This window comes from Cytobacillus sp. MT66, from assembly GCF_058792595.1.
This window is the reverse complement of sequence record NZ_JBXAFB010000016.1, coordinates 1-57,671: the sequence shown is the minus strand read 5'-3', so window position 1 is coordinate 57,671 and position 57,671 is coordinate 1. Positions and strand designations below refer to the sequence as shown.

Genomic DNA, 57,671 nt, shown 5'->3' with positions numbered 1-57,671 from the left:
AGCACCAATCAAGTATTGGAAGAAAAAAGCCGAGTTTATGCAGCATATATGAAAGAACAGGAGGAAATCAGGTGGGCTCTCCACTAAGAATTTTACATGTAGTCGTTAATATGAATCGTGGCGGTGCTGAGACGCTGATCATGAATTTGTATCGGAATATTGATCGTTCAAAAATCCAGTTTGATTTCCTTACTTGCAAACAAGGGGTATTTGATGAGGAGATTATTGAATTGGGCGGGGTTATACATAGAATCCCTTATGTTACGGATATTGGCCACTATGGCTACGTTAAGGCGTTAAATTCCTTTTTTCAAGCGCATTCAAATTATCAAATTATTCATTCGCATTTAGATAAAATGAGTGGTTTGGTCATGCGAGCGGCAAAAAAGGCGGGAATACTAGTAAGGATTGCACATAGCCATAATACGAGCAGTGAAGGTGGTATGGCAGCCAAATTTTATAAGACATACTCAGGTAAATTAATTTTACCATATGCAACTCATCTGGTTGCATGTTCTAAACCCGCTGCAAGGTGGCTATTTGAATCCCAAGCGGAAAAGGCAATAATTCTAAGAAATGGGATTAATTATGAGACCTTTGCATTTTCAGAGAGGATAAGGAAACAAGTTAGGGAAGAACTGAAACTTTCGGAGGAGACCTTCGTCGTTGGTCATGTCGGTAGATTTGCAACGCAAAAGAATCACACCTTTCTATTAGATGTATTTTGTGCATTATTAGAGCGAAAATCAAATGCAGTTCTTCTCTTGGCAGGGGATGGCCCTTTAAGGAACGAGATAGAAAAAAAGGCAAAAAGGTTAAATATAAGTGACCAAGTATTATTTTTGGGAATTAGAAGTGATATTAATCGTCTTCTTCAGGCATTTGATGTTTTGGTATTTCCATCAATCCATGAAGGATTGCCGGTAACTTTAATTGAGGCTCAGGGTTCTGGACTGCCATGTGTCATATCGGATGCAGTTTCAAATGAAGCAGATTTGGGAGCAGGCTTAGTTCGATTTGAGTCCATAAATGATTCACCAAGTGCTTGGGTAGAAAAATTATTGAGTATGAATAAAAGATTGATAGATGTACAGAATTGGATTAACCATAAGGGGTACAATATTCATAAATCAGCCCAGTTTTTAGAAGAAACGTACCCTTATATTTTAGAAGCCATTCAGAAACATAAAAACCGTTTTACCAAAAAGGAGTATAGCCATAATGTCTAAGGTTTCATGTCATTTACGGCTGGGAGAGGTACCGCTTCATCTCTATCATATTACGTCTGGTTTTGTTGAACTCGAACGCCAAGGTGTCATCAGCCTAAGTGTTGAGAGGATTAGGAAAGATAGTTATGATAAATTGCCTTATAATATGATGGAAGTGGTCATTAATGATCAAGTACGAGTCCTTTATGACGTTAATGATGGTTACGATAATTTACTTACAGAAAATCAAAGCTACGTTGAGTTTATGGACGGCTTACTACAAGAATTTGATTTTTGTTTTAAAAGAAGCTATAGCCAATCTTATAATTCAAAGCTAAAAAGCAAAAAGAAGGTTTATCCGCTTGGTCTAAATTATATGGTAACAGTACCAGGTAACATGGCTCATTTCCCATTACCTAATGATCCATATCAGGAAAAATTAAAGAAACTTATAAGGATGGTCCCGTTTTCCACCTATTACAATGGTCTATATAATATTAACTCTTTTGAAGATACTCCAAGGGAAGATTCAAATCCAGAAATTCTCTTTATGGCTCGTCTTTGGGATATAGAAGGAGATTACGAAAATCAAATTTCCTCCGAGAAAAGAGAGGAACGTGCCTATATTAACCAAGTTAGAGCAGAATGTATTAGACTTTGTAGAAAAGAATTTGGGAGCAGTTTTTTTGGAGGGGTATCGCCTTCAAAATTTTCCTTAGAAAACTACAAAGATATTGTCATCCAAGATAAACAGATGACAAAACGGAATAATTATTTAAAAAAAGTAAAAGATGCTTCCATTTGTATTGCTACGATGGGGCTTCATGAGTCAATAGGCTGGAAATTTGCGGAGTACGTTGCTGCTAGCAAAGCGATAGTTACTGAAAAATTACACTACCAGGTACCTGGAAATTTCTTTGAAAAACAAAATTATCTTGTTTTTACAACTCCGGAGCAATGTATTGATCAAATTAATCATTTATTAGAGGATGATCATTTTAGATATAAGATGATGGTCAATAACTATAAATATTATCATGAGTATATACGGCCAGACAGATTAGTATTAAACAGTATATTATCCGTTCTGGATGAAGTGAATTTTCAAAGGGGAGGGGAAGTAGGGTGAAGCCAACTCTAACTGTGTTTACACCATCCTATAATCGTGCTTATACACTTCATTTATGTTATCAAAGCCTGATAAGGCAAACATGTAAAGATTTTATTTGGTTGATTGTTGACGATGGTTCTACGGATGATACAAAAGAGTTGGTAGACAAGTGGATTGTTGAAAACGATATCCCCATTCGTTATCATTACCAAGAAAATCAAGGGATGCACGGTGCACATAATACTGCTTATGACTTGATCGATACTGAACTGAATGTCTGTATTGATTCTGATGATTACTTGGCAGATGATGCTGTTGAAAAGGTGATTAGATTTTGGCAAGAACATGGAAGTAACCAATATGCGGGAATCATAGGTTTAGATGCACATCCAAATGGGGAAGTTCTTGGAACTAAGTTGCCTGAAATAAAAAATACGACACTTTATGAATTATATAGTAAATACGGAGTTAAAGGTGATAAGAAACTAGTTTATCGATCGGAACTAACAAGAAAAACTCCTCCTTATCCCCTTTTTCCTGGCGAAAAGTATTGCCCTCTAAGCTATAAGTACATTTTAATTGATCAAGAACATCCACTCTTAATAATGAATGAGATTTTATGTTACGTAGAGTATTTAGAAGATGGTTCAAGCCTTAATATTATCAAACAATACCAGAGTAATCCGAATAGTTTCTCCTTTTTCAGAAAAGTAGCAATGCAACACGCTCCTTCTTTGAAAGAAAGATTTCGAGAATCTGTTCATTATGTATCAAGTAATTTAATGCTGAGAAACTTTCGATATTTATTGGAATCACCATGTAAATGGACAACTTTAATGGCTACACCATTTGGCTTTATTCTATACGTTTATATCCAAAACACAAGGAAGTCAACTGTACTAAAAAATAATTAGTTAATAAAAACTTAATTGTATGAAAGGGAAATTCCTGTGGGAATTCTATGGCTTAACCTTTTTATTGTTTACCTATCATCTTTTTGTGCCAGGTACTTTTCCAGCCCCTTGTACCAAGCGCCATTTGTAAAACCTAATAAATTTTTTATATTTATATCCATGTCTTCGCTAGTGCTGGTTGCTGGTCTCCGGAATAACATTGGTGATACACCATTGTATATGCACAGCTATAGATTAATTGAAGATTCGAGTTTAAAAAACATTAGTTTTGAAGGGGACTTTGGGTTTAACATTCTCCAGAACCTTTTACATGAAATATCAAATGATCCGCAATTGCTTATCTTTGTCACTGCACTGTTTACAAATATTCTTATTGTTTGGGTATTAAGTCAGTATTCCAGGATGATTGAAATAAGTCTATATGTGTATATCACCATAGGGATGTTTACTGTATCAATGAATGGGATTAGACAATACTTAGCGGCTGCAATTATTTTTACTACGACAAAATATATTTTAAATGGTGATTGGAAGAGGTTTGTTATTATTGTCTTATTTGCCTCAACGATCCATAAGACTGCTTTAATTCTTCTCCCCATCTATTTTATTGTAAGGAGAGAAGCTTGGACCAAAGCCACATTTAGCTTTCTATTTTTTGGTGTGATTATTGCGTTGGGATATGGCCAGTTTTCCTCAGCTTTATTTTCAGTCATTGAAAGTACACAATATGGGCATTACCAAAACTTTTCTGAAGGTGGGGCAAATATTTTAAGAGTTGCAGTATCAGGTGTTCCTTTGATCTTCGCATATCTTGGACGAAAAAAACTTAGAGAGCTATGGCCGAAAAGTGATTATATTGTCAATTTAACGTTGCTGGGATTTATCTTTATGGTAATCTCAACACAAAATTGGATTTTTGCAAGATTTAATATTTACTTTGGGTTGTTCAGCTTAATTTTAACCTCATGGGTACTACATTTATTTGTTGAAAGTAACCGGAGGTTTATTTATTTGTGCTTACTGATATTTTATTTAATTTACTTTTATTTTGAATCAGTAATAGCACTTGGTTTAGATTATAGGAGTAACTATCTGGGTTGGTAGTGAAAATGGAAACTAAATATCTTTTATTGGGGTAAATAGAATGGAAAATAACTACAAAAAGGTAAAGGTACTCCATATAACTTCTGGAATATCTGCTGAAGGAATTGGAACCTTTGTGCTAAATACATTTGAGCACATTAACAAAGAAAAGGTAGAAATGAGTTTTGCTTTAGCAACAGATTGGCAACAACATCATGAAGATAGAATTAAGAAACAAGGCGGCAAAATCTATCGAACTGCTGAAATAGGAAAAGGAATATCTGGGATAGTTAGTCACTTTGTTAATTTAATAAGAATATTAAAAAAGGAAGGCCCATATGATGTTGTACACAGTCATATGGATTTTTTTAATGGGTTGAATGTTTTTGCTGCCTTTTTAGCAGGTGTACCGATTAGAATATCACATGCACACAGAGCAGTTGGAAAGGAGTACATATCCTTTCCTAAAAAAGTTTATAGTTTTTTTATGAAAATGTTAATTAATGTCTTTGCAACAAATAAACTAGGGTGTTCAGTAATGGCTAATGATTATATGAATGATTTTAGGTGGATGAAAAATAAAAACAGTTTTGTTTTATTTAATGGTATAAATCTATGTGAATTTACAACTACTAAACATCCAGGTAAGAAAAATAATAATATAAACTTTTTTACTATAGGACGCATTGATGATCCAAAGAATCCCTTCTTTATTGTTAAGATAATAAAAGAACTAAAGAGTTATAGAAATAATATTCATTTTTATTGGATTGGTACTGGTTCATTAGAAAAAGAAGTTAAACAGTTTGTAAAAAAATATGATTTAGAAGACAATATTACATTTTTGGGAATTAGAGATGATATTGGGGAAATTCTCACCTCAATGGATTTTATGTTATTCCCATCTAAAAGGGAAGGACTTCCAATAGTTTTATTGGAAGCGCAGGCATCTGGAATACCGTGTTTTATTTCTGATACTATTACCCAAGAAGTGGATTTAGGTTTATGTACGGTGTTAAGTCTTAATGAGGATGAAAAGATGTGGGCAAGTAAGATAAATAATTATATAAATACAAAAAGTTTTAATAAAACCCTTAATATGAATCGATTAAAAACGTTTGATATAAAAAATACAGTAAAAGAATTAGAAGCTTTTTATTTACAAAATATTAATGAGCTTAAAATATAGAGGTTTGATCCCTTTAACAAACTTAACATCTCAATTCTTTGAGGTGTTTTTTTATTGGCAAATATCAACAAGTGGTACTTAAAGGGTTGAACAATTAAATAGGGGGTGTATCTACATGAAAGTATTAGTAACCGGCGGAGCGGGATATATTGGTACACATACATGTGTTGAGTTATTAAATTCAGGATATGAAATTATTGTTGTTGATAACTTTTCCAATAGCAAGCTAGAGTCACTCCAGCGTGTCCAAGAGATTACCGGAAGACAGTTTTCTGTTTATGAAGCTGATTTGCTAGATAAGGAGATTCTAAGAACGATATTCAGTGAAAATAAAATTGACGCTGTGATCCATTTTGCAGGTTTAAAGGCGGTCGGTGAGTCAGTTCAATTGCCGCTAAAGTATTATGAAAATAATTTAAATGGAACCATTCATTTATGTGAAGTGATGAAAGAGTCTGGTGTGAAAAAAATCGTATTTAGTTCGTCAGCCACCGTTTACGGAATGCCTGAAAAGGTGCCGATTGATGAAACGTCCCCACTTGGGGCAACGAATCCATACGGTCGAACAAAGCAAATGATTGAAGAGATTTTAAATGATTTGCATGTATCTGATCAAGAATGGAGCGTTGCTCTTTTACGTTATTTTAATCCGATTGGCGCTCATAGGAGCGGCAGAATTGGTGAAGATCCCAATGGGATTCCAAATAACCTGCTTCCCTTTATTTCACAAGTCGCAGTTGGAAAGTTAGAACATTTAAATGTTTTTGGAAATGATTATCCAACGCCTGACGGTACAGGGGTTCGAGATTATATTCATGTTGTTGACCTTGCCAAAGGTCATTTAAAGGCGCTTGAAAAAGTGCTGAATTCGACCGGGATTGAGGCATATAACTTAGGAACAGGAAATGGCTATAGTGTATTGGATATAATCGCTGCATTTGAAACGGTGACTGGAAAGAAAATACCATATCAGATAACCAATCGACGCCCTGGAGACATTGCAGCATGCTACGCGAATCCAACAAAAGCCCGAATTGAACTTGGCTGGGTCGCTGAGCAAGGGGTAGCAGAAATGTGTGAAGATACGTGGCGTTGGCAAGCGAATAACCCTAATGGCTATGAAGTCGATACAATGTCTGTGCAGAGTGAAAAAGAAATTATGAATACTACAGAACGTTAATATCTTCTTTTAATTAAAAAGGCGGTGTTTTTAATGGAGCACTTTAACGAGATGACACAACAGCAATTTCAAGAAATTCTCTTGAATCTGTACAACAAAGGACAAGAGCCAAATACCGAATTCGTCGATCTGATAGATGAAGTGAAAAATCAATTGATGTCTATTATGTTAAATAACGCTCGAGAAGGGTGACTATGCGTGAAACGATTTATCGATTTGGCAATTTCACTCTCATTGGTAATTGTTCTTTCTATTATTATTGTTCTGGTTGCGATGCTTGTACGATTGAAACTGGGATCTCCTATTTTATTTAAACAGCAACGCCCAGGTTTAAATGAGGAACTGTTTCAACTTTATAAGTTCCGAACCATGACAAATAGTAGGGATAGTGCCGGTCAATTGCTGCCTGATTCTGTGCGATTGACTTCATTTGGTCGTTTTCTTCGTAAATATAGTCTAGATGAATTGCCGCAGCTATTTAATGTGATTAAAGGTGATCTGAGTCTAGTTGGTCCTAGGCCGTTATTGGTGGAGTATCTCCCTTTATATACGAGAGAACAGGCAAAGCGGCATCTTGTCAAACCTGGTATTACGGGATGGGCACAAGTAAATGGCCGTAATGCGATTACCTGGGAGGAAAAGTTCAAACTAGATGTATGGTATGTAGAGAATCAATCGTTCCTTCTTGATCTGCGAATTATATTTTTAACCTTTTGGAAGGTAGTGAAGTCCGAAGGTGTGAACCAATCTGCCAGTGTAACAATGGAAAGGTTCAGAGGTTCTGAAAACGGTGTAGGCGGGGGATCCCTATGAAGGTAGCAATAATTGGTATAGGTGGGCATAGTAAGGTCATCCGGGATATCGCGGCTGCCATAAAAGGAATTGAAATAGCAGGTTTTTTCGATGATAAATTTACTGATTATTGTGTAAAGCAAGGAATCTATTACGGGCCAATATTTTCTGCATTGAGATTAAGAGAACAAGTAAGAAATCTTAAGTTCATGATTGCAATTGGAGATAATCGCATAAGAAAAGTCATTGTTGAAAAGTTGAATCTATCAGATGAGGAATATGCCGTACTAATACATCCTTCAGCCATTATAAGTTCGAGCGCTAAAATAGGAAATGGTTCTGTCATTATGGCAAATGCTGTCGTCAATGCGGATGCAGATATTCGAAAACATACTATTATTAATTCGAGCTCGGTTATAGAACATGATGCAAAAGTTGGTGACTATGCTCATATTTCTCCGAAGGCTACATTAACAGGCGGTGTAACAATTGAAGAAGGTGTACACGTCGGTGCAGGGGCTACACTTATTCCTCAAGTCGTTGTTGGTAAATGGTCAGTGATTGGCGCAGGTGCGACAGTCATTCGTGATATTCCCAATGATTGCACGGCTGTAGGAACACCGGCAGTTATAAAACAAAGAAATTATCAGGAGGTGGAATAATTGGCAGAAAAAAGGATTTATTTATCATCGCCACATATGAGTGGAAAAGAGTTAAGCTATATCCGGGAAGCATTTGAAACCAATTGGATTGCTCCTCTTGGACCAAATGTTGATGCCTTTGAAAAGGAAATTGCCCAATATGTAGGAGCCAATGATGCGGTAGCTGTAAGTTCTGGAACAGCAGCCATTCATTTGGCTCTTTCTTTATTAGATGTAAAAAAGGGAGATAGAGTATTTTGCTCAAGCTTAACATTTATTGCTAGTGCCAATCCGATTCTTTACCAAGGGGCAGAACCAGTTTTTATTGACTCAGAACCGGAAACATGGAATATGTCCCCTCAAGCACTAGAAAAGGCTTTCCTTGATGCCTCACGGGAAGGAAGGATGCCAAAGGCTGTCATTATAGTTAATCTTTATGGGCAAAGCGCGAAGATGGATGAATTGATAGTTCTTTGCCAACATTACAATGTACCTGTTATTGAAGACGCAGCTGAATCTCTAGGTTCTCTATATAGAGGGAAAGCAAGTGGGACATTTGGCGAATTTGGAGTGTATTCATTTAATGGAAATAAAATCATTACCACCTCTGGCGGAGGGATGCTGGTTTCGAATGATATCGAAGCATTAAAGAAGGCCCGTTTTTTAGCCACACAGGCTCGTGATCCAGCGCCATATTATCAACATAGTGTCAGGGGATTTAACTATCGTTTAAGTAATATACTTGCAGGGATTGGCAGAGGGCAGTTAGAGGTGTTGGATGAAAGAGTAAACCAAAGAAGAACTGTTTTTCGAAGGTACGCCAAACATCTTTCAGAAATTAACGGAATCTCACTTATGCCTGAATTAGCGGGCACCTTTTCAAATCGTTGGTTAACTGCCATTTTGGTGGATGAAGATAAGCTGGGAGTTTCTAAGGACCAGATTTTAGATTACTTGTCTGATAAGAACATAGAAGCTCGACCAGTGTGGAAACCTCTTCATATGCAGCCGCTTTTTGATGGGATGACTTACTATCCTCATAGTGAGCATGAAAATGTATCTGAAGAGTTATTTTGGAATGGAATCTGCCTTCCATCTGGATCAAATATGAGTTTACAAGATCAGATGCAAGTCATCAATTGTATAAAAGGTTGCGTGGGGTCGAGTTTAATTACCGAAGTTATAAATGAAGCTTTCTAAATAGAGGATGAACCGAATGATTGGAGAAAACATAGCTTCCTTAAGAAAGAAAAAAGGATTAACACTCTCCGAATTAGCGGAGAGATCCAATATATCAAAATCGTATTTAAGTAATATTGAAAGAAATATTAATAAGAATCCATCGGTTCATGTAGTGGAGAAAATTGCCCGAGTATTGAATGTCGATGTAAAAAATATCATTAAAGGAAAAGCAGGAGAAAAACCGGCGATAGAAAAAGAGTGGCTAGAACTAATAGAGGAATTAAAAACGTTGGGAATACGAATAGATGAACTTGACGAATATAAGCCCTTATTAGAATTCATTAAATGGAGAAAGAATCGGTTAAAAGCTGATGGGACAGACAATATAGCTACAGTTAGAGGGGAAAATGGAAAAGAAAAATAAAATACCAAAAATCATTCACTATTGTTGGTTTGGAGGAAAATTAAAACCTGAGTTAATAAAAAAATGCATTGAAAGTTGGAAAAATAACTTAAGAGATTACAAAATTATTGAATGGAATGAGCAAAACTTTGATGTGAATGAAAATCCCTATGTGAAAGAAGCCTATATGTCTGGAAAATATGCGTTCGTAAGTGATTATGTTAGAGTCCAGGCACTTTATAAAATTGGAGGAATTTACTTAGATACCGATGTAGAGGTATTTCGTTCATTTGATGATTTATTGCATCATGATTCCTTTTGGGGTTTTGAACAGGAAAATTATATTGCTACAAGTACAATTGGCGCTGCACCGGGTAACAGGTTAATTAAGCGGTTTTTAGATTCCTATTCCAACAAGCAGTTTTTAAAAGCTGATGGCAGTTTTGACGATTTAACAAATGTGGCAATAATCACCAAAATACTAGAGGGATTTGGATTAAAAAAGGATGGGAAATATCAAGAGTTAGTAAACATAGGTGCATTTTATCCACAAACTTATTTTTCGCCTTATGACTATATTAATTGCAGAAGTTTTAAGAACGAGACTACATACACCATGCACTACTTTTATAAAAGCTGGCTGCCGCCAAAAGCAAGAATGAAAGGGCAGTTTAAAAAAATTGCCGCAATCGTCATTGGCGGAGAGAATATTGCGAGGATAAGGAGAACATTAGGATTAATACGGTCTTAGGAGAGAGTAAAATGACCAGAATACTTAGCAAAATTGTTCGATCACTTTACGAACAAGTACGAGAAAGGGGAATATTCATTGCATTTCTAATGAATATGTCCCATCTTGCCGGCATTATGAGAGGAGTATTTTACAAACTTTTATATTTTAAAAATATTAAAGCATCTATTTTCTCCTTACAATCAAACAGTAAGATTGATGTTTTTAATAAAAGGTCGAGGATTAACATTGGAAAATTTGTCTTTATAAGAAAAAATGCAAGTATCCGAATTGATTTTAATGGCAAATTGGATATTCAAGATTATGTCTTTATTAATGATAATTGCAATATTAATTGTGTGAATAAAATAACTATCGGTAAAAATACAAAAATAGCCCCAAATGTCTGCATTAATGATCATGATCACAATTATAAAGGGACAACTGGCGAACATTTACTAAAGGGTGAGGTTATTATAGGTGAAAATGTTTGGATAGGTTCAAATGCTGTTATCTTAAGAGATACTGTGATCGGGGATAACACTGTAATAGCTGCTGGAAGTGTCGTAAAAGGGAAGATTCCAAGTAACGCATTGTTTGTCCATAAAAGAGAAAATAAAGTGATTGAATATGGAAAACGTGCTGTGAGTAAAACTGTTTGAAGTATTGTTATTTGGAGCGATGAAAATGAAGAAGCAAATTTTAATTTCAGTTTATGATATGGAGATTGGCGGCATAGAAAGAAGTTTAATTAATATGCTGGAAAGCTTTGATTATGAAAAATATGAGGTGGATTTATTAATCTGCCATCATACGGGTGACCTTATAAGTTTCTTGCCAGCTAACGTTAATATTATACCGCAAATGAAGAGATATACAGTCTTTCGAAAGCCCGTCTCTCAATGCTTAAAAGAAGGACATTACACTTTATCTGTAGTCAGAGTGCTTAGTAAGACGATTGCGAATATTAAAGCTAAAAACAGAAATTTAAAGGAAGGTGCAGGTTATATTCAAATGCAGCTTGCATCTAAATATTCCATGCCATTCATACCAAGGCTTTCAAAAAAATACGATGTTGCAATAAGTTACGCCTGGCCCCATGACCTTATAGCAAATAAGGTTAAGGCAAATAAGAAGATCGCTTGGATTCACACTGACTATAGCAAATTAGAAATTGACAATAACATTGATTTAAAAAGCTGGAATCAATTTAACCATATTGTTTCTGTCTCAGATGATTGTAAAAACTCCTTTTTAACACAGTACCCAATCTTAAAAGATAAAGTCATTAATATTGAAAATATTAACTCTCCTGTTTTCATTAAAAAAATGGCTGAGGAAAAAATTCATTCGAATGAAATGGATGCAAATCATTTTAATATTGTCTCTGTTGGCAGATTGTCCTATGTAAAAGGATTCGATCTTGCAGTTAAAGCCCTTAGAAAACTGCATGATAAGGGTCTAACAAATATTAAGTGGTATGTTGTTGGGTTTGGTGGATATGAGGAAGAGCTACGTGGAATTATTAGGCAGAGTAATTTAACAAATAGTTTCATTCTCTTAGGAAAGAAAACAAATCCTTATAACTATGTGCAAAAATGTGATTTATACGTGCAGCCGTCGCGGTATGAGGGAAAAGCGGTTACTGTCACTGAAGCAAAGATTCTTGGAAAGCCTATCTTAATAACGAATTATCCAACATCGAAAAGCCAGGTAGATAATGGCCAAGACGGTGTAATTTGCGATTTAAGTGTTGAGGGGTTAGCGAATGGAATTGAAGAGCTATACAATGATGCGGATTTAAGAAGTTCTTTGATTAATCAAATTCATGATGTTGACTATAGTAATAGTCATGAACTAAAGAAACTTTATAGCTTAATAGGGTCGTGAGGAGAGAAAAGTAAGTGGGTATAAAAGTGAGTGTGATCATTCCCGTTTATAATGCAGAGAAATATCTTGCTGAGTGCATTGAATCTCTATTAAATCAAACACTGAAACAATGCGAATTTATTTTTGTAAATGATGGGTCAACAGACCAAAGCAAACCAATTATTGAGAGCTATAAAAAGGAAGACACCAGGATTATTTTAATCAACCAAGAAAATCAAGGTGTAAGTGTCGCCAGAAACAATGGATTAAAAATAGCTTCTGGAGAATATGTAGGTTTTGTTGATGCAGATGATTATATTAAAAAAGACATGTATGAAGTAATGTATAGTGTAGCTAAAAAAAATGATTGTGATGTTATTATCTCCAATTTTGCAACAACACAGAATAAAATGAAATTAGTTTCAGAATTTCCATTTCCCATAGGGGAAAATTTAGATATGAAATTTATATATAGTGAGATTATTCCTTACTTAATTAAATCCGATAGACTAAACGCAATTTGGAACAAACTATATAAAACTCAAATTATTAAAGAACAAAATATTCAATTTCCAAAGAAAATCTCTTTAGGTGAAGATGGGTTATTTAATGTTAACTTCTTTTCCAAAGCAACTAAGGCTCAGTATATTGATTATTATGGGTATCATTATCGAGAGGTTATTGGTAGTGCAACAAGAAATATATCTAATAGAGATTACTTTTACGAGGCTTTGAAGATATATAATTTAGAAGTTCCTGAAATTAAAGATGGAATTAGTAAATTGAAAGTGAATAAACTTAAGTCAATAAAACTTATCCGATGTGTAATTGATTATGTACATCTGTACTATACTCCAACAAAAGGTTTGGGTTTTTGGAAAAGATACTTATATGTAAGCAAGATGATAAGAAATAAAGATGTTAGATCGGCATTAGCGTTGTTTGAAAATGATAGATATTGTTCTTTGAGTAGGTATGAACTAACCATAATAAAATTGATTAAGCTGAAGAGTACATTTGGGTTATATTTTGTAACAGCATATAGTAGATTCAGGAATAGATAATAACTATGGAGGATCATGCCATGAAATATATGATGTTCTTACATGGTGGTAGTCAAAACAGGGGTTGTGAAGCGATAGTTCGTTCTACCACAAATATAATTAAAGAAAATATATATGATGCTCAGGTTTATTTAGCGTCGGGAAATCCAGATACTGATAGCATTATTACAAAGTTGGATGGGGTTTATGATGGTTCAGATAAAAAAATAAAAAAGTACTCATATGAATGGTTTTTATCATCACTAAGAGTTAAGTTTTTTCAAGACGAAAAATATGCTTATAGAAAGGTACATCATAATATTATAAAGCTTATTAATGAAATGGATATTTTTTTATCAATTGGTGGCGATAATTATTGTTATGGAGAACAACCTGGTTGGTATGAAATCAATCAAAAAATAAAGTTAAAGGGGAAAAAGTTAGTATTGTGGGGGTGTTCTATAGGTAAAGAGGATCTATCACCACAGAAGCTGATAGATCTTCAGAGCTTCGATTTAATCCTGGCACGGGAGACACTTACCTATCAGACACTAAAAGAAGAGGGATTAAAAACCGTTAAACTATGTGCAGATCCTGCTTTTACAATGGAAAAGGAAGAATTAGCCTTACCAAAAGGCTGGCAGGATGGAAATATGGTCGGATTTAACTATAGTCCTCTTGTTTGGAAACGAAATAAAGAATCTAAAAATGCTGCTAAGGAATTGCTGAATCACATACTTCATACAACAGACATGTCGATTGCACTAACTCCACATGTAATTATTGATGGAAATAATGACTATGAAATATTGTATGACTTCTACAAAGAATTTAAGAATACTGGACGAGTTATTCTGTTGCCTGATCATTTAACCGCACCGCAATACAAAGGATTTATTGCTAGGATGCGGTTTTTTATTGGAGCCAGAACACATGCGACAATTGCAGCTTATTCAAGCTATGTACCTACATTTGTTTTAGGTTATAGTGTTAAATCTAAAGGAATCGCAAAAGATCTTTTTGGTGAAGAAAAATTAGTTTTAGGCATTAATGATCTCTCATCAAGTGAAAAGTTGATAAGGACATTTAATGAAATGGTTAGGGAAGAAAAAGAGATTAAAAAATCTCTGGAACAGAGTATTCCTAAAATAAAAAGCATGTCTTACAGGGCTGTGGATTATTTAAAAGAGTTAGGTTGATATATCTATGAATAAGAAAAATTTATTATTTGTTATTCCAAGCTTGGATTCAGGTGGTGGAGAAAAAAGTTTAATAAATCTTTTATCTCAAATAGACTATGATTCCTATAATGTAGACCTAGTATTGTTTCATAAGAGTGGTTTGTTTCTTAGTCTGGTACCGGAACAAGTTAATGTAATTACTATTACTGGAGACTATAGTGTATTCAAACAACCTTTAAAGGATTCTGTCCTAGAGTTTATTAATCATAAAAAGTTCCAGTTGGCACAAGAAAGATTGTTCTTTGCGTTCAAAAACAGAACAATTAAGAATAAAGCAAGAGCTGAACAATATTCTTGGAAATATTTAAAACCATCAATGGATACTCTTCAAAAAGAGTATGATACAGCCATTGGTTATCTTGAAAAGTCTTCGATCTACTTTATTGTAGAAAAAGTAAGATCTAAAAGGAAAATTGGTTGGATCCATACAAACTATGCAAACTCAGGTTTGGATCCTCGTTTTGACCAGAAGTATTTTGATGTATTAGATCAAGTTATTACTGTCTCTGAGGAATGTGCCAATTCATTAAAAGAAAATTTTCCTTTTATTGAGTATAAGGTAAAAGTAATTTACAATATCGTTTCACCTTCACTTATTCAGCAATTGGCACAAACCCCTATAAACGATCCTTTTTTGCCAAAGTCACAAAAGACAACACTTATTACGATTGCGAGATTAAACCATGAAAAAGGGATAGATATTGCAATAAAAGCATGTGAACAGCTAATTAGTAGAGGAAACGAAATTATATGGTATGTAATTGGTGATGGAACTGATAGATCAAAATTAGAGAAAATGATTAAAGATAAAGGACTAGAAGAATCTTTTAAGTTGTTAGGCTTGAAAGAAAATCCATATCCATATTTAAAAAAGGCAGATATTTATATTCAGCCATCGAGATATGAGGGGAAATCAATTGCCATAGATGAAGCTAAAATTCTTAGAAAACCAATCATCGTAACAAATTACGGGTCTGCAAAAGACCAAATAAATAATGAAATCAATGGTCTTATTGTGGAGATGAAGGCAAAGGGAATATCAGACGCTGTTGAAAAGCTTTTACAAAATCGAGATCTCAGACAACGTTTTATATCTAATTTGTCCAAAGAACAACTAAGTACCGAAGAAGAAATCCATAAATTATATGCGATAATCTAGTGGGTGATTTTACATGCGAAAAAATTTATTATTTGTGATTAATAATCTAAATTGCGGTGGGGCAGAAAAAGCATTAATCTCCGTTCTCGAGACAATAGATTATTCGAAATATAATGTAGATCTATATTTATTTCATCATCAAGGAATTTTTATGAGTAAAATTCCTCCAGAGGTAAATCTGCTTCCTGAGCCGGAGAACTATCAATATTTCGATATGTCTTTTAAAAAGTCGATGTCACAATTAATAAGAAAAGGGAAGTTGACGACAGCCTTTAGCAGGGGGGCATTAGGGTATTTATCAAAATCAAAAGAAAATGGGGCCATCATTGAGCAAGACTTTTGGAGGTTTTTATCAAAGACGCTTAAGCCGATTAAAAAAGAGTATGATGCTGCGATTGGATTTCAAGAAAAAAACCCAATCTATTATTGCGTGGATAAGGTTCAAGCCAAGGTGAAAATTGGCTGGATACATACAAATTATAATAAGTTAGGGTTAAACATTGAAAAAGAAAGACCTTATTTTTATCAATTAGATCACGTAGTAACAGTGTCAGAAGAGCTCAAGGATATTTTGCAAAGTCTCTTTCCTGAACAACAGAAAAAGTTCAAATGTATCTATAATATTGTTTCACCAATAGTGATAAAAAAGATGGCCGTGGAAAAGGTTGAATTTGAAAAAAGTAGCGATCAAAGCATTAAACTTATTTCCGTCGGAAGGCTGGCTAAAGAAAAAGGCTTGGATCTTGCCTTAAAGGCTTTTGTTCACTTAACTAAAAAAGGGCATAACCTCCAGTGGTACCTAATTGGTGAAGGAAATGTGAGAGAGTACTTGGAGAGAAAAATAACTGAAGAGCATTTAGAAGAAAAAGTCATTTTGTTGGGGCAAAAGGAGAATCCCTATCCATATATAAAACTTGCAGATATCTACCTACAAACATCCAGGTATGAGGGGAAATCAATCTCCATTGATGAGGCGAAAATTCTAGCAAAACCTATTTTAATCACCAACTTTGAAACGGCCGCTGATCATATTCATCATGAAGAAGACGGTCTAGTTTCAGAAATGGACCCCAAAGCTATTGCCGATGAACTGGAAAGGCTGATAAATGATCTGAAATTAAGAAAAAAACTTTCAAATAATTTAATGAAGAAACAACTCGGAACCGAGAATGAAATTAATAAACTTTATCAAATAGTCGAAGAAAAAAATTATATCCATATTTAGAACTCACGTTAAAGGTGAGTTTTTTTGTTTTTAGGGGGGATTCAAAATGCTAAATCGCCTAAAGAATTTTATCCACATTAAGCTAGGGAAGACCAGTTTAGAAGAATTAACAATAAAAGCCTGCATTGAAAAGGGAATGAGGGTCGGCAAAAACTGCCACGGATTAGCGGCGAGTACGATTGACGTTGCTCATTGTTGGTTAATTGATATTGGAGATAATGTTACCTTTGCACCGCAAGTGTATCTTCTCGCTCATGATGCTAGCACGAAAAGGTATCTGGACTATACAAAAATAGCGAAAATAAAAATTGAGGATAATGCTTTTATTGGCGCAAGAGCACTCATTATGCCTGGTGTCAGGATAGGAAAGGACGCTATTGTTGCAGCAGGAAGTGTTGTAACAAAGTCAGTTCCAGATGGCTATATTTTTGGGGGAAATCCTGCGAAAATTATTGCAAAAACCTCGGACTATATTAAAAGACATCAGTCTAGTTTAGAGACTGCCAAAGTATACGATTGGAAGTGGACAGTAGGTGGAGGAATCACTTTGGATATGTGTGAAGAAATGTCTAGAAGTTTAAATAAGGAAGTTGGCTATGTAAAGTAATACCCAAAGGTTTGAAGAAAGGACTAGAAACATGTCAGTTGAAATATTAAGTGTTCTTATTCTTGTTATATTATTTGTTGTAGTTACAGTTGACTTGCTGCCAAAGATAAGGGATTGGTTCACTAGAATTCATATAGGAAGATTTAACAATCTTTTTGAATGGAATAAATCGGTTACCAACAAAGGAGTCAGGTGGTTAGTAAACACACCAAAAATTAAGGTAACAGATAATACAAGATTAGTAGTAGTCGATATGCTAAAGGGCAATTATTCAAAAAGTACGATCCAGTTTTGGCAAGAGGCTTCCTTACTAATGGGATTATCCGAATCTTTAAAAGTTAAAAATGAACCATATTTAAAGAAGACCATTTTAAAATACCTAGATTCAAAAATGGACCCTTCAGGTCAGTGGAAGAAGAAGCCAAAACATGTTGATGGTGCAATGTTAGCCTATGCAATTATGAAACTAGACTTTGTTGATACGAATAAATATAAGAATGCATTAGATTATATTTGGGAACTAATCCAAAATCATATCGGTCAAGACGGGACGGTCATGTATCGAAAGTCTATGAAAAATTATAGGTATGTCGATACGGTGGGATTTATTTGCCCCTTTTTAATTACCTATGGAATAAAGTATGAAAAAAAAGAGTGTATTGATTTAGCCATGAAACAAATTCAAGAATTTGAAAAACATGGCTTGCACGAAAGACACTATATTCCAAGCCACGCATATCAAATTGAAAATAAAACTCCATTAGGGCTTTATGGCTGGGGGCGGGGGCTAGGGTGGTTTGCTATTGGTTTAATAGATTCTTGGAATGAAATGACCAGTAACCATAAAAATAAGTTGGAATTGGAACATATTATTAAAAGGTTTGCCAGTATGGTTCTTTCATTTCAACAGCAAAATGGAAGTTGGAATTGGACGGTGACAAGGAATGAATGCAGAAGTGATTCATCAGCTACAGCTACTTTATGTTGGTTCTTGTTAAATGCGGCTAAAATTGAAGAAATATCTAATCAATGCAAATCCGGTTCGGAAAAGGGTATGAATTTTTTAATGACGGTGACGAAAAAAAATGGAGAGGTAGATTTTTCACAAGGTGATACCAAAGATATCGGTGTTTATTCGACTCTTTTTAATATTTTACCGTTTACCCAAGGGTTTTGTATAAGGACTATTAATCATGATCTATTATTGGGTAAAAGTATTTTAAGTAAAAAGCGTGTTGGCTAGGCTGCTGCAAACTTTTTAAAAAGGAAGTTGTAAAATGAAAATTACTGTTTTTACCCCTACCTACAATAGGGGGTATATAATAGAAAACTTATATCGGTCACTTCAGAAACAAACGTATATAAACTTTGAATGGCTGGTAATTGATGACGGTTCTAGTGACCATACCGAGAAGCTATTTGGTAAATGGCTTCAGGAAAGTAATCCTTTTGATATCCGCTACTACAAGGTTGAAAATGGCGGCAAACATCGCGCAATTAATAAAGGAACAGACTTGGCCCGTGGGGAATTATTTTTTATTGTGGATTCCGATGATTCTTTAACAGAGGATGCTTTGGAAACTATTGTGAGTTGGGAACAAACTATTATAAATAAAGATGAGTTTTGCGGAGTGTCTGGTAATAGGGGGAAGAATCCACATGAAATTATTGGTACCACCTTTGACGGGGAATATGTAGATGCAACATCCTTGGAAAGAAGCAAATTAAAAATTACAGGTGATAAAGCAGAAGTCTTTTATACTGATATTCTGAAAAGATATAAGTTTGATGAAATTGAAGGAGAAAAATTTATCACAGAAGCAACAGTTTGGGACAGGATGGCTTTCGACGGGTATAAGATTAGATGGTTTAATAAAACAATCTATCTCTGTGAATACTTAGAAGATGGGCTAACGAAAAATATGGTAGAAGTATTTGCGAAGAACCCACTTGGAACCGCAATCTATATCAAACAGCAGATTAAGTTTTATAATTGTAATTTAAAAGGGAAGTTGTCTTATTACAATTTGTATTATGAATTTGTTAAGGGAAATTATGCTTTAAGCCAGGTTGCAAAGTATTTAGAAATAAAAAAAATAACCTTGCTAACTGCCATTTCATTGGTTAAATGTAAAAAACTCTTTGTAAATAATTAATAAAGCTCCCCCATAAAATTAAATTGTGGAGTATTTTGATCATTTAATCCCTTTAAAAATCAGTAAAGGGTGAAAGAATGAGTCGCAATTATACAATAGATTTAATTAATTCTTTGCAATGTTCTTTATTGTTGCAATTCATACAGCTCCTTTTAATGAAATTCAAATTGGAATGATAACTGGGGCGAATATTAATTTTATAATTAACTCTTTCGCACGGTTTGCTGTCCCTTTTTTCTTTATTGTATCGGGATATTTTTTTGGTGTGAAAATATTAAAAAGTAATATTACCTCAAATCTTTTAAAAAAGTATCTTTTAAATTTAATATCACTTTATTTTACTTGGGCATTGTTTTATGTAATTTATGATTTGTTCTTAGGTTATTACCAGGGATTATATTAAAAAGATTTATTTACTGAGTATTTATCAGGTTTCAGTTTTGAAACAATTTATCTAAACGGAATAAACAGCGGGCATGCACACCAATTGTGGTATTTAGTGGCTCTGATTTATTCATCGGTAATTATATACTTTTTTTGGTTTTTTAATAAAACAAGATTTTTATTGATAATTAGCTTTGGTTTACATTTAGTTGGACTTTTTGGAATTGAGCAACCATATTCCACATTTTTTGAAACCGGTCTCCATGCTAGGGATGCACTTTTTTATGGATTATTCTATGTAGTTTTAGGATTCTTTATTGCTCAAAAAGGTGAGCAAATCGAATCTTACCTAAAGCCCAATCATCTTTTATTTCTTTTTTTCAGCCACTCAAATTGTCGAGCGATTTATACTAACGAATGTATTCAGTGGTCCAAGTGGCGAATATTTCTTATCTACCATACCTGCTACTCTATCCTTATTTCTTTTTGCTATAACGTGTAAAAGTGCTCAAGATTCAATATTTGTAAAGATTGGTGCCCAGTCAGTTGGTATATTTGTTCTTCACACCTTTAGTATTTTTAACCTCCTATATCCTTTATGTTTTCCTACAATATATAAAAAAGAAACTATCATATTGTATTAGGAAAGATTTCAAAAATGTAAACAGAGAAATTCAGAGGTGAAAATTTTGATTAATTTAGTGAGCGTGGTTGTTCCAATATACAATGTTGAAAAATGGTTGGAAAAGTGTTTGGAAAATATTCTAAAGCAACCATTTACCGATATAGAAATAATTTTGGTTAACGATGGTTCAACAGATAATTGTGGGAGGATATGTGAACTATATGCCCAAAAAGATGAAAGAATTAAGGTAGTCCATAAAGTAAATGGTGGCCTAAGCAGTGCCAGAAATGCTGGAATTGAGGTTGCAACAGGTAAATACATTGTGTTTATTGATCCAGATGATTTAATCGCCAATGACTATTTTGAAGTATTACTATCCACTGCGAAGAAATATGACTGTGATGCTGTGGTTAGTGGATATAAAAAAGTCCCTATTAATGATGCGGTCGCGCCCAGTTTTAAATTAAATGAAGTAATGGGTGGAAAGGATTTTGTGTTAAGTTCACCTAATATTCATTCAAATAATGATTTGTGTTTTGTTTGGAGGTATTTTTACAAGCTAAGCATTATTAAAGAAAAGGAAATACGTTTTAATGAACAGGTTTTTATAGGTGAAGATGTAATATTCAACCTAGAATATTTATTAAATTCAAAGAGAGTAATGGCAATATCAGATATTTGTTATTTCTATACAGTTAATAATCCGGATAGCTTAATGAGAGTATCATATAAACCTAAATTGGAGAGTAGTCTGGTTTTGCAGCATAAAATAAGGAAACGGCTTTCGGAAAAGTTTAATTTGTTAAGTTATAAACATTATCGTAGGGATTTTGCCGATTATTATATTAATAATATCTTTAGAATAATAATTAATAATCTCAAAAATAGTGAAAAAGTAGATATAAAAGAAGAATTACGTAGAATAGTTAATTATGAAATGATTAGCGATAGTTTAAAAGAAATAGGTTTCTTTTATAAGTGTTCCAATATTAAGGAATATATATATTACTTGAGTTTAAGGATTAAATTATATCCAGTAATTATTAAAGTTTTTAAACGAGAAATCTAATATAGGAGCAATGGAGGTAAATGTTAGATGAATGACTTTGTAGGTAAAAAAGAATTAGTCAAGGTTTGGAATAATGCCTTTGATTTAGTAATTAAGTTGAAAAGGTGTTATTTATATTCTATTGACTTTTTCGTAACTAAATTAATATTACCTCCACAGGTTAAAACAATTGGTGAGACTATAGATAAAATAGTTAATGACAGATGCTCCGTAAGTAGATATGGAGACGGCGAATTAAAATTAATCAGCGGAAAGGATATATCGTTTCAGAAGCATTCATTTTTATTGGAAGATAGACTTAAAGAGATATTACTTAGTGAAAGTAATCAGCATATTGTTTGTATACCTGATATTTTTGGGGATAACAGTCAGTATACTAATTCCAATGCGGATGCATGGAAAGAACATTTAGTTGAATACAGATTAAAATGGTATAGAAATTTAAATATGAAGAAGGATTACTTTAATTCGCTTATAAGTAGATGTTATTTATGCTTTCAGAATGTTAATAAAAGCAAATACTATTTTGATAAAATGAAAAAGATATGGGAAAACCAGGATGTTGTCATTGTAGAGGGAGAATACAGCAGGTTAGGTGTTGGAAATGATCTATTTGCTAACGCCAAAACGATCAGAAGAGTTCTTTGCCCCAATAAGCATGTTTTTTCACAATATAATAAAATAGTGTCTTATGTAAAATCGTTAGAAAATGAATCATTAATACTTATAGCCTTAGGCCCAACTGCTACAGTTTTAGCTTATGATCTGCACAAAGAGGGGTATCAAGCTATTGACATTGGCCATATAGACGTGGAATACGAATGGTTTTTGAAGGGGGTCGCTAAAGCAACACCTATAAAAAATAAGTTTGTTAATGAGGTCAATGCTGGGTTGTTTGAAGAGGATAGTTTAGCTGATGAGTATTTTAATGAAATAATAATGGATTTTAATAATGAAAATGAAACTATTCGTAAGGGATGAACAGAATGAAAAAGATTCTTTTTTATATAAATAATTTAGGTGGAGGCGGCGCGGAGAAGGTCCTTAGTGAACTTGTAGCAGGACTGGATAAAGAGTTATATGATGTAACTGTAATGAGTAAAGAAGAAAATGGAATTTATTTAGAAAAGATAAAAAAGCATGTTAAGTATAAGCCACTTTTTAAAACATTATCTCCTGGGAAAAATCTATTAGAAAAAATGATTAATGTACTCTGTCTAAATATTAGAGAATATATCTTTAAAAATCATCCCAGTCTCCTATATTTCCTTTATATTAAACCTAAATACGATATAGAAGTTGCATTTCTTGAGGGTTACTCTACAAAAATAATAAGTGGGTCTACAAATAAATATTCACAAAAAATTACATGGGTACATTCAGATTTAGAAAAAAATCATTGGACTAAAGATGTCTTTCATTCTTTTTCTGAAGAGGTTAAATGCTATAAAAAATATGATGATATAGTTTGCGTTTCGGAAAGTGTTTCGGAAAGTTTTAAAAGATTTTTTGGTGTGAAAAAAAACGTAAAGGTTAAATACAACCCGATAAATGAGAGTGAAGTATTAGAAAAAGGTCTTGAACCGATTGATATTCATAAAGAAAAAGAAAAAATAACTTTAGTGACCGTTGGAAGACTAGTGCATCAAAAAGGGTACGATAGACTAATAAGGGTATGTAAAATGTTAAAGGATAATGGATTTAAATTTAATTTATGGATAATAGGCGAAGGAGAACAAAGGGGGTTATTGGAGTGTATGATTAGAGAAAATAAACTAAATGACTTAATCACACTGTTTGGATTTCAATCTAATCCATATAAATACATTAAAGAGGCGGATGTATTTGTTTCTTCGTCTAGAGTAGAGGGATTAAGCACAGTTGTTATAGAAGCTCTAATATTAGGAAAGCCAGTAATAACAACAAATTGTCCAGGGATGCACGAAATTTTGGGAGATGACGAATACGGTATTTTAGTTGATAACGATACTGATAGTCTTTATAAAGGTGTAAAAAAAGTACTTTCAGACTTAAAATTGATTGAGCACTATTCTGAAAGAGCAAAAGAAAGAAGAAAGTTCTTTAATTATTGTAATTCTATTGCTACGATACAGGAAATTTTAAATAATTAATTAATTTGGAAAAATAGTATTTGAAAACTTATTTAATGATTGGTCTAATATAGAAATGGAAATTAACTTAAATACGGATCTTCTTTAAAAAAATTATTTTATAATCCTAAGGTGGATATCATGAGAGTAAAGAACTCAATCATAAATGTTTCAACTGGTCTCGGGAGTCAAATAATTATTACTTTGTTAAGCTTTATTTCAAGAACTGTATTTATTGCTTATTTAGGGGTTGAATACTTAGGGATAAATGGTCTATTCACTAATGTTTTGGGCATGCTCTCTTTGGCTGAAGCAGGAATAGGATCAGCGATTATTTATAATTTATATAAACCAGTAGCCGAGAATGATAAACAAAAAATAAATATGCTAATGAACTTTTATAAAAAGGCATATAGGGTAATAGCTTTAGTTGTACTTTTTCTTGGTTTATCATTGTTTCCATTTTTAGACCTTTTTGTAAAGGAAACAACTGTTGAAAAAGTAGGACTAATCTATATTCTATTTTTAATAAATACGGCTGCGTCTTATTTATTTACACATAAAATATCCTTCCTTAATGTAAGTCAAAAGGGATATATTGTCACAAGTGTGTATTCTATCTCGGCGATCATTGCCACCTTTGTTAAAATTGGGATTTTATATTATACTGGAAACTTTATTTTTTATTTGATAATAGATATTCTAATAACGATTATCACATCAATTATTTTATCATTATTAGTTGATAGAATGTATCCATTTCTTAAAAGTAAAGTTGTTGTGAAACTAGATCTAGAGACGAAAAATAATATTGTTAAAAATGTTAAAGCCATTGTTCTACATAATATAGGTGGTTATGCTGTATTTGGTACTGATAATCTAATTATAGCATCTTTTATCAGTGTTGCTGCTGTAGGTTTATACTCCAATTACTACATGTTGTTAAATATATGCCGGACATTTATAAATCAAGTATTCGATAATATAAACTATAGTGTGGGTAATCTTGTAGCCATAGAAAGTGATGACAAGATATATAGTTTTTTTAAGGTTATGATGCTGTTTAACTTTTGGATTTATTCATTTTTCACTATCACTTTATTCGTAATTATAGAGCCATTTATAGTTCTGTGGTTAGGGAACGACTTTCTTATGAGTAAAGGGATTTTATTTGTTTTAATGATAAATTTCTTTGTTTCAGGAATGAGACGATCAGTATCTATGGTGAAAACAACCGCAGGAATCTTTCATGAGGATCGATATGCTCCCTTTTTCGAAGCCGGTATAAACCTAGTAGCTTCAATTATTCTTGTCCAATATTTTGGGATTGTAGGTGTATTTATTGGAACCTTAATAAGTACACTGCTAGTTCCGTTTTGGGTTGCACCGTATCTGGTTTATAAAAAGGTATTTAAAAAGCAGGTTCGTTATTACTTCTACAAATATATTTACTTTTTATTCTTAGGGGTAGGAACTTGCTTCTTAACTAATAGTATATCTAATTTGTTTAATGATGATTGGACCTTGTTAATTTTAAGAGGTTTAATTTGTTTATTTGTTCCCAATATTATTTATATAATTATGTTTTATAGGACTGAGGAATTTAAATATTTATATGTTGTGGGGAAAAATCTGTTTAATAAAGTAAATATCCGTTTAAAGCAAAAGGATGTTAGCGTTTAGAGCTATTATTCAGCATTCATCACCACCTATTAAATTTTAAAAGGGTGGTGATGAAAACAATATAATTGGTTACGGAACAGCGTTTACATAATCATGTTGAAAAATCTAAACAAAATTATTATTAATATCATGAACTCTGTAATCAACATTAGTATGTATGATTACAGATTGAATAACTAGTACTGTGTTCCTTCCCATTAATTACATTATTCTTCCCTACTATGTCTTAGTTAATTGATTAATATATTATTGAAGCAGTTTTAAATCCCGCCAGTGCTAAAAGTAATTTAGAATTAAGGTATTTCTTCTTTAAGTATTCATCTCCGATCCTCCTTCTCAATCGATATCATACACAGGCATTCTTCCACACCTTTTGCAGAAGATATGCCCTTCTATCTATTAAAATGTCATCCGAAATCGTATCTAAGTAATCATTAAGTCTTTAAAAGTTTCAATTCGACATTTTTTGTTCTTTAAAAAGAACTAAATATTAGCTATAATCTTGGATAAAGATATATTTTCTCACCTTAAGTAACAAAGAAATGTTAGATATAAGAATTAGTCGGAAAGGGGGTGAATGATTTGAAAAAATGCTGGAAAAGGCCGGAATTAGAAATTCTTGAAATTGAAATGACAATGGATCCAGGGAATGGTAATGGCTATGGCCATGGGGATGGTAGAGGGAATAGTGGTAATGCACCTGGCCATGGTTATGATGATGGTCCAGGTATGGGGCCTGGAAATGGCTATGGTTACGGACATCGGAAAGGTAATAATTATGACTCTTAATCATTAGTAAACGATGATGCATCTTTAAAGATTCTGCCCTTATATAATCCAATATATAAGGGTTTTAATTTAATTAAAGCTTGAATAGTATTGGCAGGCATAAATAAACTTCAGCTGGTTACATGGAGTGTCTATATGGATAAATTAAAAAAGCAATTGTTTAATAACGTAAAAGAATACTTTACAATGAAGGATATTTTAAAAACCTTCACTCTGTTAAGGCCATTTATTCGTAATCATTGGAAGGCTTATTTAGTATTGCTTTTTTTGTTAGCCGTTGATGTGACATTAACGATTGCTTTCGCTGCTTTTTTTGGCAAAATTGCTGATGCAGCCGTTCGTGCTGATTTAGCCGAACTTCAATCGTTAATCCCCACAGCTATAGTTTTAGTCATTATTAGTATTCTATTTTCATATCTAGATATCTATTTTGAAACCGTGGCAACAAATGGGGTTAAAAGGGATCTGAAAAACCATTTGTTCAGTCATATTCTGCGGCTTCCTGCGAGTAAAGTTTCTAATCTAAGGTCGGGGGAAATTATTTCGCATTTTACTAATGATATACATAGTCTTAATGGGGTCATCGGTTATAGCTTAATCAATTTAGTGAGGCTGCCAGTTATTTTTTTGACTGTATTTATTTATCTCCTTCAAATAAATGTGACATTATCCCTGTTGAGCTTAATGATCACACCGATTGCGGTGCTTGCTGGCATGGTGTTTGGACTGTTTCTACGAAGGAATAGCCGCGCCATTCATGAATTGTTTGGAAAGGTGAACATTCATCTGAATGAAACTTTTCATGGGATTTCTGTTATTCGTTCGTTTACCCTAGAAAAGACGTCTTTTTCAAAATTTGCAAATCAAAATGAGGAGCTATACCAGTTAGAATTAAAGAATGCGAAACTCCAGGGTTTGTTTTCTTCTGGGGGAAATCTCGTAAGTTCTCTTTCTTTTTATGTGACACTGTTATTAGGTGCTTATTATGTTTCGCAAGCTCAGATGTCCGTTGGTGCGTTGTTAACATTTTTAAATTTGGTTGGTCATCTTGTTTATCCACTAACAGGACTTGCAAGCCAGTGGGCTGGTTTTCAACGTTCGGTGACGGCTGTTGAAAGAATTATGAATGTAATAGAGGTACCAGTTGAAGGTATGGATCTTCCGGATTTTACTTCGCCTAAGTCTTTGTCACGATCCATTGAATTTAAAGATATTACGTTTAGCTATGATGAGCGAATAAAGGTTTTTGAACATTTAAATGTGACCATTCCTGCTGGAAAAGTCGTTGCCTTTGTTGGCCCAAGCGGAGCGGGAAAAAGTACATTTTTTAATCTTTTGCAAGGCTTTTATAAGCCACAAGCAGGCGATATTTTAATTGATGGGGTTTGTACGGAGGAATTTACATTGTCCGAGCTTAGAAGTGCGATTGCCCATGTTCCTCAAGATACCTTTCTTTTTGCAGGGACGCTTAAAGAAAATTTGCTTGTTGCAAGGCCGAATATCACCGAAGAGGAAATGATTCGTGCTGCAAAAGATGCGTGCATTCATGATTTTATTATGACGCTTCCGCATGGATACGACACTGAAATTGGTGAACGAGGTGTAAAATTATCGGGCGGACAAAAGCAGCGGGTGGCCATAGCCCGTGCGATTTTAAAGGATGCTCCGATTCTATTATTGGATGAGGCAACTTCTGCTTTGGATAGCGAAACAGAATTTTATGTTAAGAGCGCGTTGGATGAGCTTATGAAGGGTAGGACGACTCTTGTCATTGCTCACCGACTAACCACAGTTCAAAATGCGGATATCATTATCGCCTTTAATCAAGGACAAGTTGTGCAAATCGGAACGCACGACGAATTGATACAAATAGAAGGTTTGTATCAAAAGTTGTACAAACAGCAATTTAAACGAAAACAGACAGCGCCATTGACATTGGCAGTCAATGAGTAAATCAATAGTACAAAATTGAGAATATCATTTGTCTAGCTAGCAATTCTCTTGCTAATTAAAATAAACATTGCTAATCCGACCCTGATTTCGTAAAAAACACTTTTGCGAAATCAGGGTCTTTTTCATATTGTACCCTTGATATCAGTCCTTTCAGTTTGATAAAACCTGCAAAACCATGGTATAAGTGTAAAAGAGCAGAAATATGTTGCTTGTTAATTTTGGGATAATGGTTAAGCTTGGTATCCCATGATGAGAGGATTTGAATTTCAAGATGATCGATAATTTTTGGCGTGAGTTACCACGACCTTTTTTTATACTGGCACCAATGGAAGAAGTGACGGATGTTGTTTTTCGTCATGTGGTGAGTGAAGCAGCCAGACCTGATGTGTTTTTTACAGAGTTCACCAACTCGGAGAGCTACTGTCATCCAGAAGGGAAGAGCAGTGTGCGCGGGCGTTTGACTTTTACGGAGGATGAACAGCCAATTGTCGCCCATATATGGGGGGATAGGCCTGAAAACTTTCGGCAAATGAGTATTGGTATGGCGGAACTTGGCTTTCGGGGTATCGATATCAATATGGGCTGTCCTGTACCTAATGTAGCACAAAACGGGAAGGGAAGCGGTCTGATCCGTCGTCCGGATGTTGCGGGAGATTTAATACAAGCGGCAAAAGCAGGGGGATTACCTGTAAGTGTAAAGACAAGGCTTGGTTACACAAATATAGACGAATGGCGGGACTGGCTGACTCACCTATTGAAACAAGACATTGTGAATCTGTCCATTCATCTGCGTACTAGGCAGGAAATGAGTAAAGTGGATGCACATTGGGAGCTAATCCCGGAGATTAAAAAACTTCGTGACGCAGTGGCACCAGATACACTTTTGACGATTAATGGGGATATTCCTGACCGTCAAACTGGGTTAAAGCTCGCCAGCCAATATGGTGTTGATGGGGTGATGATTGGGCGTGGTATTTTCCATAATCCATTTGCCTTTGAAAAAGAACCGAAAGAGCATAGCAGTAAGGAATTGCTTGATCTCTTAAGATTACATCTGGATCTCCATGATAAATATTCAAATTTAGAGCTGCGTCCCTTCAAGGCCCTTCACCGCTTTTTTAAAATATATGTTAAAGGATTTCGTGGGGCAAGTGAATTAAGAAATCAATTAATGAGCACAAATTCAACAGATGAGGTGCGTGGAATGCTCGATCATTTTATGGCGAAAGAATCATGATTGAAAATCGGGGCAGTAGAAATCTGCCAATTCAAAGTGAAAGCTAAGCTGGTGTACCCCAATAAAAGTTATGGTTTATACTAAGAAGTTTAACTGGCTGGAGTGAGTGCGGTATTGAACCGTGCTCATTCCAGCCAATTTTTGTTTTATTCCTTTGTTATTAGTTGTTATTGATAGGAGATATAGTTATAATACTCGAATTTTGTCGAATTGTTATCTATTGACGAATTTAGAAAATTATGAAATTATTAAATAGGAAACCCCATATTTCTCCAAAAATCTACATAATTTTTAAACGCCTTCTACACACGAAACCTTAGAAAAATGAAAAAATCTGACGATATATTCCGCCGCTTTTTGTATAGCCTCATATTGATTCTTCAAATCACTCTTATTTTAACTCCTTTTTCTTCTATTCTATTTCAATATATTTAAAAACCAACCTGAAAGGAGTGATTAACGATGTAATTATTTACTATGTTCATTTAATATTTAACCTTTTTTGGTAAAATTTAAGGCTGTGTTAAAGGTTACTGTTGATTAATGACCTAATTGATTGGAAAGGAAAACAACGGCTTAATTTAGCAGATACAAATTAAAAGGAGGATTTTTTAATGGGTCACGATATTTCAGGATACAATAAAGCAGGAAATGAAGTTGCTTATGCACGTTTTAGTATGGGAAATCGCAATGCTACTATTATTTACCGTCTGCTGGATGCTTTTCAACATTATGGAGGAGTAAGCGGGAAAGGACGCAGTTCAACATTTTCCATACAGCAAATTGAAAAGGCTTTGCGTGACTGCAATCAATTATTTGGTAACAAGGCCACGTTTTATTCAAGTAACGATCCAGTACCATGGGATCAAAAGCAAATCCAGGATTTCATAATAAACTGCTTAGAGACAGCACAAAAGGAAGGCAGTGTAAAAGTATTCTTCGGCTAATGTTTTTAGACTTTAAATCCCTCAGTTAACTTTATAAAGTTGCGAATGCTTCAAGAATTTTAACACTCCCATCCCCAATAACTATTGTTCACCTTTTTATCCCTATCAAGATCCAAATCTATTTACCACTTAGAAATATCTCATTCAATCTAGATGTGATAGAAAAAGTTTAATCACGACCGCATCTCTATAATATCTGCCATACTATTTTAGGCAATGAAGACCTTCGTGGTATTGCTTTTAATAGAGAAGAAATAATATTACTTAAATAAAAGAAATCTTCCAAAACTCGGAAGATTTCTTTACCTTAAATGAGGATATCCTTGCTGGCGCAAAGCCTCATACACCAATATAGCGGCAGTATTCGAAAGGTTCAATGAACGGACATGATCATTCATTGGTATTCTCAAAAAGTGATCTTTGTTTTGTCTTAGTAAATCTTTTGGTAAACCTGTTGTTTCTTTTCCAAACATAAAATAATGGTCCTTTGTTCTATCACTGAAATCAGTTGATGAGTGTGATTTTTCACCAAATGTCTCAATATAGTAAAACTCCCCTTGATTTTTTGAAAAAAAGTCATCCAATGAGTCGTAATAGGTTACGTTGACAGATTGCCAATAATCAATCCCTGCACGTCTTAACATTTGTTCATCTGTTGAAAATCCAAGTGGCCGGATTAAATGCAAGGCTGTATCCGTTGCAGCACAAGTAAGTGCAATATTTGCAGTATTCGATGGAATATCTGGTTGATATAATACAACATGTATTGCCAAGAATGGTCACCTCTAACTTTATTTACACCCAAATTATAGCATATTGATTGAGAAGATATGTACTGCACATTTGGCGCTATATTCATATGACTTTTAATTATTCTGAAAATTACGTAAAATATAGGTGGTACAACTGTTATTCATAATGCTCTTATTCATTGATCTAAGGGGGAATATCATTGAATTTAAAAGTCGGAGATATCATTCGATTTCAGCGGACATTTACAAAGGAAGATGTTGAAATATTTACAAAAGTATCCTGGGATGAAGGAGTTCATCATACGAATCCTGGTGAACTGGGGAGACTTGTCGTTCAAGGGCTGCTAACGGCTACCTTGCCGACAAAAGTTGGCGGAGAATACAATGTACTGGCCCGTACAATGAATTTTGAATTTTTAAGACCCGTCTTTACCGGAGATACCATAAGCTGTGAAGTAACGGTTGAACAACTTGAAAAGAAAGATAATGATAGATTATCAATTATGGCAACCTTCTCATGCATGAATCAAAATGAGAAAAGGGTATTGAGCGGGAGCTTTGCGGGTGTCATATTAACAGGGGATTGATTAGACGGTCATCTGGACTAACAATGTCGGTTTTTTTAATAGAAACTCGGATTTTTTTACTAAAAAAGCGGAAACCTCCCATACATAGGGAGGCATTGAGCTATTCTTTTTTAACAGCATGAATGTAGTGGATCGTTTCAAATGCGGATAAATAATCAGTACGATTTTGAAAGAATTGGTTTTGAATGGAATCAGGCGATAGGTGCTCATATATAAGCAGCCCGGCGTTTTCTAACATTTTCTCCATTTCGTTATAAGCAAAACAAGCTTTCATAGGTTCGCCTCCGGCTGCAGCCATTTGCAACAAGTTTTGTACACGGTTAGACCTTCCTTTTTCGTTAAAAAGGTTATGGTCTGCATAATCAAAAACAATCGAACTGCCCTGCGGGAGGCCGGCAAATAATTGTTTAATTAAAACAGCTATTTCTTCTTTTGTTAAGTAATAGGAAACTCCAAGAAGACTGAAAAATGTTTTCTGTTTATGCAAAAAGCCTTCCTTAGCAAGGCCTTCCATTGCGTATCCCTTTGTAAAATCCATTGGAACAAAGTGAAGATTAGCTGGAACTTTGAGGTTTGCGTCTGCTAATCTTTCCTTCTTAGATTCTTGTGTGGCTGGATAATCTATTTCGAATATTTCCAAGCTATCGATTAATTCTGGATGCCGGAAACAAAAGGTATCAAGTCCGGCGCCAAGAATAACATACTGTTTTACCCCCAGCAGCATTTCATGGAGTAATACATTTTCGCAATAAGCAGCACGGGCGAGTGGGGTAGGGGAAAGCTGAACCTGCGTGATCCATTTTAGGATTTTGTCTGGCTGATTTTTGTGTCTTTGGGCGACTTCCTTATTAAAAAATTCAATCCCATTAATCATATTCGCGCTAATCTCTGTCATTTCTTTTGAAGAAATTAAATCATTAGCAATAAAATCATCGAAAATTTTCGGTGAGTCAAATTTGCTGTGGTAGGCACGGCTAAAGGCAGATACTAATGAAGTTACACTAAATTCATTTTTCTTCATCCTCTATTCCTCCAAAAAAAATAAGATTCCCCGGCCAGGAGAATCTTATTATATACACAAATAGTTTAATTGTAAATTATAGCATAAATAACTTTTTTTGTCAAGTTTTCAACGGTTATTTCCGGAAGCTAATCCAGCTTTTTTAACTTTTTTGTTGCAAATACAGCAAATTTAGGTTAAATTCAATCCAGGTTATTTATATTGCAAATGCAACGAAAATGAATGCAAAGGAGTTACTGATGAAGGAAATATTACGTGAAATTGGGATGATTGCCAGAGCACTAGATTCGATCAGCAATATAGAATTTAAAGAATATGATCTGACAAAAGGCCAGTATTTGTACCTTGTGCGAATATGCGAAAACCCGGGAATCATTCAAGAAAAGTTAGCTGAAATGATAAAAGTAGATCGAACAACAGCAGCTCGTGCGATAAAAAAACTTGAAATGAATGGCTTTATCGAAAAGAAAGAGGATGAGCATAACAAAAAAATAAAAAAACTCTTTCCAACAGAGAAAGGCAGTAATGTTTATCCTTTTATAAAAAAAGAGAATGAATATTCCAATAGTATCGCATTAGCAGGATTTACCGAAAAAGAAGCAGACACCATTTTTCAGCTTCTTCAGAGAGTTAGAAAAAATGTAGAAATAGACTGGGAATATGTTAAAAAGGGAAACAAACGAAAGTATTGAATTAAAAAGGAGAGGCCAAACATCATGACGATAAGTATAAAAAAGTGCACGCTCAAAGATTTACACTCACTCCAAAAAATTAGTTATGAAACATTCAATGAAACATTTAAGGATCAAAATTCACCCGAGAATATGAATGCCTACTTGAAAAAGGCTTTTAATTTAGAACAAGTAGAAAAAGAATTATCCAATCGTTCCTCGCAATTCTTTTTTGTTTTTTATAATCAGGAACTAGCTGGATATTTAAAGGTTAATACCAATGAGGCACAGTCTGAAAAAATAGGTGATCAATCACTGGAAGTTGAGCGGATTTATATAAAGAATACATATCAAAAACAGGGGCTTGGCAAATATTTGCTAAATAAAGCGATAGAAATAGCGCAGGAACAGAATAAAGAGAACATCTGGCTAGGGGTATGGGAAAAAAATGAAAATGCCATTGCTTTTTATAAAAAAATGGGGTTTGTCCAAATCGGAGCACATTCTTTTTATATGGGGGATGAGGAACAAACCGACTTTATCATGAGTAAACCACTCCAATAACTTATTGAAAGGTTGATTTTTATGTATATACCTAAACATTTTAAAATGGATGATGAAGAGGTCATTTATGATTTTATCGAAAAGTATGGATTTGCAACCTTTGTTTCTCAGCACAATGGCGCACCCTGTGCTACACATCTGCCGCTGATGCTGAGTAAATCTGAAAATGCTTTATATGGGCATTTTGCACGTGCTAATGAACAATGGAAGGATGCGGAAAGCCAGCAAGTCCTCGTGATCTTCCAAGGTCCGCATAGCTATATTTCACCTTCATGGTATGAAACTATGAAGGCTGTACCCACATGGAATTATGTCTCTATCCATGTGTACGGTAAGTTAGAGATTATTGATAATCAACAAGTAATCATTGATTCTTTGGATGACCTGGTAAAAAAATACGAAAAACCAGATAGTCCATATCATTTAAGTGATATGGACCCTAGCTTTATTGAAGGAATGAGTAAAGGAATAGTTGCATTCAAAATAAACATCACTAAAATTGAAGCAAAAGCTAAATTAAGTCAAAATCATTCAGCAGAACGGCAAGAATTAATTATTAAGCACTTAGAAAACACCTCCGAACAGGATAATCTAGGAGTAGCCTCTCTTATGAAGAAAAATCTGCGGAAATTAAAATAAGCTGTTTTGTATTGCTTGTTCCATTTTTAGTTTTCTATCTTCTCAACATAATTCTGAATATGTAGTATATAATAGAATAGACTGCCAAATATTAGGAGGGATTATTTGAAGAGCTTTAGAAAACTGGGACTTTTGGCGTTGACTACTGGTCTATCAATTGGGATATTTGCACCGGGAGCGGGCGCAGCATCATTGGGAAATGAACAGCTTAGCGAGACACAAATTCAATTATCGCTGGCGGAAGCTGTGGTATCTAAAAGTGAACTGATTAAGAAATTCAGGGAGCTGTTTCCACAGTTTAATTATCTGAAGGATAGTGATTTCCACATGGGGTCTGGCCATCACTACCCTGATGATGATACAATCCGCTATGATCTTAGCTTTCATAAAAACTTAAAAAATGGCAAATATGTGAATGGGTCTATTGGCTTTATTGGAGAAAAATTAGAAATTGAGCGTTTTAACTATGACCCTTCGAATGCAGAGGAAGCACTATTCCCTGCAAAAGTAACGAAAGAAAAAGCGCAGAACATTGCTCAGGAATTTTTAAAGAAATTCGCTGATGGAAGTGACTACCAGCTAGAGCCTCAATACTTTACCTTCTTTCCAAACCATCAACTTCTTACGGAACCTATCCGTTATTCCTTTTCTTTCGTACGTACAAAAAATAATATTCCTCTTTCCGATCAGCGAATACAAATCACCGTGCTTGGGAATGGGGAGATAAATGATTTTTATCGGAGTACATTCAACCAAGGCATTCCATCCTTTGATGATGAGACAAAAGCTCTGTCGAAGAAGGAAATCATTTCGAAAATGAAAGATGACCTTTCGATAGATTTGTATTATAGAATAGATCATGACTATCGAACGGGTGCAAAAGATGTCAAACTTGTTTACCAGCCGTCTAGTGAAATGCGGGGGGTACATGCAATAACCGGTGAGTGGCAGACGTTGAATGGATTTTCTTCTAAGCTACCTGCTAGGGATGGGCTTGTGCCTATTACAGATCAAGCCATTCAGCCTAAGAGAGCCAATCTAACACTGGAAGAGGCAAAGACGTTTGCTGAAAAATTACTTAAGGTTGATTCAAAGGAGATAAAGCTTAGAATCGAATCGATTGATGAGACGAAAAACCACAATGGACAAGAGGTTATTAGTATTCAATATATGTATGAATACCATAATGGCGGTACGGGAACAAATTTAGAAATTGATAAGAAAACGGGAGAAATTATTCAATATCATGACCTGAAGGCCGATGTCCTCAAAGAAGCGGGCGACGATCAAAAAGAGAGCCAAGCGATTGCTAAAGAAGAGGCACTTGAGCAAGCAGTGAAGTATTTAAAAAATTACGCCCCATCCTATCTTCACAACTATGCGATACCAATGGGTGAACCCTATTATAATGAAGCTAGAGGCGTATATCATTTTAGTTTTCCAAGAATAGTAAATGGAATTCTCGTGAATGGGGATCAGATTTCCGTGGGGATTTCTGCAAACGGTGAGCTGCTGAGCTTGAATGTGAATCATTCCGATATCCAAAGCTGGCCATCTGTTAAAAATGTAATCTCTAAAGAGAAAGCGACGACCAAGTTTTTTGAAAATCTTAACCTTAAGCTGAACTTCTTTAGAGAAGGAACTGGTGAAAAACGAGACCATTACCAGCTCGTATATACACCGGAATACAGCGAGAATCCATTTAGCTATTTAGATGCGAGTACAGGCGAATGGACTAGCGCATTAGATAACAAACACCAGACTATTTCCCATCCTTGGGCGGAAAAAGAGCTTAATTATCTAATGGAGGCTGGAATTATCGAGGTGAAAGATGCCAAGGATTTTCAGGGGGATGAGAAAATTACAAAGGGAGCAGCCCTTGAGATTGTCATGAGATCCATTTCAAGATTCTATCCCGAATACCCTCCACATCAAAAAAGTGTAAATCAAACTTTTGATAATATTAAGCCTGAGCATCCGCTTTTCCAAGCAGCAGAACGTGCGGTTTCTCTAGGTGTTCTTGAAAAAGAGATAGCTTTTAACCCAGACGAGCATTTGACAAAAGAAGAATTAGCCGTTTGGTATATTCGGTTACTTGAACTGGCTGAAGCAGCAAAAAATCAAGGAATCTATCAGCTTAAATTTGCAGATGCAAAAGAAGTAACGCCAGAAAACATCGGTTTTGTGGCATTGGCCCATTCATTAGGTCTTTTAACAGATACCAATAATAAATTCAGCCCAAAAAAAGAAATAACCTATGCGGACCTTGCAGTATCTGCTGTCCAGCTAGCCCATGAAATCTTTAAAAAAGGGCTCCATTATTATTAATACACGGGGGAAAGGACCCCGCTGCATCATTAAGCAACAAGTACCATTAGTTTTCAAACTAATGGTACTTTGGTGTTTGGATTTATTATAAGCGGGGAGTACATCGGACAGCTGTGCAGTATTATAGGCAAGGTCAGTCCAAAGTGGGGAGAACATTGGACAGCCGTACTAGATTTAAAGCAAGGCTAGTCTAATGTGGGGAGTACCTCGGACAGCGGTGCAGGGTTTTGAGCGAGGTCAGTCCAAAGCGGGAAGAGCTTCGGACAACAGTGCTAGATTTTAAGCGACGTCAGTCCAAAGCGAGGAGAGCTTCGGACAGGTGTGCTGGATTCTAAGTGACGTCAGTCTAAAGTGTGGAGAGCTTCGGACAGGTGTGCTGGATTCTAAGTGACGTCAGTCCAAAGTGGAGAGCTTCGGACAGGTGTGCTGGATTCTAAGTGACGTCAGTCTAAAGTGTGGAGAGCTTCGGACAGGTGTGCTAGATTTTAAGCGAGGTCAGTCTAAAGTGTGGAGAGCTTCGGACTGGTGTGCTAGATTTTAAGCGAGGTCAGTCTAAAGTGTGGAGAGCTTCGGACAACCGTGCTAGATTTTAAGCGACGTCAGTCCAAAGCGAGGTGAGCTTCGGACAGGTGTGCTGGATTCTAAGTGACGTCAGTCCAAAGCGAGGAGAGCTTCGGACAGGTGTGCTAGATTTTAAGTGGCGTCAGTCCAAAGTGGGGAGAGCTTCAGACAGCTGTGCTAGATTTTAAGCAAGAACAGTCTAAAGCAGAGTCACCTTCGGACAGTCAGACCGTACTTTTTGATTGGACTGTCTGAAGAAAACCACTCAAAACAGATTTCTTGTTTTAAATATCAGAATTGGTGTATTATTCAGACGTACATGCAGTTTAATTTGTAAACGCTGAAAGGAGCTTTTTTAATGACAAAAACTCGCCTTGGAAAAACAGATTTATTGATCCACCCCATTGGCCTAGGTTCAAACGCCATTGGCGGACATAATATTTATGATCATATTGATGAAGCGGTTTCAAAAAGTATTGTCCATACGGCTGTCAGTCATGGGATGAACTTTATAGATACCGCCTATTATTATGGGCTTGGTCGGTCTGAAGAGCTGATTGGCGAGGTCATGAAGGAACATGGGAAGCGGGATGATTTCATCATCGCCACTAAGGCATCTTATACATTCCCAAATGGAGAGCTTGTTCATAATAATTCTCCGGAGTTCCTAATACGCAGCGTAGAGGAATCGTTAAAAAGACTTCAGACCGATTATATTGATTTGTTTTATATTCATTTTCCAGATGAGAATACGCCAAAGTACGAAGCGGTTGGTGCGTTACAGCGATTGAAGGAGGCAGGAAAGATTCGAGCGATTGGCGTATCTAATTTTTCACTCGAACAATTAGAGGAAGCTAATCGTGACGGGTATGTTGAGGTCCTGCAGGCGCATTACAATCTATTCAATCGTGAGGCAGAAGAAGAAATTTTTCCATATGCCAATGAACAGGGTATTTCCTTCATTCCGTATTTTCCACTGGCAAAGGGATTGCTGACGGGCAAATATCGAAAGGATACCCCGCTGACGGAGCAGCAGAAGAAGCATCCGTTATTTAAACAAGAAACCTATTTTACTAATCTTGAAAAAATTGAACACCTTCGTGAATTGGCAGCAGGGAAGAATGTCGAAATTGCGCATTTAGTGCTGTCTTGGTATTTAACAAGGGGGCCAATTGATGCCGTGATTCCTGGGGCGAAAAACCCTGAACAGCTTATCAACAATGCAAAAGCTGCTGATGTAAAAATGACACGGGAAGAAATAGAATTAGTAGATTCGATCTTTTAGGCGGGGCTTTTCTCCGCTTTTTTTTATAAGCTGAAAAGAAATCATTTTCAAGTATTTCTCATCCTCATACGTAAGGTGATTTTTTCACCAGTACATCAATTATTTTTCTAAAATGGGTTTCTACTGCTGCGGTTATCCCATATATATATGGATAAAAGCTAACGGGAGTAGACATCATTGGACAAACAAAACAGCAGGTTAAGATGGGTTGTATTTGCATCTGTATTGTTCACTTATTTATTAATGTCGAGTCAGCGGACAGCTCCGGGATTAATTCCTGATCAGATTATGAGGGATTTTAGTGTAAATGCATCAACAATTGGGCTGCTTACCGGTATTCAGTTTTTTGTCTATACTGGCCTCCAAATTCCGATGGGGATTTGGGCTGATCGATATGGGCCCAATTTTTTTCTAATTATCGGGGCCATACTTACAGGTTTAGGGACTATGATTTATAGTCTGGGTACACATGAGTTTGTTCTGTTTTTTGCCAGGATTTTGACAGGCATAGGAGATGCGACAATCTGGGTTAATATGGTTCTGATATTGAGCCTGTGGTTTAATGCAAAGGAATTTACAAAATTAATCGGAATTGTCGCCATGACAGGCAGCCTGGGCTTTCTATTTGCGACAGTCCCATTTTCCATTTTAATTGATTGGTTTGGCTGGAGGTCTGCGTTTTTTTCAACAGGGTTCCTATTGTGTTTATGTGCGATTCTTCTTTATATTGTTCTTGTCAAAAAACCAAAGCAAACGTTATTTGAAAAAAGTGATGGACCACGTGTAAAAACATGGGTAATTCTCCGGAAAATTTTTGCAAGCAGGCAAGCCTGGGCTCTATTCTTATGCCACTTTGGGCTTGTTGGAACGTATATCGGATTCATTGGTTCATGGGCTGTTCCTTATGGAATGCATGTCTATGGAATGACGCGTCTGGATGCGAGCCAGCTTGTTTTGATCGGTCTTGTCGGGGCTCTTATTGGCGCGCCTTTAGCAGGGTGGATATCAAGCCGGTTAGACATGATTAAGCGTCCATATATTTTCGTCCATGTCATCATTGTTTTGAGTTGGTCGGCCTTTTTGTTCTTAAAGGGACATCCGCCATATTCCTTGCTGGTTTGCCTTTTCTTTATTATCGGCCTTGCCTACGGGGCGAACGCTTTAACGTTTGCAGCTGTTCGCCAATCCTTTCCAATTAAAGAATCTGGCATTGCCTCGGGGTTTGCGAATACAGGAGGTTTTCTTAGTGCCGTATTACTGCCAAGTATTTTTGGAAGTGTACTAGATCATTTTCAGGCTGCGGGAAACATTAGTGCAGGATACTACTACGGCTTTTTCATACCGGTGGTCTTTTCGGCGATTGGGTTGATTGGGGTATTCTGTATCAGAGAAAGAGAGCGATCAGCAGCTGCAAAGCCAATTTCGGTGCATAGTAAATAGCAGACTTGGCGGACCTGCTTTTATAAGGGGATGAAGGCCATTCCCCTTTGCTTTTCTGTAATAAATGTCCTTCATAAGGGCTATGAAGGCCTTTCCTCCTCATTTTTAAGAGAGATATGTCCTTCATGAAGGCAATGAAGGACATCCTCCTTCTTTTTTAATCGACAATCGTCTAAATTCTGTACCTAAAAAAGCGAACAAGGCTCATTTCCCTTGTTCGCTTCTTTAATGCACTGCCGCGGGGACCTGATCGCCCGCCAAATTAACGCGGCACCGCACCGGGGGCCTGACCCCCGCCAATTTAACGCAGCACCGTACCGGGGGCCTGACCCCCGCCAATTTAACGCATCACCGCACCGGGGGCCTGACCCCCAATGTATTAACGCATTAAAGCGGGCATGCTCCTTTAAAGGAACATTTTCTCTAGCTCTAGGGGTTCGATGTATTGGCCGTTTTTGTATGCGCGCATGTTGCCGCCTGAGATTTCATCGATTAGTACGATTTGTTTGTCCTTGCCTACGCGGCCGAATTCAAATTTAATATCGTATAGCTCAATATCCTTTTTCGCAAGTTCGTCTTTGATTACTTGTCCGATTTGCTGTGTTAGGGCCTTTAATACTTTGTATTCGTCCTTGTTTAAAATCCCAAGCATATCCAGTGCGTCCTCGCTGATAGGCGGGTCCTGACGGTCGTCATCCTTGATGGTTACTTCAACAAAGGCATCTAGCGGCTGTCCTTCTTCTGCATATAAACCATATCTGCGCAAGAAGCTTCCAACGGCTCTATAGCGGCAAATAACCTCAAGACCTTGGCCGAAAACCTCAGCAGGCTTAACCGTCATGGTTGCTTCTTCAATATTTGCATCGATATAATGCGTAGGGATGCCCTTTTCTTTTAAAATTTCAAAAAAGTATTTTGTTAAACGCAGTCCGGCACGGCCTGCTCCTTCAATCGTTAGTCCAACTGAGTTTGCTCCTGGATCGAAGACACCGTCTACACCTGTCACATCGTCTTTAAATGAAAGTAAGTAGTTTCCGTCCTCTAGTTGATAGACATCTTTTGTTTTTCCCTGGTATTTTAGCTCCATAGTAAAAACTCCTTAATCTAGTAATTTTAAATCGAGATTTTTTTCAATACTTTCCTATTATAATAAAAAAATAAAAAGTTCAGGGAACTTTTTTTAAAACTCACAAAGCACGGCTTCACCAGCGACAAAACATGTTAAAATAAAACAGTATGACCCTCAAATATAATTCCTCGAAAAAAGAAAGGAGCCCTCTGCTTTGCTCGAACAAGCCCAAGAATTTCTTAAAACCTATTATGGATACTCGTCATTCCGTCCGGGTCAGGAACAGGCAATTTCATCCGTGCTCGAAGGAAACAATACCATTTGTGTGATGCCTACAGGCGGCGGTAAATCGATTGTCTATCAAATTCCTGCTCTTATTCTTCCTGGAACCACAATCGTCATTTCACCGTTAATATCCTTGATGAAGGACCAAGTGGATACATTGAATCAGCTTGGCATCCCGGCAGCTTATATCAATAGTTCCCTCAGCCGCCAAGAAGTCCAAGAAACTATTGATGAGGCGATTCATGGGGGATACAAGCTCTTGTACGTTGCACCTGAACGGCTGGAATCCTATGATTTTAGAGAGATTTTAAAAAATATCCAAGTTCCTCTCATTGCGGTCGATGAAGCTCACTGTATTTCCCAGTGGGGACATGACTTTCGGCCAAGCTATCTGCATATCTCGCGGTTATTGGAATTACTGCCGGGAAATCCAACAGTCTTGGCATTAACTGCAACAGCGACACCAAAGGTAAGGGAAGACATTTGTCATTCTTTGAGTATTAATCCAATTCATTCGGTTATTACCGGTTTTGAACGGACAAACCTAGCATTCTCTGTCATTAAGGATCAGGATCGCCTTGTCTTTTTAAAAGATTATATAAAAAAGAATAAGCAGGAAGCGGGGATTATTTACGCAGCAACCAGAAAGACCGTAGATAAGCTGTATGAATGGCTTCAGGAGGAAAACATTGAAGCTGCCCGTTATCATGCAGGCATGAGGGATGATGAACGTGCTTTTGAACAGGACCGATTTTTAAAAGATGAAGCAGAGGTGATGGTGGCGACGTCAGCCTTTGGCATGGGTATTGATAAATCCAACATAAGATATGTTGTTCATTATCAAATGCCAAAAAATATGGAAAGTTATTATCAGGAAGCTGGGCGTGCCGGCCGGGATGGGCTTTCTAGTGACTGTATCATCCTTTACTCGCCGCAAGATGTGCAAATTCAGCGTTTCTTGATAGACCAATCAGCTGAACAGGCAAGGATGGCGCAGGAACTGGAGAAGCTGCAGCAGATGGTTGATTATTGCCATACAGAACACTGTCTTCAGTCCTCAATTCTTGAGTACTTTGGCGAAAAAGAAACACAGGCGTGCGGGCGCTGCGGAAATTGTACGGATACCCGCTCAAGTGTAGACGTAACCAAGGAAGCGCAAATGGTATTAAGCTGCATCATTCGGATGGGGCAAAAGTACGGCAAAGCAATGACCGCGGCCGTATTAACTGGTTCGCGGAATAAAAAAGTATTGGATTTCAAATTTGATAAGCTATCAACTTATGGAATTATGAAAGGGAAAAGTGCCAAGCAGGTCACGGAGCTGATCGATTTCCTCATCTCCATGAACATAATTGGGGTGGAACAAGGAGCATACCCGACAATTTTTGTGGCTCCTGCCGGGAAAGCGGTTCTAACAGGCAAAGAACAGGTTTTTAGGAAAGAAGCTGTACAAATTAAACAGGTTTCCAATAGTGATCCATTGTTTGATGAGCTTCGCCAATTAAGAAAAAGTGTGGCAGATGCGGAAAAAGTGCCGCCGTTCGTGATATTTTCGGATGCAACGCTAAAGGATATGTGTGTTAAGCTGCCATTAACTGCGGCGGAATTTTTACAGGTCAGCGGTGTCGGACAGCACAAACTAGAAAAATACGGCGAAATCTTTATCCAAGCACTTATCGAGTATTATGAAGCCCATCCGGAAAGGGAACGGAGTCAGCATTCGATGGCTGCTGCTCCGCAGAAGCAGGCGAAAAAGTCCATAAATGATTCGCTTAAGGAAACACACAAGCTGCACATGGAAGGTTTAACACCAGAAGAAATAGCCTCTCACCGCGAGCTGGCAGTCAGTACAATTGAAAATCATCTTATTCAATGCATTCAAAATGGAATGGAGGTTGATTTCTCGATCCTACTCCCCGAAACTTTCATTGGCGAGCTGGAGAAAGCTGTCGCAGAAGCCGGACGGGATAGGCTGAAGCCGATTAAAGAACTGGTTCCTGAAGAGATCAGTTATTTTATGATTAAAATTTATTTATATAAATTAAGGCGGGAAGACAAGACCAGGGGTGAATAAAGGAAGGGTTAGAAACCCTCTTTTTAGAAAAAGCCATCTTATAAAAAGAAAGGCCTTCAAAGTTTTGATGAAGGTCTTTCCGCTGTCAAAAAGAATGGAACAGACCAAAAATAAAATCACCCTAAGCTCTGGCTTATAGTACCGGAGAACGGGTGATGCCTGGGCAAATATATCCCTATTGCGGAAATAGCCTGGAGTCGTGTTCTTGCAGATCCTGTGCCTGCTGAAGAAACTTTCGAATCTCTTCCTTTGTAATGCCAAGTTGTTTGGCTTTATGTATTAATTCCTTCCACTCTTCATCTAATTCGCTTTTCATACGTTTCCCCCATTCAATCCATACTTCTGTCGCTTTGATGGTCTTTATGAATAAGCATTTATGATTATTAATTAAAGGAACTATTTTAAAATTCTAATCCATTATATCTAAGAATCTGTCACAAATATAAGTTACAGGTGTCATATATATGTCATCAAAACTAAGATTCCATTAATATGTAAATAACTGACTTTAGAATATTCAGATTATGGTAAAATAGTTATGGATTCGTAATCATCTGGATAGAGGTGAGTGTTATCAAGAAGATCAGGATTGTGATAGCTGATGATCAGACATTATTTCGGGATGGCCTGCAGACTATACTTAGTTTAGAGGATAATTTAGAGGTAGTGGGAGCAGCGGAAAACGGAAAGGAAGCCTTAGATCTTGTTAGTCAGAAGTGTCCAGATGTCGTCTTAATGGATGTCGAGATGCCGGTCATGAATGGAATTGAAAGCACTCGGAGAGTGAAGGAGAAATTTCCTGATACCCAAGTTTTGATTCTATCAACCTTTGCAGAGGACGAATACATAGTAGAAGGGCTAGCTTATGGTGCTTGCGGATATCTGCTAAAGGATCTTCATGCGGATACACTCATTTCAAGTATAAGAAGTGCGGCCTCTGGCCAGTTTATCCTTCCTGGACCAATTGCGGCCAAATTGGCTGCTCGTATTTTACAAACGTCCAAGGCTGCAGAACCTTCAGAAATCTCTCAGACCATGAAACGCGTAAAGCTCATTGAGGAATTAACCGACCGCGAAATCAAATTAGCAAGCTTGATTGTAAAAGGCTTTACCAATAAAGAAATCGCTGGGCGTCTTTTTATGAGTGAAGGGACGGTTCGAAACTATATAAGTATCATTTACTCTAAGCTGGGGACCAGTAATCGGAGTAAAGCGATTTTCCTTTTAAAAGAAGTGCTTAACGAAACGAAAGTGTATAAACAATAAAAGACATCTTCTTGCTTGTATCATTCAATACGGCAAGGAAGATGTCTTTTAGTTTTGCTTGCAGTTATGAGACAGGGAATCGAACTTCCAGCACATAATTCCAGTCTTCCTCAAAATAAATACGGAGGGTTCCCTGCAGGCTTTCCGCTCGTTTTTTCATCATGGTCAGTCCAAATCCTAAGTCTGTTTTGGAAGCAGGTTTCCCATCATTTTTTAATTGAAAAATAATTAAATCATCCTCTTGTTTCAGATTAAAGATGAATGTATTGCAGCCCCCATGTTTAATGCCATTTGTGATTCCCTCCTTCAATGCCATATATATGAAGGTTTTCTGATTAACCGAAAGCGGTTCATCTATCGAAATAAAGCTTTGTATTTGCACATCTGCATATTCTGCTGTTTCTCTCATTATTTCTCTGAGGGCTTTAGGCAGATCTTCCTTCCATTCTGCCTCCTTTAACATGCGTACGGAATTGCGGACTTCATCCAGTCCTTTGCGAATAAGCATCTGGGACGTTTCCATGCGTTCAACAGCCTGTTGGGGCTGTTTTGCAATTAATCTTTTTCCAGCCTCAATTTGTACAATCGTTGTTGTCAGGGTATGTCCAACGATATCGTGTATTTCTTGTGCGATACGATTTCTTTCCTCTAAAGCGGCAATTTCTGCAGAAGCTTTTGCTCCGTCCTGGATGCTGTGAATGAGCTGTTCATGCGTTTCTTCAAGTTCTTTCGTTCTCTCCAGCACCCGCTGTTCTAAAAGACGGTTATCTTCTTCGAGCTGTGCAGATAATTGCTGTAAACCGGCTGCATATTCTTTTACCTGTGCATCTGCTTTTCTGTATCGATTAATAATGATCAGCGCTCCAGGCAAAACGATCGTCAATGGTCTTAACAATTTAATGAGATCTGATAAGCCTTTCGAATCGAGCACCAAGGCCAGATTTATTATAGCTTCAAAGAAAACAAACAAAATGAGACCTAATGAAAAGAATACTAACTCTGAATTCCTTTGCTTTTTTATGGAAAGGATTGAAACGGTTAAAATGAGCACGAGATTGAATGCTATTAAAATACTGAGCAAAGGGAATAAAAAGATAGCCATGTTCGCATAAAAGACTGTAGCCGCTAAGCCGGAAATTCCTGCAATTGAAAACAGATACACTGCTCGCATAACCCATTTTCGATAAATTGGATGAATGATTTCGCGAAAAAGCAGCAAAAGCAAGGTGATGGCGGCGATCTCACCCAGAACAACTAAATAAAACTGGGTAACAGCCGGTATAGGAAAATACAACTGTCTGGAAAGAGAAAATGTAATCAGCGGCCAGAATGAGAAATGAACAATAATAAATAATGAATAAAATAACAGCAGGCGCAGTTTTCGATGATAAGAATACAAGAAAAGTGCCATTAACCCGATTACAAAAAAACTGATGATACTAATTACATTTATAACATCCAGCTTTAACAGGTATGCTATTAATTGAGGGCTAGTACCAATAGCATAGAGATACGGCATTTTCCCATGAAAGCGTAGATAAATGTCTTCTGTTGGATCCTCTAGCTGCAGCATATCCCAGCGTGGAACGTTTTTCCGGGGATCTAGGCTGTTTAAATCTCCACCTTTGAGGATAAGCTGATTGTTTTGATAGACCTCATAATAAGCAGGGCTTGGGTACAGAAAAAGCCGCTTATCCTTATGAACCACTTCGGCATTTACTGAATCAGTATCATGAAGCTGGGATAAAGAGAGGCGGAGCCAGATAAACCCCTTGCCACTGGTGTTTTTATGCGTATAAGGCGACCAGTCAGTCTCTTTTGGCATGTTGCTCGAATCACTGGCTGGATTCTCTATTTGATATTGAATGTATGAAGGAGAAATCTCTGTATAATCATCAATGCCATCGTAGCCGCTTGTCTTGGCAGGGAGGATTATGAGTGCGAACAGGAAAAAAATAAGGCTCATAAAATAGTGGTTTTTTCGTTTATAAGCACCCATATGTATGAACATGACAACCCTCCTCAAGAAACTAAGTATTTCTCTATTAAATTATAAATGAATCATTGTCATTGACGGAAGTTACAGCTGTCATTTCACCAAACAATTGCTATTTAAACAAGTTAATATATTTTTCAAATGCAGAAAAAAGGGATAAAATGGAGAAAAAAAGTTGATTGTACCAACTTAAGTGATGAAATGAGGAATTTGATGAGTAAAGCGAAAAAAAATAAGACCTTACTGGGAATTTTCCGGGGAATTGCCGTTATTATAGGCGGCTTTATTGCAGGATATGGACTTGAGGCGGTTTTAATCCCCAACAGTGTTTCTGATGGGGGGGTCACGGGTATTAGCATTGTAGGTTCAAAGCTTTTTGGTCTTCCCTTAGGGGTGCTGATTGCGATTCTTAATATTCCTTTTATCTGGATGGGCTATCAGCAAATCGGTAAAAGGTTTGCGATATATTCAGTTATCGGAATTTCTTCACTGGCAATAAGTACAAGCCTTATGCATCATGTGCCAACAATCATTGAAGGGGATACGCTGCTAATTACCGTTGTTGGCGGGATTATTCTTGGTTTTGGCATGGGTTTAGCTCTGCGTAATGGCGGTGCACTGGATGGAATAGATATGCTTGCCGTACTTCTATCCCGAAATCTGCCATTTGGGACAAGTGATTTAATATTATTTTTAAATATGTTTGTCTTTGTTATTGTATCAAGTATATTCGGCCTTCAAGGGGCCATTCTTTCTGCTATTGCCTATTTTATCGCATCTAAAGTCATACATATTGTTGAAGAAGGATTAAGCGGTTCGAAGACCTTTAAAATTATCACAACTGAGCCTGAATTAATGGTTGAGACAATACGCGACCGATTAGGACGCGGGGCAACGTACAATGATGTTTACGGCGGGTATACAAAGGAAAGGTTTAAGGAAATTACATGTGTCATTAACAGGTTAGAAGAGAGCAAAATTAAAGAAATTATCCATGAAATAGATGATAAGGCATTTGTGACTGTATATGATGTAGCAGAGGTGAAGGGCGGTAATTTCAGAAAGCATAATATTCATTAGAATGTAAAAACAGGCAGTACTGATGAACAGTGCTGCCTGTTTATTTTATATAAAAATTATTTATATACACCGTAAGTACTATTGATGTCTTGTATGAAAATGATCCCATTGCCTGGTTCATCAATTTTGAGCTTTTGTCTGACAGATGAAACAATGGCATCAGTGCTATTTTTTTCAGAGAGAATTAACACGATTTCTTTCTCTGGTTCAATTTCCATAGAAAATAGCTTGCTTGTTTCATGTATGCCCGACCCTCTTGCATTAATGATCGTCCCGCCTTTGGAACCCGCTTCAGTTGCAGCATCAATGACATCTTCAGCATTTCCTTTTTCTACAATAACCGTAATAGCATGATACATTTTCTCTTTAGCACCTCTGCTTTCTGACATGTGATCACTTTTAATCGTTCTTGCTCCGAGAATTTGATTAATTGAGGTAGTAAAGGCTATGCCGTGATTTGGCCTGGAGAATTTGAATTTCTCATCTAATTTTTCAAGCACCTGGCTAGCCGTAACATGATCAGTCGCCATGATAACAATTTCTTTTCTGACATCTGTTAAAGCCAAAAACTCAAGAAGACGATTTTTGATGGTGCCTTTGCCTAACAGCACCGTTCCTCCTGAAATACCGTGCTTCTTGGCAGTTTGCATGACTTTGCTTCCTTGCCCGAAATTAACGATAATGCAAACCAGTTCAAGACCCGCCATTTCAGTATGATCCGGCATTTTGTTTTGCGCCTCCTTCTCTTTTTTTCGATTTTAATCCAAAAGCAAGGCCTAATATTTGCAAGGCAATGATTGGTGTCATCGCAACTAATGCGATCATGCCAAAACCATCTACAAGCACATTGGCCCCTGCTGTAGCTTCGGCAGCACCTTGGACAAACGCTAATATAAAGGTTGCGGTCATCGGACCTGATGCAACACCGCCGGAATCAAATGCAATCCCGACAAAAAGCTTTGGAACAAAATATGTCATAGCAATCGCGATTATATAGCCAGGCAAAAGAATATGCCATAATTGAAGTTCAGGAATAAGCACTCGTAATATGGATAAAAGTACAGCAAGGCCAACCCCTAGCGAAAGGGTAAATAAGACGATAGATCTTTTTACATATCCGCTTGTAACATCTTCTATTTGATGGGTAAGAACGTGTACAGCTGGTTCGGCCAATATGGTGACCAGACCTAAAGCAAAAGCAATAATGATAATATATGCTTTGCTGTCTAAGGATGCGATGTTATAGCCAACAGCGCTTCCTACATCCATAAACCCTGCATTTACTCCAAGCAAAAAGAGGACAAGTCCCAAAAAGGTAAATAATAGCCCCATTAAAATTTTTCTTACTGCCTTCTTAGACATTTTAAAGGATATTTTTTGAAATACAAGGAAAATTAACAAAATAGGTGATAAGGCAACAATGATTTCAAAAGTAATGATAGGAAGCTTATTTAAAAAGGGTCCGATAATAGAGTCTGAGACAGCTTTCGTATCAGCAAGGCTTCCTGTCATTTTATCCGTTTTTGAAATAATATTCATGATCATAACGGTAATGATGGCACCTGTTGAGGCAATCGCAACTAAACCGAAACTATCTTTCTCTGAAGCTTTACTGTCTTTCTTTAACGCGGAAATACCCAAAGCAAGTGCCAGAATAAAAGGGACTGTCAAAGCACCGGTGGTAGCCCCTGAAGCATCAAAAGAAATAGCTAAAAATTCGGGCGAGGTAAAAATAGCAAGTACAAAAATAATGAAATATAAGATTGTTAACAATTTATATAAGGGAAGGTTATAGACAATTCTTACGAGTCCCGCAGCAATAAGAAGACCAATACCAATTGATACAACTATTACAATACTAGTCTTGGAAATTAGTCCGGACGTCACTAAATCAACTTGGCCTGCCAGGATATGAAGATCAGGCTCCGCAATCGATATGAAAAAGCCCAGCAGCAGTCCTGAGACTAAAACAATCCATATTTTATTGGATTTGGCAATGGCAGCCCCCATGAACTGGCCGATAGGAGTAATTCCGAGGTCAACGCCAAAAAGAAAAATAGATAAACCAATAATGATGAAGACAGCCCCAATAATAAATCGAATAATGAGAGAGGGGTCAAGCGGAGTTAATGTAAAGTTTAAGATCAACACCATAACGGTGATGGGGAGAACAGCAAACAAAACTTCCTTTAGCTTAGAAACTAAAACATCCAATTTTTGTTCAATCCCTTCTTTTTAATTTATTTTTAAAGTGAAATGACCGGAAAGAGGGAGTTACAAATTGACATCAACTCTTACAATCTGTTCCTCATTTTTATCAATGCCAATATAGCGCAAGGTCTCGGTAGATGAATGATGGTTAAAGATCTTTGATAAAATGGAAATGGCGATACCTTTGCGATAGGCATGATAGCCAAAAGTCTTCCTTAAGGTATGTGTCCCAATTTTTCCAGGAATTCCCGCATCTCTGGCTGCTTGATTTACGATTCGGTAGGCTTGCTGACGAGTGATTGGCTGATTATTCTTTTTTGATTTGAAAAGGTAATCCTCCTGTTCAAAGTGATCCAAAGAAAGATAGATTTTCAATTCCCTTTCCACGCTTTTATTTAAAAAGAAAGCTTTTTTCTCGCCGCTAGATTCATCGTCTATATAAATAAATTCCTTCATGACTTTACCGTCCCATACATCATTAACCTTTAAGGAAAGTAAATCACTGATTCTTATGCCAGTATTAATTCCAAGAACAAAAAACAATAAATCACGCTGTGAGTGCTCCCGTAATATCCGTTTCATTGTCCAAATATCTTCAATGTCTTTAATGGGATTTACATATTCCAAAGAATTTCCTCCTGTTTATGTTACTTAATAATATTATATCTGCAAATTTAGTAACATTACAATTATTTTCCTTGTTATTTGGTGGAATTTTCGTGAAATAAAAAATGAGATATACTCATGTTTTGCGAGGTCAAAATCCAATATTTTGCAAATCGTAAAAAAGAACGAGAAGACGCAGACATGATTATAGAAAAGAAATGGAATAATGAGGGTAGGTTTTTATTTTGGAACCAATCTGTTAAAGGGTAATAATGTTATTATTATAAAGACAATGGCAGGCAAGAAAGTGAAGTGAACAAAATGAAATCATGTCCATGAGTTGTGACAGCTTCGAGCGTCGTGTACAGCTCTAAAGATCCCAATATCTTAATTTCTGTGCCAACAACGAATGAAAAGGGGATTGTGCTTTCTTTTGATGATGGACCGGGCAGAGTATTGCCGGAAATCCTTGACGTGCTGAAGGAAGAAAAGGTGCCAGCAGCTTTCTTTTGGCAGTCACGGCTTCTATATGCCGAGCGTCCTTGGAAAAGAGTACTAGCGGAAGGCCACGAAATCGGCACCCATTCATCCAAACATCTTAATTTGGCAGCCCTTTCCTATGAAGAACAATATCGGGATTTGTTTAACAGTAAGGTAAACATCGAAAAAATAACGGGAAAAACAGTCAAATATTTCCGGCCGCCGTTTGGGCAATATAATGCCGACACCATTAAAGCGGCAGCTAAGCTAGACCTAACACCGGTTATGTGGAGAATTGCATCGATGGATTGGGAGCTGGAAGACCAGCCAGATCAAATTATTTTGAATGTCATACAAAACCTCGAAGATGGAGCAATTATTCTTATGCATGAATTACGGCAGACTGCAAAAATTTTGCATCCATTAATCAAAGAGATTAAAAATAAAGGTTATCAATTTAAACCCCTGAGCCCCCAATAATTTTTGATGTTTGGGGGCTGAAACTGCTGAAATCATCCTGCATCATGTTATTTTTTTATTTTTCCAACCATCAATAAGGCTAATGGCAGCAGGATACAGAAAGTGGAGGAATAAGGTGTAAAAGTCGTCTTCAAAAATTGATGTAAATCGACAATATCGGGATGCATAATAAGGGCAAAAGAGATAATCAAGATTGCTAATGGATAAAGAAGGGGTTTGTAGTCTTTTAATCTCATCATCTGTGCTAACCCAATCGAGAGTCCGTAGTAACAAATCGTCAATTTTAAAAATAGGGTAATGAACCATATGATGGCTACAATGACTTCTATCCGCTCAATAAAATTGCCTATGCTTATCATCTTCCCTAAAATATAGGAGGGATAGGCTTGATTTGCCGTAAGGTTTGCACCCAGGACTAAAACACTGAATAAAACAATTAAAAAAACAATAAAGCCCCCAATAGAGGCCCCTTTATAGAAAGCTTTTTTCATTGCGATTTTGTTATTTACATAAGGGGTAATCATTAACAAGATGCCAAGCTCGGCAGCCAGACCAAAATGAAAATATACCCCCTTCATAATGGGTTTTATGCCGCCGCCAAGTATTGGCTGAATATTTTCCAGTTTAACTTCGGGGATGAGGAAGAGAAACAGAATTAATAACAGCAGCATTATCCATGGAAAAAAGATTAAGGCTGAACGTGAAATAACTTCAATGCCTGAATGAACACCTATTAGACTTGTGAATACAAACAGAATCATAATTATTACACTAGGTGTCTCGACTAAAATTTGGGTTGAGAAGAATTCCCCTATTTCACTGACTTGAGCAGAGGCTATATGTAATGTATAAGCAAGAAATAGTAACGAGGTAATTCTCCCAATCCATTTTCCAAAAATTTTTTCATTTAATTGGACAAAGGTCATGGTTGGATATACGGAGGTTAGCTTATTAAATATAAATACAAACATCAAGCTGCATATAGCAACAATAACAGGGGAAATCCATGCATCTTGTTTTGCAGCTTCTGCAAGAGGTGCAGGCCCAACAAGGATCGCACTGCCAATCACAAAGGTAATGACAAGGATTTGAAACTCGTTCGTGCTTATTTTACCCTGCTCAAGCATGATCCTACACACCTCCTATGCAAAATGACTGCCTTCTTTTTAGGATAGAAGACGTTCGAAAAAAGACGATATCGGATTATAGATTTTCGTTATCCAGTAGATCGGAGTTGGAATGGGGACATTTAGGGTTAATAGAATAGCTAACGTAAGGCCAGCTGAAAGAAACAGAGAAAAGACACTTATTTCCTTCCACCATTTCTTTTTCGCAAGCCTCCATATTTCAAAGAAAGCGATAACGGCTCCAATGATTAAAATTCCGCTAGCAACCCACATACTACTCCCCAATTTCTGCTTGTATTGATTTTGTTATCGATCCTAAACGGCGAATCTTTGCTGTCACGTGAAACGTTACATTCAAATTAGAAAACTCTTGATCCCAATTATGCTCCAGTCTATTCCATGCCTTTGGTTCCGCCCGATGAATGACATCGCCAAAGCCAAAGATATCGCTTTTATACTCCTCCTGTACGGTCTTGATTGATGCTTCCATTCTTTTTTTAATTTCTTCCTTGTACTTTTTTTCTAATTCTTTAATGCTTTCCGGTTTGGTTAAATCGATATTACATGCTGCTTCACCGACATTTCCTTCTGAGTGAACATGAATCTCGATTCTAGGTGCTCCTCCTTGGATTTTCCCATGAACCTTTGTTTTTGATCGTATAGTGCTAATCGCTAATTCACCGCCAGCACAACTAACGGTTTCCTCTGTGCTAGTCACATTATCAGTAATATAGTTAAAGCCTATACTGTCCTCTTCATTTAACCAGCCCAGCAGTTTATCTTTTTTAAAAACACCAATAGAATCGATTCTTAATCCGCTGCTCGGTGAGATGTCCTGTATATTTGTGAAATGGCTTCCTGATTCAGGATCCCCATACACATAAACGCCCATGAGTACAGGTTCCTTCCCTTTGCTTACGGCACTGTTGATCAGTTCATCAAGTGTCACTGTTTTTGTCGGTGCCCATACTTTTTCTGATTGTTCTAAGGTGGTGAACAGCTTATTTGCTGGGACTCTCTCAAGGGCTGTTGTGACATTTAGAATATCATAAGCTGTTGATCCTTTAGCAACAGTTAAATAGAAATCTGACCGCATTTCAGGCTGCCGGGCAAGAATATCTAAGGCATCTTTAATTCCCTCTCGGGCCATTTTCTCTCCAAAAACGACTTCACGTAAATGTGCCATGTAACCTTTTCTAGGAGAATCCATAGAGATTTTTTTTAATGCATCCATAATGGTCTTTCCGCTTTTTCTAAACGTTACGGTTTCTGGACGGCCAGAACGGCTTTTACCGGCAATTTCACTTGGGTTAATAATCTGGGCGGAAACGAGATACCCCTCTTCTGTTTTATCTATCCCCAATGCAGAAACAATCGCCAGCTCATTTAATTCTTTTTTGCTCCAGCAGCCAGCTAAAATCATTGTTGAAAAAATCATCACCCATATGAAAGCAATGTTTTTTTTCATATTAATCCCTCATAACCCGTTTCGATTTCTTGAGTTTGTCGAACATACTTCCGGCTGATTTATTGTCCCCCAGGGGCGGACTTGGAGGAGGCGTGTCTTCTCTGTCCATGTCTATTTGACTGATCAAACGGGGCCTTGAAAATAAAATCCAATGCGGCAGCCGAATGATGCTATCCTTTTGATCCTGAATGATAAAGGGAGCAAACGGTGCTAAGTAAGGGATTCCAAATGACCTTAGACTGTTAAGATGAAGGACCATGATGATCAGTCCGATAATCATCCCAAATAATCCGAAGGTTCCAGCTAGAATCATAAAGACGAAACGCAGCATCCGGATGGAAATGGCCATATTAAATGCTGGTGCCACAAAGCTACTAATGGCTGTTATGGAAACAACAATGACCATTGCTGAAGACACGATACCGGCCTCAACAGCTGCCTGTCCAATGACTAGCGCACCAACAATAGAAATAGCAGATCCAACCGCCCTAGGCATTCTTACCCCAGCCTCGCGCAAGATTTCAAACGTTATTTCCATCAGCATGGCTTCTACAATGGCTGGAAAAGGAACACCCTCACGCTGAGCAGCCAGACTAATCAGCAGTCCAGTTGGCAGCATTTCTTGATGAAAGGTTGTGACAGCCACATAGGCACTTGGTGTTATCAGAGCTAGGAAAAAGGCAAAATACCTTAGTGCCCGAATTAATGTAGCAACGTCTGCACGCTGATAGTAATCCTCACTTGATTGGAAAAAGTGAACAAAAAGCGCGGGGACAATAAGGACAAATGGTGTGCCATCAACAAGAATCGCAATTCTTCCCTCTAAAAGGGCAGCTGCAGCCACATCTGGACGTTCCGTATTAAAAACGGTTGGAAACGGAGTATACGTATCATCTTGAATCAGTTCTTCAATATAGCCGCTTTCTAATATCCCATCTATTTTTATACGGTCTAATCGATCCTTTACTTCCTTTACCGTTTTATCATTGGCAACGCCTTTTAAGTAGACGATTGAAACGTCTGTTTGTGTTTTTTTTCCAATTTGTTTTGTTTCAATCCATAGGTTAGGATCCTTAATTTTGCGCCGTAATAAAGAAGTATTTGTCCTTAACGTTTCGGTGAATCCGTCCTTGGGTCCCCTCACAACTGTTTGTGAAGAAGGCTCTTGTACACCCCGGTCGGCCCACTTTCTAAACCCCAGGGCAAATCCTTTATGAAACCCATCAATTAAAAGAATGGTATCTCCAGACAGTAAATGGAAGAGAAGTTTTTGAAATTGGCTGATTTCCTTAATTTCCCCTACTGGCAAAGAATCTGTTTTGATCACTTCTAATAAGCTATCTGAATGGAATTCATCTTCATCTAATCTTGCATTTCTAATCGATACCATGAGTGTTTCAAGAATGAACTCTTGAACAGAGGATGAATCAGTTAGGCCATCCGTGTAAATAACACCTATTTTAATTTCCGCATTTCTGCCTGCATGAAATTCCCTTGAGACAATATCTGAACTATTGCCCAGTGTCTTTTTAATATGATCTAAATTCTTATTCAAGTCTGAGGAAAGATTGTTGTCCTTTGGGTCCTTGTTTTGGCTGGATTGCTGAGTTTCGCTTTGTTTTTGAATCTGAAGCTTTTTAGATTCTTTGTTCTTTAATAATTGATTAATTGATTTTGGAACTCGAGTTTTCAATGCCAGCCCACCTATATCTAAATTTAGTTATAGACTTTCCCTAGAGTTGGCAGTATATCCATTTATTATTTAAGTGAGGATATAAACAGCATTTGTGGATAATCCCACTAATTATGTGAGAAATTAATAAAACAATTTATAGGTTACCGAGGAGGAAGGATAGAACATGGAGAAAGCGAAAATTTCCTCCTTTCAACTATTTGCGTTAATCTACATTTTTGTCTTAGGAACTACGATTATTTTTCCAGTTGGGGCAGACGCGAAACAGGCTGCGTGGATTTCTATTTTTCTAGGAATGCTTGCGGGTTTGCCTCTTCTGGCTTTGTATTATTATTTAAGTCGACAATATCCTAATTTATTGCTCACGGAGTATTCCCAAAAAATTTTAGGGAAATTTTTAGGAACAATTATTGGCTTTTCCTATGTGCTTTATTTCTTGTATGGTGCTTCACGTGATGTTAGAGATGCGATGGAGCTGCTTCCATTATTTTTAAAGGAAACGCCTGCGTGGGCAATCGGAGCAATGGTTTTATTGCCTGTCCTTTTTGGATTATTTTTAGGAATTGAAGTTATAGGCAGAACAGCCGAGATTTTCTTTCCTTATATCGTACTTACTGGCGTGTTAATGAATATTTTCCTAATCTTTTCAAATGTTGTTAAACTTGAAAACTTGCTGCCGGTCCTTGAACCAGGGTGGAAAAATATTTTTCAGGCAACGCTTAAAGAAACCTGGATGGCACCTTTTGGAGAGATGGTTTGTTTTACGATGATTTTCGCTTATTTAAATCGGCCCAAATCTATGCTGAAAGTGGGAGTGGCAGGAATCCTTACTGGCGGGCTTGTCCTGACTTTTACCCATCTTATCATCCTATCTGTCCTAGGAGAGGGGATTAGAAATGATTCTATCGCTCCATTATTGGTTACGGTTCGAAAAATTAATATTGGTGATTTTATTCAAAGGCTGGATGCTTTGTTTATGGTTTGGCTGATTGTCAACGATTTCTTTAAGATTATCGTTTTTATGTATGCAGCAGTAATAGGCGGGGCGGGGATATTTAAGGTTTCAAAAAATCGCTTAGTCATCCCATTTGGTATGATTGTCATGCTGACATCTATTTTCTTCGCCGGAAACTATTCAGCCCATATGGCGCAAAGCGATTTTGTGCTCGGTTATGTCTATAACATCTTTGCCGCCATTATTCCATTGCTGCTATGCATCGTAGTATTTGTGCGCCAAAAACTGAACAAGAAGATGCAGTAAGGGCGATTAGGCTTTAGCAAAGTAAAGCACCGGGGGACAGTCCCCCGGTGCGTTAATGCGTTACACTAATGGGGGCCTGACCCCCGGTGCTTTAATGCGTTACATCATTGGGGGCCTGACCCACTAGCGTTGCACAGCTGTTATTAATTTGAATATTTGTAATTATTTTACATTACCTTTTATTCCAAATGGAGAA

The 57,671-nt window shown here is 36.6% G+C and carries 55 protein-coding genes (1 of these 55 running past the window's edge); 43 read left to right on the top strand and 12 right to left on the bottom strand.

All coding sequences use genetic code 11. The features are described from left to right. From AC1Q59_RS21330 to AC1Q59_RS21180, 31 genes are all read left to right on the top strand, one after another. A protein-coding gene (locus tag AC1Q59_RS21330; protein WP_492367882.1) for a glycosyltransferase family 4 protein crosses the window boundary here: on the top strand, positions 1-87 show its end. It extends 1,068 nt beyond the left edge of the window; only the last 87 of its 1,155 coding nucleotides appear in the window; its start codon lies beyond the left edge, outside the window; it ends in the stop codon at positions 85-87. Further along, positions 72-1,229 (top strand): glycosyltransferase family 1 protein, encoded by a 1,158-nt coding sequence (locus AC1Q59_RS21325; RefSeq protein ID WP_492367881.1) that lies wholly within the window; start codon positions 72-74, stop codon positions 1,227-1,229. The genes AC1Q59_RS21330 and AC1Q59_RS21325 overlap by 16 nt, the downstream gene beginning before the upstream one ends. Further along, entirely contained in the window at positions 1,222-2,337 is a 1,116-nt protein-coding gene (locus AC1Q59_RS21320) for a glycosyltransferase (protein ID WP_492367880.1), read from the top strand. The genes AC1Q59_RS21325 and AC1Q59_RS21320 overlap by 8 nt, the downstream gene beginning before the upstream one ends. Beyond that, on the top strand, positions 2,334-3,233 hold the full coding sequence (locus tag AC1Q59_RS21315; RefSeq protein ID WP_492367879.1) for a glycosyltransferase family 2 protein: 900 nt from the start codon (positions 2,334-2,336) through the stop codon (positions 3,231-3,233). The genes AC1Q59_RS21320 and AC1Q59_RS21315 overlap by 4 nt, the downstream gene beginning before the upstream one ends. Before the next feature lie 36 nt (positions 3,234-3,269). After that, positions 3,270-4,337, top strand: coding sequence for an EpsG family protein (locus AC1Q59_RS21310; protein ID WP_492367878.1), 1,068 nt, complete (start codon positions 3,270-3,272; stop codon positions 4,335-4,337). A 40-nt stretch (positions 4,338-4,377) separates the two neighbouring features. Next, positions 4,378-5,505 carry a glycosyltransferase gene (locus AC1Q59_RS21305; protein ID WP_492367877.1) on the top strand — a complete coding sequence of 376 codons (1,128 nt, stop codon included), beginning with the start codon at positions 4,378-4,380 and terminating at the stop codon, positions 5,503-5,505. A 115-nt stretch (positions 5,506-5,620) separates the two neighbouring features. After that, complete coding sequence (gene galE / locus AC1Q59_RS21300) at positions 5,621-6,685, top strand: UDP-glucose 4-epimerase GalE (RefSeq protein ID WP_492367876.1); 1,065 nt, start codon at positions 5,621-5,623, stop codon at positions 6,683-6,685. 33 nt (positions 6,686-6,718) lie between these two features. Next, positions 6,719-6,877, top strand: coding sequence for a YwzD family small protein (locus AC1Q59_RS21295; RefSeq protein ID WP_492367875.1), 159 nt, complete (start codon positions 6,719-6,721; stop codon positions 6,875-6,877). Positions 6,878-6,883: 6 nt separating this feature from the next. After that, positions 6,884-7,498 (top strand): sugar transferase, encoded by a 615-nt coding sequence (locus tag AC1Q59_RS21290; RefSeq protein ID WP_492367874.1) that lies wholly within the window; start codon positions 6,884-6,886, stop codon positions 7,496-7,498. Then, positions 7,495-8,139, top strand: a complete 645-nt coding sequence (locus AC1Q59_RS21285; RefSeq protein WP_492367873.1) for an acetyltransferase — start codon at positions 7,495-7,497, stop codon at positions 8,137-8,139. Before AC1Q59_RS21290 ends, AC1Q59_RS21285 begins: the two co-directional genes overlap by 4 nt. Before the next feature lie 36 nt (positions 8,140-8,175). Beyond that, positions 8,176-9,318: a DegT/DnrJ/EryC1/StrS family aminotransferase gene (locus tag AC1Q59_RS21280; RefSeq protein WP_492367896.1), complete on the top strand. Its 1,143-nt coding sequence runs from the start codon at positions 8,176-8,178 to the stop codon at positions 9,316-9,318. A 16-nt stretch (positions 9,319-9,334) separates the two neighbouring features. Then, positions 9,335-9,724, top strand: a complete 390-nt coding sequence (locus tag AC1Q59_RS21275; RefSeq protein WP_492367872.1) for a helix-turn-helix domain-containing protein — start codon at positions 9,335-9,337, stop codon at positions 9,722-9,724. Continuing rightward, on the top strand, positions 9,708-10,454 hold the full coding sequence (locus tag AC1Q59_RS21270; protein WP_492367871.1) for a glycosyltransferase family 32 protein: 747 nt from the start codon (positions 9,708-9,710) through the stop codon (positions 10,452-10,454). Before AC1Q59_RS21275 ends, AC1Q59_RS21270 begins: the two co-directional genes overlap by 17 nt. 11 nt (positions 10,455-10,465) lie before the next feature. Next, positions 10,466-11,095 (top strand): acyltransferase, encoded by a 630-nt coding sequence (locus tag AC1Q59_RS21265; RefSeq protein ID WP_492367870.1) that lies wholly within the window; start codon positions 10,466-10,468, stop codon positions 11,093-11,095. Between the two features lie 25 nt (positions 11,096-11,120). Continuing rightward, positions 11,121-12,323 (top strand): glycosyltransferase, encoded by a 1,203-nt coding sequence (locus tag AC1Q59_RS21260; protein ID WP_492367869.1) that lies wholly within the window; start codon positions 11,121-11,123, stop codon positions 12,321-12,323. Positions 12,324-12,337: 14 nt separating this feature from the next. After that, a complete protein-coding gene (locus AC1Q59_RS21255; protein WP_492367868.1) occupies positions 12,338-13,366 on the top strand; it encodes a glycosyltransferase in 1,029 nt (342 codons plus the stop codon). Between the two features lie 20 nt (positions 13,367-13,386). Beyond that, complete coding sequence (locus AC1Q59_RS21250; RefSeq protein ID WP_492367867.1) at positions 13,387-14,544, top strand: polysaccharide pyruvyl transferase family protein; 1,158 nt, start codon at positions 13,387-13,389, stop codon at positions 14,542-14,544. A gap of 7 nt (positions 14,545-14,551) precedes the next feature. Continuing rightward, on the top strand, positions 14,552-15,745 hold the full coding sequence (locus AC1Q59_RS21245) for a glycosyltransferase (RefSeq protein ID WP_492367866.1): 1,194 nt from the start codon (positions 14,552-14,554) through the stop codon (positions 15,743-15,745). A 13-nt stretch (positions 15,746-15,758) separates the two neighbouring features. Further along, complete coding sequence (locus AC1Q59_RS21240; RefSeq protein WP_492367865.1) at positions 15,759-16,970, top strand: glycosyltransferase; 1,212 nt, start codon at positions 15,759-15,761, stop codon at positions 16,968-16,970. A gap of 46 nt (positions 16,971-17,016) precedes the next feature. After that, positions 17,017-17,577, top strand: coding sequence for an acyltransferase (locus AC1Q59_RS21235; protein ID WP_492367864.1), 561 nt, complete (start codon positions 17,017-17,019; stop codon positions 17,575-17,577). Positions 17,578-17,608: 31 nt separating this feature from the next. Further along, positions 17,609-18,820 (top strand): glycoside hydrolase family 88 protein, encoded by a 1,212-nt coding sequence (locus AC1Q59_RS21230; RefSeq protein WP_492367863.1) that lies wholly within the window; start codon positions 17,609-17,611, stop codon positions 18,818-18,820. A 34-nt stretch (positions 18,821-18,854) separates the two neighbouring features. After that, a complete protein-coding gene (locus AC1Q59_RS21225) occupies positions 18,855-19,733 on the top strand; it encodes a glycosyltransferase family 2 protein (protein WP_492367862.1) in 879 nt (292 codons plus the stop codon). 118 nt (positions 19,734-19,851) lie between these two features. Continuing rightward, positions 19,852-20,136: an acyltransferase family protein gene (locus AC1Q59_RS21220; protein WP_492367861.1), complete on the top strand. Its 285-nt coding sequence runs from the start codon at positions 19,852-19,854 to the stop codon at positions 20,134-20,136. A 661-nt stretch (positions 20,137-20,797) separates the two neighbouring features. Beyond that, a complete protein-coding gene (locus AC1Q59_RS21215) occupies positions 20,798-21,811 on the top strand; it encodes a glycosyltransferase (RefSeq protein WP_492367860.1) in 1,014 nt (337 codons plus the stop codon). A gap of 27 nt (positions 21,812-21,838) precedes the next feature. Then, the gene (locus tag AC1Q59_RS21210; RefSeq protein ID WP_492367859.1) at positions 21,839-22,792 is read left to right on the top strand and encodes an SP_1767 family glycosyltransferase; all 954 of its coding nucleotides are present in this window, start codon (positions 21,839-21,841) and stop codon (positions 22,790-22,792) included. A 5-nt stretch (positions 22,793-22,797) separates the two neighbouring features. Beyond that, on the top strand, positions 22,798-23,943 hold the full coding sequence (locus AC1Q59_RS21205) for a glycosyltransferase (protein WP_492367858.1): 1,146 nt from the start codon (positions 22,798-22,800) through the stop codon (positions 23,941-23,943). Positions 23,944-24,063: 120 nt separating this feature from the next. Next, a complete protein-coding gene (locus AC1Q59_RS21200; protein ID WP_492367857.1) occupies positions 24,064-25,605 on the top strand; it encodes a lipopolysaccharide biosynthesis protein in 1,542 nt (513 codons plus the stop codon). A 582-nt stretch (positions 25,606-26,187) separates the two neighbouring features. After that, the gene (locus AC1Q59_RS21195; RefSeq protein WP_492367856.1) at positions 26,188-26,394 is read left to right on the top strand and encodes a paeninodin family lasso peptide; all 207 of its coding nucleotides are present in this window, start codon (positions 26,188-26,190) and stop codon (positions 26,392-26,394) included. A gap of 135 nt (positions 26,395-26,529) precedes the next feature. After that, positions 26,530-28,347: an ABC transporter ATP-binding protein gene (locus AC1Q59_RS21190; RefSeq protein ID WP_492367855.1), complete on the top strand. Its 1,818-nt coding sequence runs from the start codon at positions 26,530-26,532 to the stop codon at positions 28,345-28,347. Positions 28,348-28,618: 271 nt separating this feature from the next. Next, positions 28,619-29,584 (top strand): tRNA dihydrouridine synthase, encoded by a 966-nt coding sequence (locus AC1Q59_RS21185; protein WP_492367854.1) that lies wholly within the window; start codon positions 28,619-28,621, stop codon positions 29,582-29,584. Positions 29,585-30,198: 614 nt separating this feature from the next. After that, positions 30,199-30,531 (top strand): hypothetical protein, encoded by a 333-nt coding sequence (locus AC1Q59_RS21180; RefSeq protein WP_492367853.1) that lies wholly within the window; start codon positions 30,199-30,201, stop codon positions 30,529-30,531. Positions 30,532-30,833: 302 nt separating this feature from the next. Here AC1Q59_RS21180 and trmL read toward each other — a convergent pair whose 3' ends face one another. Then, positions 30,834-31,304, bottom strand: a complete 471-nt coding sequence (gene trmL, locus AC1Q59_RS21175; RefSeq protein WP_492367852.1) for a tRNA (uridine(34)/cytosine(34)/5-carboxymethylaminomethyluridine(34)-2'-O)-methyltransferase TrmL — start codon at positions 31,302-31,304, stop codon at positions 30,834-30,836. A gap of 179 nt (positions 31,305-31,483) precedes the next feature. Between trmL and AC1Q59_RS21170 the strand changes: the two genes are divergently transcribed. Then, the gene (locus tag AC1Q59_RS21170) at positions 31,484-31,870 is read left to right on the top strand and encodes a hotdog domain-containing protein (RefSeq protein WP_492367851.1); all 387 of its coding nucleotides are present in this window, start codon (positions 31,484-31,486) and stop codon (positions 31,868-31,870) included. 100 nt (positions 31,871-31,970) lie between these two features. Here AC1Q59_RS21170 and AC1Q59_RS21165 read toward each other — a convergent pair whose 3' ends face one another. Beyond that, the gene (locus AC1Q59_RS21165; protein WP_492367850.1) at positions 31,971-32,891 is read right to left on the bottom strand and encodes a class I SAM-dependent methyltransferase; all 921 of its coding nucleotides are present in this window, start codon (positions 32,889-32,891) and stop codon (positions 31,971-31,973) included. Between the two features lie 239 nt (positions 32,892-33,130). Between AC1Q59_RS21165 and AC1Q59_RS21160 the strand changes: the two genes are divergently transcribed. The 6 genes from AC1Q59_RS21160 (at position 33,131) to AC1Q59_RS21135 (ending at position 40,379) form a co-directional block, all read left to right on the top strand. After that, positions 33,131-33,583, top strand: a complete 453-nt coding sequence (locus AC1Q59_RS21160; RefSeq protein ID WP_492367849.1) for a MarR family winged helix-turn-helix transcriptional regulator — start codon at positions 33,131-33,133, stop codon at positions 33,581-33,583. A 24-nt stretch (positions 33,584-33,607) separates the two neighbouring features. Further along, entirely contained in the window at positions 33,608-34,126 is a 519-nt protein-coding gene (gene paiA / locus AC1Q59_RS21155) for a spermidine/spermine N(1)-acetyltransferase (protein WP_492367848.1), read from the top strand. A gap of 21 nt (positions 34,127-34,147) precedes the next feature. Next, on the top strand, positions 34,148-34,765 hold the full coding sequence (locus tag AC1Q59_RS21150; protein WP_492367847.1) for an FMN-binding negative transcriptional regulator: 618 nt from the start codon (positions 34,148-34,150) through the stop codon (positions 34,763-34,765). Between the two features lie 105 nt (positions 34,766-34,870). Next, complete coding sequence (locus AC1Q59_RS21145) at positions 34,871-37,093, top strand: YcdB/YcdC domain-containing protein (protein WP_492367846.1); 2,223 nt, start codon at positions 34,871-34,873, stop codon at positions 37,091-37,093. A gap of 919 nt (positions 37,094-38,012) precedes the next feature. Next, the gene (locus tag AC1Q59_RS21140) at positions 38,013-38,939 is read left to right on the top strand and encodes an aldo/keto reductase (RefSeq protein WP_492367845.1); all 927 of its coding nucleotides are present in this window, start codon (positions 38,013-38,015) and stop codon (positions 38,937-38,939) included. Between the two features lie 177 nt (positions 38,940-39,116). Next, a complete protein-coding gene (locus AC1Q59_RS21135) occupies positions 39,117-40,379 on the top strand; it encodes an MFS transporter (RefSeq protein ID WP_492367844.1) in 1,263 nt (420 codons plus the stop codon). A gap of 406 nt (positions 40,380-40,785) precedes the next feature. Here AC1Q59_RS21135 and AC1Q59_RS21130 read toward each other — a convergent pair whose 3' ends face one another. Continuing rightward, entirely contained in the window at positions 40,786-41,466 is a 681-nt protein-coding gene (locus AC1Q59_RS21130) for a phosphoribosylaminoimidazolesuccinocarboxamide synthase (protein WP_492367843.1), read from the bottom strand. 196 nt (positions 41,467-41,662) lie between these two features. Here AC1Q59_RS21130 and recQ point away from each other — a divergent pair, with 196 nt between their 5' ends. Further along, entirely contained in the window at positions 41,663-43,807 is a 2,145-nt protein-coding gene (gene recQ / locus AC1Q59_RS21125) for a DNA helicase RecQ (RefSeq protein ID WP_492367842.1), read from the top strand. 175 nt (positions 43,808-43,982) lie between these two features. On the opposite strand, the gene AC1Q59_RS21120 is transcribed toward recQ, so the two are convergent. Then, on the bottom strand, positions 43,983-44,123 hold the full coding sequence (locus tag AC1Q59_RS21120) for an anti-repressor SinI family protein (protein ID WP_492367841.1): 141 nt from the start codon (positions 44,121-44,123) through the stop codon (positions 43,983-43,985). 275 nt (positions 44,124-44,398) lie between these two features. Between AC1Q59_RS21120 and AC1Q59_RS21115 the strand changes: the two genes are divergently transcribed. Beyond that, positions 44,399-45,073 (top strand): response regulator transcription factor, encoded by a 675-nt coding sequence (locus AC1Q59_RS21115; protein ID WP_492367840.1) that lies wholly within the window; start codon positions 44,399-44,401, stop codon positions 45,071-45,073. 64 nt (positions 45,074-45,137) lie between these two features. On the opposite strand, the gene AC1Q59_RS21110 is transcribed toward AC1Q59_RS21115, so the two are convergent. Continuing rightward, positions 45,138-47,084 carry a sensor histidine kinase gene (locus tag AC1Q59_RS21110; protein WP_492367839.1) on the bottom strand — a complete coding sequence of 649 codons (1,947 nt, stop codon included), beginning with the start codon at positions 47,082-47,084 and terminating at the stop codon, positions 45,138-45,140. Between the two features lie 198 nt (positions 47,085-47,282). On the opposite strand from AC1Q59_RS21110, the gene AC1Q59_RS21105 reads away from it, so the two are divergent. Further along, positions 47,283-48,149: a YitT family protein gene (locus AC1Q59_RS21105; protein ID WP_492367838.1), complete on the top strand. Its 867-nt coding sequence runs from the start codon at positions 47,283-47,285 to the stop codon at positions 48,147-48,149. Positions 48,150-48,205: 56 nt separating this feature from the next. Here the strand turns inward: AC1Q59_RS21105 and AC1Q59_RS21100 are convergent, their stop codons facing one another. From AC1Q59_RS21100 to AC1Q59_RS21090, 3 genes are read right to left on the bottom strand one after another with little or no spacing between them, the layout of a single operon-like run. After that, on the bottom strand, positions 48,206-48,874 hold the full coding sequence (locus tag AC1Q59_RS21100; RefSeq protein ID WP_492367837.1) for a P-II family nitrogen regulator: 669 nt from the start codon (positions 48,872-48,874) through the stop codon (positions 48,206-48,208). Continuing rightward, on the bottom strand, positions 48,858-50,363 hold the full coding sequence (locus tag AC1Q59_RS21095; RefSeq protein WP_492367836.1) for a DUF1538 domain-containing protein: 1,506 nt from the start codon (positions 50,361-50,363) through the stop codon (positions 48,858-48,860). Before AC1Q59_RS21095 ends, AC1Q59_RS21100 begins: the two co-directional genes overlap by 17 nt. Before the next feature lie 60 nt (positions 50,364-50,423). After that, entirely contained in the window at positions 50,424-50,987 is a 564-nt protein-coding gene (locus AC1Q59_RS21090) for a tyrosine-type recombinase/integrase (protein ID WP_492367835.1), read from the bottom strand. A 321-nt stretch (positions 50,988-51,308) separates the two neighbouring features. On the opposite strand from AC1Q59_RS21090, the gene AC1Q59_RS21085 reads away from it, so the two are divergent. Further along, the gene (locus AC1Q59_RS21085; RefSeq protein ID WP_492367834.1) at positions 51,309-51,926 is read left to right on the top strand and encodes a polysaccharide deacetylase family protein; all 618 of its coding nucleotides are present in this window, start codon (positions 51,309-51,311) and stop codon (positions 51,924-51,926) included. Positions 51,927-51,973: 47 nt separating this feature from the next. Here the strand turns inward: AC1Q59_RS21085 and AC1Q59_RS21080 are convergent, their stop codons facing one another. From AC1Q59_RS21080 to AC1Q59_RS21065, 4 genes are read right to left on the bottom strand one after another with little or no spacing between them, the layout of a single operon-like run. Beyond that, positions 51,974-53,053: a GerAB/ArcD/ProY family transporter gene (locus AC1Q59_RS21080; RefSeq protein WP_492367833.1), complete on the bottom strand. Its 1,080-nt coding sequence runs from the start codon at positions 53,051-53,053 to the stop codon at positions 51,974-51,976. 39 nt (positions 53,054-53,092) lie between these two features. Then, on the bottom strand, positions 53,093-53,326 hold the full coding sequence (locus tag AC1Q59_RS21075) for a hypothetical protein (RefSeq protein WP_492367832.1): 234 nt from the start codon (positions 53,324-53,326) through the stop codon (positions 53,093-53,095). 1 nt (position 53,327) lies between these two features. Next, on the bottom strand, positions 53,328-54,521 hold the full coding sequence (locus AC1Q59_RS21070) for a Ger(x)C family spore germination protein (protein ID WP_492367831.1): 1,194 nt from the start codon (positions 54,519-54,521) through the stop codon (positions 53,328-53,330). Between the two features lies 1 nt (position 54,522). After that, positions 54,523-56,214, bottom strand: coding sequence for a spore germination protein (locus AC1Q59_RS21065; RefSeq protein ID WP_492367830.1), 1,692 nt, complete (start codon positions 56,212-56,214; stop codon positions 54,523-54,525). A gap of 166 nt (positions 56,215-56,380) precedes the next feature. Here AC1Q59_RS21065 and AC1Q59_RS21060 point away from each other — a divergent pair, with 166 nt between their 5' ends. Next, positions 56,381-57,475 (top strand): GerAB/ArcD/ProY family transporter, encoded by a 1,095-nt coding sequence (locus tag AC1Q59_RS21060; RefSeq protein WP_492367829.1) that lies wholly within the window; start codon positions 56,381-56,383, stop codon positions 57,473-57,475. The last annotated feature ends 196 nt before the right edge of the window (positions 57,476-57,671 follow it).

Coding starts and splice junctions, on each gene's coding strand:
- AC1Q59_RS21320 (WP_492367880.1), top strand. CDS start 1,222: ATGTCTAAGGTTTCATGTCATTTACGGCTGGGAGAGGTACCGCTTCAT.
- AC1Q59_RS21305 (WP_492367877.1), top strand. CDS start 4,378: ATGGAAAATAACTACAAAAAGGTAAAGGTACTCCATATAACTTCTGGA.
- galE (WP_492367876.1), top strand. CDS start 5,621: ATGAAAGTATTAGTAACCGGCGGAGCGGGATATATTGGTACACATACA.
- AC1Q59_RS21295 (WP_492367875.1), top strand. CDS start 6,719: ATGGAGCACTTTAACGAGATGACACAACAGCAATTTCAAGAAATTCTC.
- AC1Q59_RS21285 (WP_492367873.1), top strand. CDS start 7,495: ATGAAGGTAGCAATAATTGGTATAGGTGGGCATAGTAAGGTCATCCGG.
- AC1Q59_RS21280 (WP_492367896.1), top strand. CDS start 8,176: ATGAGTGGAAAAGAGTTAAGCTATATCCGGGAAGCATTTGAAACCAAT.
- AC1Q59_RS21275 (WP_492367872.1), top strand. CDS start 9,335: ATGATTGGAGAAAACATAGCTTCCTTAAGAAAGAAAAAAGGATTAACA.
- AC1Q59_RS21270 (WP_492367871.1), top strand. CDS start 9,708: ATGGAAAAGAAAAATAAAATACCAAAAATCATTCACTATTGTTGGTTT.
- AC1Q59_RS21265 (WP_492367870.1), top strand. CDS start 10,466: ATGACCAGAATACTTAGCAAAATTGTTCGATCACTTTACGAACAAGTA.
- AC1Q59_RS21260 (WP_492367869.1), top strand. CDS start 11,121: ATGAAGAAGCAAATTTTAATTTCAGTTTATGATATGGAGATTGGCGGC.
- AC1Q59_RS21250 (WP_492367867.1), top strand. CDS start 13,387: ATGAAATATATGATGTTCTTACATGGTGGTAGTCAAAACAGGGGTTGT.
- AC1Q59_RS21245 (WP_492367866.1), top strand. CDS start 14,552: ATGAATAAGAAAAATTTATTATTTGTTATTCCAAGCTTGGATTCAGGT.
- AC1Q59_RS21240 (WP_492367865.1), top strand. CDS start 15,759: ATGCGAAAAAATTTATTATTTGTGATTAATAATCTAAATTGCGGTGGG.
- AC1Q59_RS21235 (WP_492367864.1), top strand. CDS start 17,017: ATGCTAAATCGCCTAAAGAATTTTATCCACATTAAGCTAGGGAAGACC.
- AC1Q59_RS21230 (WP_492367863.1), top strand. CDS start 17,609: ATGTCAGTTGAAATATTAAGTGTTCTTATTCTTGTTATATTATTTGTT.
- AC1Q59_RS21225 (WP_492367862.1), top strand. CDS start 18,855: ATGAAAATTACTGTTTTTACCCCTACCTACAATAGGGGGTATATAATA.
- AC1Q59_RS21220 (WP_492367861.1), top strand. CDS start 19,852: ATGTTCTTTATTGTTGCAATTCATACAGCTCCTTTTAATGAAATTCAA.
- AC1Q59_RS21210 (WP_492367859.1), top strand. CDS start 21,839: ATGAATGACTTTGTAGGTAAAAAAGAATTAGTCAAGGTTTGGAATAAT.
- AC1Q59_RS21205 (WP_492367858.1), top strand. CDS start 22,798: ATGAAAAAGATTCTTTTTTATATAAATAATTTAGGTGGAGGCGGCGCG.
- AC1Q59_RS21200 (WP_492367857.1), top strand. CDS start 24,064: ATGAGAGTAAAGAACTCAATCATAAATGTTTCAACTGGTCTCGGGAGT.
- AC1Q59_RS21190 (WP_492367855.1), top strand. CDS start 26,530: ATGGATAAATTAAAAAAGCAATTGTTTAATAACGTAAAAGAATACTTT.
- AC1Q59_RS21185 (WP_492367854.1), top strand. CDS start 28,619: ATGATCGATAATTTTTGGCGTGAGTTACCACGACCTTTTTTTATACTG.
- AC1Q59_RS21180 (WP_492367853.1), top strand. CDS start 30,199: ATGGGTCACGATATTTCAGGATACAATAAAGCAGGAAATGAAGTTGCT.
- AC1Q59_RS21165 (WP_492367850.1), bottom strand. CDS start 32,891: ATGAAGAAAAATGAATTTAGTGTAACTTCATTAGTATCTGCCTTTAGC.
- AC1Q59_RS21160 (WP_492367849.1), top strand. CDS start 33,131: ATGAAGGAAATATTACGTGAAATTGGGATGATTGCCAGAGCACTAGAT.
- paiA (WP_492367848.1), top strand. CDS start 33,608: ATGACGATAAGTATAAAAAAGTGCACGCTCAAAGATTTACACTCACTC.
- AC1Q59_RS21150 (WP_492367847.1), top strand. CDS start 34,148: ATGTATATACCTAAACATTTTAAAATGGATGATGAAGAGGTCATTTAT.
- AC1Q59_RS21140 (WP_492367845.1), top strand. CDS start 38,013: ATGACAAAAACTCGCCTTGGAAAAACAGATTTATTGATCCACCCCATT.
- AC1Q59_RS21130 (WP_492367843.1), bottom strand. CDS start 41,466: ATGGAGCTAAAATACCAGGGAAAAACAAAAGATGTCTATCAACTAGAG.
- AC1Q59_RS21120 (WP_492367841.1), bottom strand. CDS start 44,123: ATGAAAAGCGAATTAGATGAAGAGTGGAAGGAATTAATACATAAAGCC.
- AC1Q59_RS21110 (WP_492367839.1), bottom strand. CDS start 47,084: ATGTTCATACATATGGGTGCTTATAAACGAAAAAACCACTATTTTATG.
- AC1Q59_RS21105 (WP_492367838.1), top strand. CDS start 47,283: ATGAGTAAAGCGAAAAAAAATAAGACCTTACTGGGAATTTTCCGGGGA.
- AC1Q59_RS21100 (WP_492367837.1), bottom strand. CDS start 48,874: ATGCCGGATCATACTGAAATGGCGGGTCTTGAACTGGTTTGCATTATC.
- AC1Q59_RS21080 (WP_492367833.1), bottom strand. CDS start 53,053: ATGCTTGAGCAGGGTAAAATAAGCACGAACGAGTTTCAAATCCTTGTC.
- AC1Q59_RS21075 (WP_492367832.1), bottom strand. CDS start 53,326: ATGTGGGTTGCTAGCGGAATTTTAATCATTGGAGCCGTTATCGCTTTC.
- AC1Q59_RS21070 (WP_492367831.1), bottom strand. CDS start 54,521: ATGAAAAAAAACATTGCTTTCATATGGGTGATGATTTTTTCAACAATG.
- AC1Q59_RS21060 (WP_492367829.1), top strand. CDS start 56,381: ATGGAGAAAGCGAAAATTTCCTCCTTTCAACTATTTGCGTTAATCTAC.